53 protein-coding genes and 1 pseudogene (1 of these 54 running past the window's edge) are annotated in these 56727 nt (G+C 63.0%); 17 read left to right on the forward strand and 37 right to left on the reverse strand.

Features of this window, described 5'->3' with window-relative positions; all coding sequences use genetic code 11:
• The 3 genes and pseudogenes from UB31_RS36225 to UB31_RS36235 form a co-directional block, all read left to right on the forward strand.
• Positions 1–1989, forward strand: a pseudogene (locus tag UB31_RS36225) (hypothetical protein); the annotation flags it as partial.
• Positions 1990–2290: 301 nt separating this feature from the next.
• Positions 2291–3031, forward strand: a complete 741-nt coding sequence (locus UB31_RS36230) for a metallophosphoesterase family protein (protein ID WP_045014324.1) — start codon at positions 2291–2293, stop codon at positions 3029–3031.
• A 29-nt stretch (positions 3032–3060) separates the two neighbouring features.
• Positions 3061–3696 (forward strand): hypothetical protein, encoded by a 636-nt coding sequence (locus tag UB31_RS36235; RefSeq protein ID WP_045014325.1) that lies wholly within the window; start codon positions 3061–3063, stop codon positions 3694–3696.
• Between the two features lie 515 nt (positions 3697–4211).
• Here UB31_RS36235 and UB31_RS36240 read toward each other — a convergent pair.
• From UB31_RS36240 to UB31_RS36255, 6 genes are all read right to left on the reverse strand, one after another.
• A complete protein-coding gene (locus UB31_RS36240) occupies positions 4212–4631 on the reverse strand; it encodes a hypothetical protein (protein ID WP_045014326.1) in 420 nt (139 codons plus the stop codon).
• Positions 4632–4682: 51 nt separating this feature from the next.
• A complete protein-coding gene (locus UB31_RS36245) occupies positions 4683–4979 on the reverse strand; it encodes a hypothetical protein (RefSeq protein WP_245306128.1) in 297 nt (98 codons plus the stop codon).
• Complete coding sequence (locus UB31_RS42905) at positions 4972–5097, reverse strand: hypothetical protein (RefSeq protein ID WP_283806105.1); 126 nt, start codon at positions 5095–5097, stop codon at positions 4972–4974. Before UB31_RS42905 ends, UB31_RS36245 begins: the two co-directional genes overlap by 8 nt.
• 108 nt (positions 5098–5205) lie before the next feature.
• A complete protein-coding gene (locus UB31_RS41900) occupies positions 5206–5613 on the reverse strand; it encodes a hypothetical protein (protein ID WP_156175725.1) in 408 nt (135 codons plus the stop codon).
• A 17-nt stretch (positions 5614–5630) separates the two neighbouring features.
• The gene (locus UB31_RS42355) at positions 5631–5786 is read right to left on the reverse strand and encodes a hypothetical protein (RefSeq protein ID WP_197087083.1); all 156 of its coding nucleotides are present in this window, start codon (positions 5784–5786) and stop codon (positions 5631–5633) included.
• A gap of 265 nt (positions 5787–6051) precedes the next feature.
• Positions 6052–6468 carry a hypothetical protein gene (locus UB31_RS36255; RefSeq protein ID WP_050044927.1) on the reverse strand — a complete coding sequence of 139 codons (417 nt, stop codon included), beginning with the start codon at positions 6466–6468 and terminating at the stop codon, positions 6052–6054.
• 384 nt (positions 6469–6852) lie between these two features.
• On the opposite strand from UB31_RS36255, the gene UB31_RS42360 reads away from it, so the two are divergent.
• From UB31_RS42360 to UB31_RS36265, 3 genes are all read left to right on the forward strand, one after another.
• Positions 6853–7026, forward strand: a complete 174-nt coding sequence (locus UB31_RS42360; RefSeq protein WP_197087084.1) for a hypothetical protein — start codon at positions 6853–6855, stop codon at positions 7024–7026.
• Positions 7027–7421: 395 nt separating this feature from the next.
• Positions 7422–9011, forward strand: a complete 1590-nt coding sequence (locus UB31_RS36260) for an EAL domain-containing protein (protein WP_045014327.1) — start codon at positions 7422–7424, stop codon at positions 9009–9011.
• 860 nt (positions 9012–9871) lie between these two features.
• Entirely contained in the window at positions 9872–10144 is a 273-nt protein-coding gene (locus UB31_RS36265; RefSeq protein ID WP_245306129.1) for a VanZ family protein, read from the forward strand.
• A gap of 396 nt (positions 10145–10540) precedes the next feature.
• Here UB31_RS36265 and UB31_RS36270 read toward each other — a convergent pair whose 3' ends face one another.
• The 16 genes from UB31_RS36270 to UB31_RS36345 form a co-directional block, all read right to left on the reverse strand.
• Positions 10541–10747, reverse strand: a complete 207-nt coding sequence (locus UB31_RS36270; protein WP_044999583.1) for a hypothetical protein — start codon at positions 10745–10747, stop codon at positions 10541–10543.
• Positions 10748–10835: 88 nt separating this feature from the next.
• Positions 10836–11282: a CHRD domain-containing protein gene (locus UB31_RS36275; protein WP_082078752.1), complete on the reverse strand. Its 447-nt coding sequence runs from the start codon at positions 11280–11282 to the stop codon at positions 10836–10838.
• A 155-nt stretch (positions 11283–11437) separates the two neighbouring features.
• Positions 11438–11722, reverse strand: a complete 285-nt coding sequence (locus tag UB31_RS36280; RefSeq protein WP_045014330.1) for a hypothetical protein — start codon at positions 11720–11722, stop codon at positions 11438–11440.
• Positions 11723–11839: 117 nt separating this feature from the next.
• On the reverse strand, positions 11840–12283 hold the full coding sequence (locus tag UB31_RS36285; protein ID WP_045014434.1) for a hypothetical protein: 444 nt from the start codon (positions 12281–12283) through the stop codon (positions 11840–11842).
• A gap of 150 nt (positions 12284–12433) precedes the next feature.
• On the reverse strand, positions 12434–14155 hold the full coding sequence (locus tag UB31_RS36290) for a hypothetical protein (RefSeq protein ID WP_045014331.1): 1722 nt from the start codon (positions 14153–14155) through the stop codon (positions 12434–12436).
• Between the two features lie 5 nt (positions 14156–14160).
• Positions 14161–15252, reverse strand: coding sequence for a protein-glutamate methylesterase/protein-glutamine glutaminase (locus UB31_RS36295; RefSeq protein WP_044999590.1), 1092 nt, complete (start codon positions 15250–15252; stop codon positions 14161–14163).
• Between the two features lie 17 nt (positions 15253–15269).
• Positions 15270–16124: a CheR family methyltransferase gene (locus UB31_RS36300; RefSeq protein WP_045014332.1), complete on the reverse strand. Its 855-nt coding sequence runs from the start codon at positions 16122–16124 to the stop codon at positions 15270–15272.
• A 136-nt stretch (positions 16125–16260) separates the two neighbouring features.
• The gene (locus tag UB31_RS36305) at positions 16261–18459 is read right to left on the reverse strand and encodes a HAMP domain-containing methyl-accepting chemotaxis protein (RefSeq protein WP_045014333.1); all 2199 of its coding nucleotides are present in this window, start codon (positions 18457–18459) and stop codon (positions 16261–16263) included.
• Between the two features lie 72 nt (positions 18460–18531).
• Positions 18532–19020 carry a chemotaxis protein CheW gene (locus tag UB31_RS36310; protein ID WP_045014334.1) on the reverse strand — a complete coding sequence of 163 codons (489 nt, stop codon included), beginning with the start codon at positions 19018–19020 and terminating at the stop codon, positions 18532–18534.
• A 59-nt stretch (positions 19021–19079) separates the two neighbouring features.
• A complete protein-coding gene (locus tag UB31_RS36315) occupies positions 19080–20999 on the reverse strand; it encodes a HAMP domain-containing methyl-accepting chemotaxis protein (RefSeq protein WP_045014335.1) in 1920 nt (639 codons plus the stop codon).
• Positions 21000–21066: 67 nt separating this feature from the next.
• Positions 21067–21555, reverse strand: coding sequence for a chemotaxis protein CheW (locus UB31_RS36320; protein ID WP_045014336.1), 489 nt, complete (start codon positions 21553–21555; stop codon positions 21067–21069).
• A gap of 61 nt (positions 21556–21616) precedes the next feature.
• The gene (locus tag UB31_RS36325; RefSeq protein ID WP_045014337.1) at positions 21617–23707 is read right to left on the reverse strand and encodes a HAMP domain-containing methyl-accepting chemotaxis protein; all 2091 of its coding nucleotides are present in this window, start codon (positions 23705–23707) and stop codon (positions 21617–21619) included.
• Positions 23708–23747: 40 nt separating this feature from the next.
• A complete protein-coding gene (locus tag UB31_RS36330) occupies positions 23748–24209 on the reverse strand; it encodes a chemotaxis protein CheW (protein ID WP_197090903.1) in 462 nt (153 codons plus the stop codon).
• Positions 24209–26269: a chemotaxis protein CheA gene (locus UB31_RS36335; protein ID WP_045014339.1), complete on the reverse strand. Its 2061-nt coding sequence runs from the start codon at positions 26267–26269 to the stop codon at positions 24209–24211. Before UB31_RS36335 ends, UB31_RS36330 begins: the two co-directional genes overlap by 1 nt.
• Positions 26266–26631, reverse strand: a complete 366-nt coding sequence (locus tag UB31_RS36340; RefSeq protein WP_044999604.1) for a response regulator — start codon at positions 26629–26631, stop codon at positions 26266–26268. The genes UB31_RS36335 and UB31_RS36340 overlap by 4 nt, the downstream gene beginning before the upstream one ends.
• A complete protein-coding gene (locus tag UB31_RS36345) occupies positions 26631–26954 on the reverse strand; it encodes an STAS domain-containing protein (protein WP_044999606.1) in 324 nt (107 codons plus the stop codon). The genes UB31_RS36340 and UB31_RS36345 overlap by 1 nt, the downstream gene beginning before the upstream one ends.
• A gap of 286 nt (positions 26955–27240) precedes the next feature.
• Between UB31_RS36345 and UB31_RS36350 the strand changes: the two genes are divergently transcribed.
• From UB31_RS36350 to UB31_RS36360, 3 genes are all read left to right on the forward strand, one after another.
• A complete protein-coding gene (locus UB31_RS36350) occupies positions 27241–28392 on the forward strand; it encodes an HD domain-containing phosphohydrolase (RefSeq protein WP_045014340.1) in 1152 nt (383 codons plus the stop codon).
• Between the two features lie 185 nt (positions 28393–28577).
• Positions 28578–29246 carry a hypothetical protein gene (locus UB31_RS36355; protein ID WP_045014341.1) on the forward strand — a complete coding sequence of 223 codons (669 nt, stop codon included), beginning with the start codon at positions 28578–28580 and terminating at the stop codon, positions 29244–29246.
• 10 nt (positions 29247–29256) lie between these two features.
• Entirely contained in the window at positions 29257–31407 is a 2151-nt protein-coding gene (locus tag UB31_RS36360) for an adenylate/guanylate cyclase domain-containing protein (RefSeq protein ID WP_045014342.1), read from the forward strand.
• Between the two features lie 7 nt (positions 31408–31414).
• On the opposite strand, the gene pobA is transcribed toward UB31_RS36360, so the two are convergent.
• On the reverse strand, positions 31415–32587 hold the full coding sequence (gene pobA, locus UB31_RS36365) for a 4-hydroxybenzoate 3-monooxygenase (RefSeq protein WP_045014343.1): 1173 nt from the start codon (positions 32585–32587) through the stop codon (positions 31415–31417).
• A gap of 53 nt (positions 32588–32640) precedes the next feature.
• Here pobA and UB31_RS36370 point away from each other — a divergent pair, with 53 nt between their 5' ends.
• Positions 32641–33543, forward strand: a complete 903-nt coding sequence (locus UB31_RS36370) for a helix-turn-helix domain-containing protein (protein ID WP_045014344.1) — start codon at positions 32641–32643, stop codon at positions 33541–33543.
• Positions 33544–33558: 15 nt separating this feature from the next.
• Here the strand turns inward: UB31_RS36370 and UB31_RS36375 are convergent, their stop codons facing one another.
• Positions 33559–34509, reverse strand: a complete 951-nt coding sequence (locus UB31_RS36375; protein ID WP_502691319.1) for a GlxA family transcriptional regulator — start codon at positions 34507–34509, stop codon at positions 33559–33561.
• Positions 34510–34649: 140 nt separating this feature from the next.
• On the opposite strand from UB31_RS36375, the gene UB31_RS36380 reads away from it, so the two are divergent.
• A complete protein-coding gene (locus UB31_RS36380) occupies positions 34650–35363 on the forward strand; it encodes a DJ-1/PfpI family protein (protein ID WP_045014346.1) in 714 nt (237 codons plus the stop codon).
• Positions 35364–35402: 39 nt separating this feature from the next.
• Positions 35403–35792, forward strand: coding sequence for a hypothetical protein (locus tag UB31_RS36385; RefSeq protein ID WP_045014347.1), 390 nt, complete (start codon positions 35403–35405; stop codon positions 35790–35792).
• A 68-nt stretch (positions 35793–35860) separates the two neighbouring features.
• Here the strand turns inward: UB31_RS36385 and pcaG are convergent, their stop codons facing one another.
• Complete coding sequence (gene pcaG, locus UB31_RS36390) at positions 35861–36487, reverse strand: protocatechuate 3,4-dioxygenase subunit alpha (protein ID WP_045014348.1); 627 nt, start codon at positions 36485–36487, stop codon at positions 35861–35863.
• Between the two features lie 4 nt (positions 36488–36491).
• On the reverse strand, positions 36492–37274 hold the full coding sequence (gene pcaH, locus UB31_RS36395) for a protocatechuate 3,4-dioxygenase subunit beta (protein ID WP_045014349.1): 783 nt from the start codon (positions 37272–37274) through the stop codon (positions 36492–36494).
• Positions 37275–37371: 97 nt separating this feature from the next.
• On the opposite strand from pcaH, the gene UB31_RS36400 reads away from it, so the two are divergent.
• The 4 genes from UB31_RS36400 (at position 37372) to UB31_RS36415 (ending at position 42437) form a co-directional block, all read left to right on the forward strand.
• The gene (locus UB31_RS36400; protein ID WP_045014350.1) at positions 37372–38301 is read left to right on the forward strand and encodes a LysR family transcriptional regulator; all 930 of its coding nucleotides are present in this window, start codon (positions 37372–37374) and stop codon (positions 38299–38301) included.
• 257 nt (positions 38302–38558) lie between these two features.
• Entirely contained in the window at positions 38559–39485 is a 927-nt protein-coding gene (locus UB31_RS36405) for a putative nucleotide-diphospho-sugar transferase (protein ID WP_050044928.1), read from the forward strand.
• 99 nt (positions 39486–39584) lie between these two features.
• On the forward strand, positions 39585–40889 hold the full coding sequence (gene pncB, locus UB31_RS36410) for a nicotinate phosphoribosyltransferase (protein WP_045014351.1): 1305 nt from the start codon (positions 39585–39587) through the stop codon (positions 40887–40889).
• A 234-nt stretch (positions 40890–41123) separates the two neighbouring features.
• Positions 41124–42437 carry a GGDEF domain-containing protein gene (locus UB31_RS36415; protein WP_045014352.1) on the forward strand — a complete coding sequence of 438 codons (1314 nt, stop codon included), beginning with the start codon at positions 41124–41126 and terminating at the stop codon, positions 42435–42437.
• A 32-nt stretch (positions 42438–42469) separates the two neighbouring features.
• Here UB31_RS36415 and tcuB read toward each other — a convergent pair whose 3' ends face one another.
• From tcuB to tcuA, 3 genes are read right to left on the reverse strand one after another with little or no spacing between them, the layout of a single operon-like run.
• Positions 42470–43573 carry a tricarballylate utilization 4Fe-4S protein TcuB gene (tcuB, locus tag UB31_RS36420; RefSeq protein ID WP_045014353.1) on the reverse strand — a complete coding sequence of 368 codons (1104 nt, stop codon included), beginning with the start codon at positions 43571–43573 and terminating at the stop codon, positions 42470–42472.
• Positions 43574–43603: 30 nt separating this feature from the next.
• On the reverse strand, positions 43604–44632 hold the full coding sequence (locus UB31_RS36425; protein WP_045014354.1) for an alpha/beta hydrolase: 1029 nt from the start codon (positions 44630–44632) through the stop codon (positions 43604–43606).
• Positions 44633–44659: 27 nt separating this feature from the next.
• Complete coding sequence (gene tcuA, locus UB31_RS36430) at positions 44660–46051, reverse strand: FAD-dependent tricarballylate dehydrogenase TcuA (RefSeq protein WP_045014355.1); 1392 nt, start codon at positions 46049–46051, stop codon at positions 44660–44662.
• 155 nt (positions 46052–46206) lie between these two features.
• Between tcuA and UB31_RS36435 the strand changes: the two genes are divergently transcribed.
• Positions 46207–46890: a GntR family transcriptional regulator gene (locus UB31_RS36435; protein ID WP_045014356.1), complete on the forward strand. Its 684-nt coding sequence runs from the start codon at positions 46207–46209 to the stop codon at positions 46888–46890.
• 10 nt (positions 46891–46900) lie between these two features.
• Here the strand turns inward: UB31_RS36435 and ybaK are convergent, their stop codons facing one another.
• From ybaK to mobB, 8 genes are all read right to left on the reverse strand, one after another.
• Complete coding sequence (gene ybaK, locus UB31_RS36440) at positions 46901–47374, reverse strand: Cys-tRNA(Pro) deacylase (protein ID WP_045014357.1); 474 nt, start codon at positions 47372–47374, stop codon at positions 46901–46903.
• A 324-nt stretch (positions 47375–47698) separates the two neighbouring features.
• Complete coding sequence (gene fdhF / locus UB31_RS36445) at positions 47699–50467, reverse strand: formate dehydrogenase subunit alpha (RefSeq protein ID WP_045014358.1); 2769 nt, start codon at positions 50465–50467, stop codon at positions 47699–47701.
• Entirely contained in the window at positions 50464–52173 is a 1710-nt protein-coding gene (locus UB31_RS36450; RefSeq protein WP_045014359.1) for an NADH-ubiquinone oxidoreductase-F iron-sulfur binding region domain-containing protein, read from the reverse strand. Before UB31_RS36450 ends, fdhF begins: the two co-directional genes overlap by 4 nt.
• 153 nt (positions 52174–52326) lie before the next feature.
• Complete coding sequence (locus UB31_RS36455) at positions 52327–52611, reverse strand: hypothetical protein (protein ID WP_045014360.1); 285 nt, start codon at positions 52609–52611, stop codon at positions 52327–52329.
• A gap of 92 nt (positions 52612–52703) precedes the next feature.
• Positions 52704–54359, reverse strand: coding sequence for an OFA family MFS transporter (locus UB31_RS36460; protein ID WP_045014361.1), 1656 nt, complete (start codon positions 54357–54359; stop codon positions 52704–52706).
• Between the two features lie 318 nt (positions 54360–54677).
• Positions 54678–54953 carry a sulfurtransferase TusA family protein gene (locus UB31_RS36465; protein ID WP_045014362.1) on the reverse strand — a complete coding sequence of 92 codons (276 nt, stop codon included), beginning with the start codon at positions 54951–54953 and terminating at the stop codon, positions 54678–54680.
• Between the two features lie 44 nt (positions 54954–54997).
• Positions 54998–56254, reverse strand: coding sequence for a molybdopterin molybdotransferase MoeA (locus UB31_RS36470; protein ID WP_045014363.1), 1257 nt, complete (start codon positions 56252–56254; stop codon positions 54998–55000).
• Between the two features lie 9 nt (positions 56255–56263).
• Positions 56264–56727: the 3' portion of a molybdopterin-guanine dinucleotide biosynthesis protein B gene (gene mobB, locus UB31_RS36475; RefSeq protein WP_045014364.1), read on the reverse strand. The gene runs 64 nt beyond the window's last position; 464 of the gene's 528 nt are visible here — the last part of the coding sequence; its start codon lies beyond the right edge, outside the window; the stop codon is at positions 56264–56266.

Below are 56727 nucleotides of genomic sequence, written 5' to 3' on the forward strand. Positions count from 1 at the left end.
TATACCAACGGCGTTCTCACCAACGAGACGGCCGTGCACGCCGACAAGAGCAAAGACATCTATCTCACCAATGTCACCGGCAAGACCTATGTCGCCGAGCACGACGTCTACAATGCCGCGGGCACACTTATCAATGCGGTCCGCACTCACGCTGACGGAACTGTCGACTACACCTACACCCTGGCCGCAGACGGCACAAAGACGTCCCTTCAATACAACGCCAGCGGCAGTCTGCTGGCGTCCAGCGTCGTCGTGAAGGCAGACGGTTCCTCGGACACACTCGCCTATACCAACGGCGTTCTCACCAGCGAGACCGTCGTGCACGCCGACAAGAGCAAGGACGTGTATCTGTCCAACATCGCCGGCAAGACCTATGTCGCCGAGCACGATGTCTACAACGCCGCGAGCGTGCTCATCAGCACAGCACGCACGCACGCCGACGGCACCCTCGACTCGACCTACACGCTGGGTGGGGACGGCACCAAGACGAACGACTATTTCGATACGACCGGCATTCTCAAATCAGAGGTAACCATCGGCACGGACGGCAGCACGGACACGCGAACCTATACGAATGCCTCGGGTCACGCTGTCCTGAGCAGCGACGTCTTGAAGAATGCCCCCGGATCGGCCGACATCTCCGACGCCAAGCTGTATACGGTGGTGAACGGCCAAGCCACACTTTCCACGGAGACCGTGCTTCACGCCGATAACAGCAAGGACGTTTTCCTGACGAACGCCGCGGGAACGCCCTACGTCACCGAGCATGACGTGTATGACGCCACCGGCTTTCTCAAGTCCAAGGACCAGATCGCTCTCGACGGCACCCACACCCAAACCGTCTATTCGAGCGGCGCCAACGAGAGCTTCACCAGCACCGGCGCCGAGACGCTGGTGTTCAACTTCGGCTTTGGTCACGACACGATCTCCTCGTTCGATTTCAGCAGCGATCATGTCGAAATCGACTCGACCGTGTTCACTAGCGTGTCTGACATGTTGCAGAGCCATACCACCGACACCGCCGCCGGCGCCGTCATTGACGACGGGAACGGCAACACGCTGACGTTTTCGGGAGTCAGCAAGGCCGACCTGATATCTCATCAGCAGGACTTCGAGCTTTCCGGGCACCACTTCTTTTCCACGGACAGCGCCTGGAACACCCCGATCAGCCAGATGAACGTCCAGTACTCCGATCCGAGCGCGATCCAGAATCTGCAATTCAGAAGTACGAGTCTCGCCAACACCTGGGTCCAGTCGGCGGACCTCTTCTTTAGCACGCCGACAGACGCGCCCCACATGAAGTGGACATTTGACGTCCTGAACCAAGCGACAGTGGGCGGAGGTTTTTCGTCCCACGGCACGCTCCAGCTTTCGACACCGACTGATTTGACGCCGACGCATGGCAGCGATGGTTGGGCCGTCTTTACCGATCCTGATGGCATCCACTATTGGGAGGCGTGGAAAGCCAGCTACGATTCGGCGAGCCAGACCTGGCACGCAAGCTACCTCGTTGAGGGCGACCTGAACGGCACCGGATGGGGGACCGCACCCGGTGCCGGCGCCGGAATCCGGGCGTCGGGCGCGTCTCTTCTCGGCGGCCTCATTACGACCGACGAGTTGAACAGCCTTTCGATCAACCACGCCATGGCGATCGAGCTAGATCCGACGCAATTGAAGGCAGGCACCAGCCAACTTGATCAGTTTGTCTTCCCGGCCGTATCTGCAGACGGCAACAGCGTCAGTGCCTACACTGGTACGATCGCCGTGGGATCGCACTTCGCCCTACCAAGTAATTTGGATATTGAGCACGCGGGACTCACCCCAGAAGGGTTAGCAGTAGCTAGAGCTTATCAGCAGTATGGAGGGTATGTGGTAGACGCCGCGACACATACGGCCTCGATCGCAATGGTCGAAGAAGCTACCACCCAACAGCTCGCCGATCTGAAGCATGACGCCACGTGGATCCGCGATCACCTGGTAATGGTGTAGTTGTCGCCGGGCGCACATGAGAGAAACGCCGGTTGCGGCGTGGCTCGCCGTCGCCTGCCCCGATGTGGGGGCCACCCGCGTCCAACACGACGAGCAAGCTGGCCTAGTGCCAGCCTGAACCCCGACGCTGGCGGAGGTCCGACCGGATTGTCGGTCGCAGCTCCAGCCTCTCCGATCCCACCATTATTGCGATGAACAGGATCATTTGCACATAATTACCTACTGAATCTGTGTACCATGGGGCTACGCACGAGTTATCCGAATCGTACTACCTGCCGGGATTACAGGTCTCCAAGTCGTTATGATCAAATGGCCCCGTTCGAAGACGCAAAAGCTAAAGCCTAGGTTGCCGGATGGCATCCGCGTTTACGCGATCAGCGACATCCATGGATGCGCAAACCTTCTCCAGCAGATGTTTACGGTCATCGACAAGGATCTTACGACCATCGGGTCGATGCGTCCGATCCATGTCTTTCTCGGCGACTACATCGATCGCGGCCCGGACTCATGCCGCACCGTCGAGCTGTTGATCGAGCGAGGTCGCAAGCATGAGTCGGTGTTTCTCAAGGGCAACCATGAGGAATTTCTGCTGGATGTCCTGAAAGACCCTGCCCAGTTCGATCAATGGAAGCAGTTCGGCGGCCTCCAGACTCTGACATCCTACGGCCTGAAGCCCTCGCTCAATCCCAGCGCGGCCGAACAAGCCGAACTCATCCAGGAACTCTCAGCAAGGATTCCGCTTCATCAGCATAGATTCTTTGAAGGTTTACGTGCTCGGTTCGTTTGCGGGGATTTCTTCTTCGTCCATGCCGGCGTCAGACCAGGCGTTCCACTGGCGCGCCAGCAAGAGCACGACCTGCTTTGGATCCGGGATGAGTTTCTGCGAAGCGAGGCTCATTTCGGCAAATACGTCGTCCATGGACACACGCCGGTTCAGGAGCCCGACATCCGTCCTAACCGGGTCAACATCGACACCGGCGCGTATGCAACGGGCAATTTGACGTTATTGACTATTCAAGGGCATAGTCTTTTGGCGCTTTGAGCACACTGTGCTCGACGATGAGTTCGTCCATGCTCTTCCGGATCAGTCTGATTGCCCTGGCACTGCTTGTAGGATGCTACGGCTTGCTCTCTGGCGCCGCGGAATTGGCTGCCGCGGCACGGCCAGTCTTGCCTGCCGATCCCAAGGCGCCGGCACAGCTTGGTGAAGCTCCAAGCTGGCCCGGTGGCATTCCCTTCTTCAGGTCGGACCTCGAAAACAACCACGCCCTGATCGAAGCACTCCATGCCATTCGGGACGGGAAGGCCTCTGCGGATAGCGATCATGCCCGATCGCGCGCCATATCGGCGCTATCCGTCAAGCCCTACGACGCCGAGTTATGGCTGACGTTGGCTCTTCTCGAAACCCGGCGTGACCCCAATGGTCCAACCGTGGTCGGCGCGCTCAAGATGGCCTACATTACAGGGGCAAATGACGCTCGTCTGATGCCGTTGCGGCTTTATACCGCAACCTCTGCTGATGCCCTTTTCGATCTGGAGCTGGCAGAGCTCGCGCGAGGCGATGTGCGGCTGATCTTGACGCGACGCCCGGAATTGAAGGCGACGCTCGTTCAGGCCTACCGGCGAGCCTCCAAGCAGGGCAAATCCTTCCTGGAGGAAGCCGTACAGGCGGTCGACGCCCCCTTTCTGGGCGCGCTACGTAGCTAGAACCTTGTTTGTTTGTTGCACGATGCCCGGCTGTCCAAGACCCAACTTGCTCGTTGCAGCAAGAACGTTTAAGATTGTCCCAATTGGGGAAATACAGCTATGCGATCTCTTCTTGCACTTCTCGCCGCTGCGTCAAGCCTGACGGCTGTCGCCTCGCCGTCTTTCGCGGCCGACTACGCCGTCCCGCCAATCGCCGCTCGCCACGCGACGAGCATCCCCTATATCGACCGCGGTCCCAATCCCTATTGCGGTCCACGCTGCGGCTGCCCCATCGTGGTCCGTGTGCGACATCGGTCGCTCGAGCAGTCATATTCCTACTCTTTTGATCCCCGAACCCGGGACGAACCTAATTACTCCTACGGTCGGGTTCGCACATATGCCCGGTTTGCGAATCCCGCATTTCCCGAGCGCGTTCTTGAATACTAAGGCGCAAGCATGCTGCCTGCGATTGGACGCGAGTTGCCCCGTTCGTCAGAGTGTCGATTGCTGCAGGGATTTGATGGCTGCAGTGCAGCCTAGTTGGTGCTAACCGGCGGCCTGAACTCCGGAAACCGGCTCAGCATTGCTGCCTTCAGAAACTTGAAGTGAGCGATCGAGGAGCCCAGCTCCTTGAGCCTCCGCTGGCCGTTCAGGATCTCCTTGTCGAACAGATCCTGGTGGTGATTATCCAGGTCCTCGCGCTCGAGATATTCGTCATCGCCATTGCCAAACGTCACGGCGGCTCGCGCCAGCACGTCCTCGACCCGGCCGTTCAGGCCTGATTGCTCGCGCTCGGCCGCGTGCAGGGCATCCTCGATCGCGATCATGATGGCCTCGACGCGGGACCGATCGGTTTCGGCGTCGCGCTCGGGTGAACGGGCACGGAACTCCTGCTCGGCCCGGTTGTGGCCTCTCAGGAAGTTGTGGGTGCGGGCCCGTAAGAACAGCTGGAACATGCGTTCATTTTCCGGTTGGAAGCGCCAGACCAGAAAATGGGTCCGGGATGGTTAATAAAGGCTGAAGCCTGTGGACTGCTCACCACGGTTTTGCGCCATCCATGCCTTCCAGGCGCCTTCGTGCTTGGCGTACAGCTCTTGCCAACGCTGCTCAACGGGCCACAGGACGCTCTCGTCGGGCACGACCTGGCACTCTGCCAGATTGGCGACCGGCTGGCTGTCCAGCCGTTCGAACTCGAAGGTCTCTTCAAGCGTCAGCCCGATCAAAACGCGCCGTCCGCCTGCATCAACGAAATATCGCCGCGGGGCGTTATTCCTGAGATCAGTCATATTCCTGAGATCAGTCATGGCGCGTTGCCTCTCTCGAGATCCACGGACCACTTAGCGCGTCGAGGCGGCGGCCATAGGCCCAGACGAACAGCGGCACACCCACAACCGGTACGACGAAAGCAACGAGCCACATCATCAACTCTAATCCCAACTCAACAGCACATGGCGGCAATCATTGACCTGCAAAATCCGTGCGCAATGTAGCCACCATCAACTCGGCGGACAACGGCGGCACCGATTTAACCTAACCGGACATGGTTACCTCGGTCATCGCGGAGGCATTCCACCATCCGCTCAGTCTACATACGCGCTGCGACCAAGGCACATCGACTCCCTTCCGGTTGTATATCCTCAGAATGCCCTCCGCGTGGCCGGCCGGGATGAAGAGGGCCCATAGGGTGCGTAGAGTTGGCGGATATGCTTGCGCTTGCGCGATCGCCACGCGCGCGCGGCGTAGCCGACACCGAAGCCGGCGAAGAAGATCAAGATTACGATCAGGACTGGCGTCATTGGGAAGTCTTTTCATTTGTGGAACGTTTCCTTCTCCCAGACACACAGCATTCTCATCGTGCAGTTGTGTCGACATGATGATGAATGCTGCTGATTTCGCTGTCACGCGTGAGAAATCTTGGGCAGCAATCTGCTTGAGCATCGATCCTCTGCTCGCAGTCAGCTGAGGAACCACAGGATCAATCTCACCAGCAACAGCGTGATGAAATAGACCCAGCCTGCCATCGCAATCAGCGCAACGCTGAAGAAAGCGGCTTCGAATGCCCGTTCTCTGATCTTGGTGAGAGGCAGTGCTGCCCAGGCTTTTTGAAGCATCTGCGTATTCGCGTTGATTGTTTGCACGATCATAGCCGAACGAATTCGACGATCTCGTGACGCTCGTCATCGTGAGAGAGGCGAAGGAGTTCATCGAAAGACAATTCACCGAGGCAATGTTGCATCCACGCATCATGATTGGATCAATTCTGAACCAGCGTTGATACGACAGTCACGATTTCGCGCGCGACGACTCGATTCGAATCGACTGGCATGAATTTGCGAGGCATCAGCGCGACGGAGAGATAAATGTCGCGCAATCGAGCTAGCGCCGAGCTATCGGCACGAAATCCGCAGTCTGCCCATCGGCGCCAGAGCGGCCGCGAAACAGAAATAGACCCTTATCTGTCGAGACGATGTCCCCAGGCTGCAGCGTATCGTCGCTCAGCACACGCTGGGTGGCTATCTTCTCCGGCGGATCCGGCGCGAGCATGCGCAGCGGGGCATTGAGCTGCCAATCCCGCCGCGCCAGCGCGGCGCGCTTGCGCGCCTCCTCGATCCTGCGCTTCCAATCCTCGCGGGAAAGGAGACTATCGGGCGAAGGGCCAAGATCGCTGGTTTGGTCATCGGTGGTCGGAGGCATCGTTGATGCCTCGTCGCTGGCCCGCCCCTGTCCGCTCCAAGCTTGGAGCACCACGACCAACACAACCATAGCGCCGAAATCGATCTCTAGGCGGGGCATCGCGCTCGTCCGGTCATTGTGAAAGCATAGTAATTCATGGTGGCCACTATGTCTGCTGGCCGCGAGGTCAGAGGGTAGGCACGAGACGCCTCGCTATTCGATTCTCAAGCGACCCAGAGCTTCTCCACGCAACGATCGGCGCGCGGAATAGCCTCGGCGAATGAAATTCCCGTGGTTATACGGAGCGTTACGCGCCGATTTCATCGCGGTAAGGTTGAGCGGTTAGCTTAATCCGCGTTGTTTGTTGCGAAGTCTCACCGATCGCATATCCATCTCCGCACCGGGCTTCCCCAAGGCCCGGCCCCACCCAAGCAAAGCCGTCGAGCGACATGGGTCCGCTTGGCGGCTTTGTCGTTGTGTCGATGCGAGAGGAATTTTTCGGTTATGGCGCGGAAGCCCTGGTCATTCAAGGAAGACCGCCGGCTCATGGAGCTGGCCAAGTCTTCGACGTCGCTGGAAGAAGCGGCGAAGCAGCTCGGGCGCTCGCCTGACGCGATCAAGCGCATGGCATTGCGTCTCGGGCTGTCGCTCAAGACGAAGGTCGGCAAGAAGGGTTAACCGGCCCCATAGCGAACCGCCGCCGGGCGTCTGGAGCGGAACCGCCGACCGTATTCGGCGTTATTCCGGTGAGAACTTGCTGAAAAGGCGGAGATTCCGTCGTGGCCCATTATTTCATTTTCGGAATAGCGATCTGGCTCGGTCTTAACGCTGCGTTCGTCGCACTACGCCTTTGGGTCACCCGCCCAATCGGCCATCGAGCCTATGCAGGCGGCTATCAACTGAGCGAAATCCGGGTGCGGCGGGGTCTGCGCCGCTAACCGCACCTCCGAATAGGAGGCGATTCGGTCCGCCGGTTCACGCACCGCGGATAAGGCCGGAGGCCGGTCTAAACCCTATCTTAGCGCCTCCGAGGTTAGAGTTCGGGTAACCCTCTCTTAACCTCCGCGGGCCGGATGAAAGCAGCACGGCCGAAACTCTCATTGGCGGCGCTCGTGCTTGCGGGCATGGCGGCGTTTGCGCTTGCCGGTCACTTCGCTGCGACGCGATTCATCCACGATCAGCAGGCACGCCAGCTCGACGAGCTGACCGAAGTCGTACTGCGCCGATCCGAATTCGCCGTCGATTTTGCGTCGGCGAGCCTCGACGAGTTGGCCGGCCGCGGGCTTGCCACATGCGACCCGGCCTCGCTCCAGGCGATCCGCCTCCACGTCTATCAGCGCTCCGCCGTAAAGGACATCCGTCTCGTCAATTCGGACGGGTCGGTGATCTGCTCGGCCTATTCGGAAACGCTCGAGTTCGACAAGGGCTGGGTCGATCGCGCGGACATGCTCGCCTCGCACGATTCGAAGCTGATGCTGTTTCGCGTCGAGCAGTTCGGCGGCGACGCGCTCGGCGTACTCAGGGACATCGACGGCAAGAAGGCGCTGGTTGCCATCCTCGGCATCAATTCCAGCCTGTTCGACATCATGCCGGCCGAGTTGCGCGCCCACGGCGAGGTGCTGCTCGCGCTCAAAAACGGCGCACAGCTCGGCGAGTTCATGCTCGACGCCGACAAGGCGCTGGCACATCCGGTCGATTTCGAAAAGAGCTCAGCGCGCTATCCGCTGCGCACCGTCATCCGCATCGACAAGACCGTGCTGTCGACATGGAACAGCGAGGCCTATTGGCCGGCAATGGCGGTCTCGCTCGCGCTCGGCGCGCTGTTCGGTCTCCTCCTGTCGCGGACCCGGCGGATCGAGGGCCCCGTCGCCGATCTCGATCGTGCGCTCGTGCGCGGCGAGTTCAAGCCCTATTTCCAGCCGATCTTCGATCTTCGGACCGGCGAGATCAGGGGCTGCGAGATTCTGGCGCGCTGGCTGCGCGAGGACGGCTCGGTGGTCCCGCCGATGAACTTCATTCCACTGGCGGAATCCAGCGGACGCATCGAAGCCATGACCTGGCAGCTGCTCGGCCGCGCGCTGGCCGACCTTCAGCCTCATCTCAAGGCCGACAAGGATTTCAAGCTCTCGTTCAACGTCGTGCCCAAGCACATCCTGAGCGCCGGCTTCGTCGAAACGCTCCGCAGCACCGTCGCCGCGGCACGGGTTTCCGCGCGGCAGATCGTGGTCGAGGTGACCGAGCGCGACGAGCTCGATGATCTCGCGCGCGCTGCTGCCGTGGTGAGCGAGCTGCGCGACTACGGCTTCCGCGTCGCCATCGATGACGTCGGCGTCGGCCACAGCGGGCTGTCGCGGCTGAAAGGGCTCGGTGCCAACATGATCAAGATCGACAAGTTCTTCGTCGACACCATCACGGTGGACGCCTCGACCACCACGATCGTGGAGATGCTGGTGGCGCTCGCCAGGGATTTTCACATGACGGTCGTCGCCGAAGGCGTCGAGACCGAGGAACAGGTCCGCGCGCTGATCTCGTGCGGCGTCGAAGAGGGCCAGGGCTATCTCGTCGCCGCGCCGCTACCCTTCGCGAAGTTCAGCGAGCTTCTTGAGAAGCGCAACTTGGCCGCTTCGGCGGGCGCCGCACAGGACGTAGAGCTCGTCGCTTAGAAAAATACCTGAGGTCTTCACGCGCGGAACGCGCCAGGCGCTTGAACCGAAGATGGCACGGCAAATGCTTCAATAGGTGCCATGTTGGCACTGCTTCTCTTGTTGACTATTTTTGCGGCTGGATTTGCCGTCGGTTACGGCATTCGCGAACTGCGGTCACGGCGCCGCCGACGCAGACTCAAGCGAGTTGCCTTTTGAACAGGCTCGACACGATATCTCGCGCAATCCTGTTGTGTGAATGATCTAAAGTTCCGGGGCCTGCAGGCAAATTCATGTGATCGCGGGTCATAGGAAGTCCGCAAATCTGCCTTATCAATGTTGAGCAGCCGCGGTATCGCAGAGGCAATCGTCGCGATGGTGGTACTTCAGCATGTTCGAACTCCTACTTTTGGCTGGCATCGTGGCAATTTCGTTCGCTGCAGGCTACTGGACGCGGTCGGCTGTCTCGCATCGACGTCGTACGAGGTACCTTAAGTGGGAGCCCTACGTCCGCTCCTCTCGGCCGTCTCAGCCTCCCCAGTTCCTGATCCGCTCCCGCGGCGGAAATGTCGCACAGATGCCGAGGGCCGCATCAAGCGGCCGTCGCAGCGGCTGATTCTGGACGAAGTACCTGCTCCGACTCCACCAGGGCGGACGATGGGGAAACTTGGCGCGTCCATTCTCATCAAGCGTCAATCCGCGTCTTTGTTGAACCAAGACGCGATTGCTGTTTAACGATAGCGAGAAGTTTCTCGGTAGCCCTTGGTGGTCTCGGGTATTGTGCGGGCATGCTTCGGAACCCGCTCATAGCCGCCACAACCCTCTGCCTCGCCCTGATTGCCTACGCCACGGTGGCGAAGTTGACAGGGAGACCGGTGCTTGTGGGCCACGCCGAAGCCTACTGGATCGTGGTCGTCGAGCGGTTCAGCGCATACGGATTGCTAGGCTTTCTCTTGTCCTTTCTTCTGCCTGGGCGGTTCGGCTTGGCATGCGGCCTTGTGGTTTCCGTCGCAATAGGATTGGAAGTCCTGCAAGCGCTAACACCCGACCGGGATCCAGCTCTGCTGGATGTGCTGGAAAAAGCGGCAGGCGGAACCGTGGGCGTCCTTTTGGCTCAGACCATTCTTGCCTTCTTGCCAAGACCGCCATCCTAGGCCAGATCATCACAGGCGCGCACGAGGTGCCGCTTTTCGAGGATTTGGAACAATGACCGGCAAGCGTCATCTGCTCTTGGCTATCGCCCTACTTGTTGGCACAACCGTCTCAGCAGCGGCTCAAGGCACCTACACCAACGGTGTGCGCAGCGGCTACGCCGGGACCACCTCCAATTCGTCCAGCTCGACCACCACGTCCACAGGATCGTCCGCTGCAACGGCCCCCTCTTCGACCCAATCATCTCGGAATTTGGGGACTGGCCAGGGCCGAACCGAGGGCGCGATGGGCCTCTCACCGCAATTGCAGAAAGAGCTGGGAATTGGTCGTCAACAATAAGCGCCTATTGGCGCTTCAGCCTTGACTGCGCTCTGTGATTTCAACGACCAGACGACCGGTCAGCGCAGTGGAGCTTCGGCGTCACGAGCGGCCGCGCGGGCTGTTCTGAAATCGGTCGCCTGACCGTTCTTGGAGAACGTTATGGCTTCGAATGACTTCTTGACCCCTCCAAGGTCATGCTCGATCGAAGCGTCTCGGAGCATGGCCCGGGCGTCGGTGTGAACAAAGAGAGCTGCGGCAAACGCCAGGGGGAAAAACTGCTTCATGCCGCGCTCCGAGGCCAATTTCGACGGCATCTATTCGGGGAAAGTGCGACTAAATAGCGGCGCCTCAATTGGCTTCCAGCGCCCACCTCTACTTCATCATCTGCCCACGAAGTTCACCGCCGGGATTCATCGCGGTATGAATGTTCGCGTACCACTTTCCGGCGAGCAAATCCGCAGCCTGAGCGTCCGTGAGCGTGGCATTGCCCTGGATCGGGCTTTGGACGGTCTTGAATGGCAGTGCGATGCCGGCGTTCTTGCCGGCTTCAACGGGGCCGTGGAAATGTGCCCCCATCGCGGGACCTGACAGGCCCGCATAGGTGACCGTGTAGGTCAGGGTTTTTGTCTCGGTATCGAAGGTCGCTTCTGCCTTGCCCGATCCGGACGAGCTGTTTGGGGGCACCTCATTGCTGCCCTTGAGGTCGGCCTGCAGCTTTACGACCTCTGCGTTTGCCGGTGCGGCGGTCGCGATGACCAGGCCGCCAAGCAGCGCCGTCCCCCACAATGTTACGCAAACCAGACAGTTGGCTTTCCTCATCGCATCCTCCTGCAGGCTCTCAGGCCCGTGCGGGTTGGAACCCCGGGGCGAGCCCGAAATTCCAGATGCAGATTTATGCCTGATTCGGGACAATCATCGCGGTAATCTCGGCTCCCGCGACACAGACCCTTGAGGGTGACGGTCTTCGCGGCGGCTTAGGCCACCCCACGCCTGCCATGGACCTCATTTGGCGTCAGGAGCTCCGCCATCTGTCGATGGGTGGCCTGAAGCGCCTCGATGGCGCTATCGAGGTCGAAATCCGACTCGCGGACCGACGCGAAAAATTTGGCCGTCAGCGCGAGGTCCAGTTTGACACGCGTTGCGCCGTCGCGACTTTTTTTACGGTCAAGCGACAGATGAATGGCTCGCAACCTGGCGTCACCGCTGCTGCAATCACAGAGCGTGCCGAGTTCGTCATATGTCATCCAGATCTGAGGCATTTTCTTTCCACCACACTTGTTCGGCCGCAGACTAAGTTTTGATGTCTAAAAGCTTTGTTTGTGCGATGCTGCCGCGGCCCGCCTTCGCTGCAACAGCGTCAATGCAAAGCTAAGAAGCTAGGCGGACGGCTTGGGAGGTGCGAACGAATGGTGCGGCCGCGACCGGCTGTCCAATCCTTTGGGCAATTTGTCGGCATTGAGCTTCACCACCGCGCATTTGGCGTCGGCTGCCGGCGCATCTTCCTGGCTGTAGATCAGCGTCGCCTCGAACTTGATATCAGGCACTTCCCTCGCCGTCCCCGAGCAGGTCGCCACCGCGCCGCTGCACACACCCGTAAGATTGACCTCGACCTCGTCTGGACCGAACACGCTCGGATTGCCCTCGGCATGCCGTTTCACGGTCAGGACGGCCGTGAAGCGCTGCTGATCGACCTGGTAGGAGCCGCCATAAGTGAAGAAGCCATCGCGGCCCGAGATCCGCCCCTCGGTTAAATCTACGAGGCCGGTGCCCTGACCACGCGGGGTCCTGAACCAGGCAGCGTATTTCCCGTCTCTCAGCATGAAAAACATCCGTCGTGAAATTCAAACGTATTTGCGTCCAACTCTGGGGCGCCACAATGACCGATATGGCGCGCGTTCCGCCACGGTTAACGCCTCGCAAAGCCAATTCGTCAAATTGCCTTCGTCGCACGCGCGACGCCGGCGGCGACGTCAGAACAGTTCTATGCCGTCGTCCGCAGGCTCGACCGCCTCGACCCGGCGCGCGGCGGCAGTCGACACCAGCCCGAGGGCTTGCAGGAATTCCCGGTGGACGTCGCGCTCACGCTCCATCGTGTAGCGCGCAAAGAGAGCGTCGAGCATGGCCTCGTCCTGCGACTGCGGCCGATGCGCGCCCGCGCTTGCAGTCTCAAGGCGCGCGGCAACCGTAGGCAGCGTTGCAGAGCTCTCGCCGAGCGAGCTCATCAGGCCTTGCGCCGAATTCATCAGGCCTTCGAACTCCGCGCCTTCATCGACAAGCCGGCTCATCAGCCTGCCAAGCCGTTCGTTACCGGCCTCGACCTCGCGCAGCGCCTGGAGGATCTGTGGCTCGAGATTGGCGAGCTGGGTGGGATCACCCTGGACGCGGAGTTCCTTCAACTTGTTGGCCGAACGCTCGATGCCGTCAAGCACGGGCCTCAAGCGCCCGGCGCCAGCCGAGACCTGATCGGCGGTCGCCTTGAGCTCGTTGGCGATGACGACGAAGGCGCTGCCGCGACTGCCGAGATGGCTGGCCTTGAGGCCGGCATTCATGCCGATCAGCGTAATGTCGACCGTGGCCTCGGCAAGACCCGCGATGGCCTGACGAAATTTCGCCAGCGTATCCTCGACGATCGCCAGTGCCTCGTCGACCGCGCGGCCCGCGCTCTCGCAGGTGGCGATCAGGGTCGAGGCCTGCGCCAGCGTATGCTTGATGCGGGCAAGGAACGATGACGAACCGCCCTCATCGCCGCCGAACAGCGAGCGGCCGTGACCCACGACACTGCTTGCATCATTTAGGATGGCCGACAGCACCCGGATGATCTGACCGATGTCGCCACCGAACTCGCGCTGGGCGTCCCGGAGCTGGGCTGCCTGCAACCGGCAGATCGCGCGCGCGCCATCATCGCTTGCGACCGGTTCGGGCACGAGACTCGGCCCCGATCCGGATGACAGGCGCAGGCCATGACAGACATGTTCGAGGCGTTGACGGGTGCTGTCGCCGGCCTGCAAGGAAATAATCGCGCTGCCGACCGCCTCGGCGATCTTCTTCGTGCTGCCGCTCGCGAGATCGGCGAGATGGCTGCTCTTGCCGCGCTGATCGCGCAGGCCGGAATAGGCAGCGCCGAGCTCGGCGCTCTCCGAAACAAGTTGACTCCCGTAGCGGCTCTCGAACTCCTTTTGCCGGCCGGATGCGGTGGCGACCGCCTCGGACAGGCGCTGCTGGTCCCGCGCGCAGCCTTCGATCGAACCCTGCACGGCCTTACCGAGATCGTAAGCCTCCTGCGTGAAGGCGAGAAAGCCCTCGCGATCACCGTCGAGCGAAGCTGCCTCGATTCGCGCGCTGCGCGCGATGATGGTGATCATCTGGATATGCTTGAACAGCGGCTTGAGCAGCGAGGACGCTTCTGCCGTGCTCTTGCCGATCGTCGTGAGCAAGGCGCTCTCGGCTGGCAGCGCCCGCGCCAGCTCGCTCAACCGCGCCGCGATCTCCTGCAACGCGGTCGCGGCTCCCTCGATCTCCGCGCCGGAGAGTTCCTCGGAGAGATGAGCGAGACCCTGATTCAGCTCCTTAAAGATGATGTGGCCACGACCGAGCTGATTGCCGACGCGCGCAAAGACGTCCTCGATACGCGACGAGACGTCCTCGATCGCGACGATCGCATCAGTGAACGTGTTGGCTGGAATCGCGGACATTGCGATCAGCCCGCCACCGCGGCAGGCCCGGCCTGATACCAGAACATGATCTCGCGCGGGATGTGCTGCAGCGAAACCACCTTCTCGACGCCGCCATGGGCGATGGCTTCCTTGGGCATGCCGAACACGACGCAGCTTTCTTCGTCCTGCGCCCGCGTCGAGGCGCCGAGCTTGCGCATCTCCAGCATCCCGCGTGCACCGTCATCGCCCATCCCGGTCATGATGACGCCGAGCGCGTTGGCGCCGGCATGCTGGGCGGCCGAGCGGAACAGCACATCGACCGACGGACGATGCCGCGACACCGGCGGGCCGTCCTTGATCGCGATCTGATAGCGCAGACCGATGCGCTGGAGCAGCATGTGACGGGCGCCCGGCGCGATATAGGCCCAGCCCGGCAGCACCGGCTCGCCGTCCTCGGCCTCCTTGACCCGGATCTGGCAGACGCTGTCGAGACGTCTGGCGAAGGCGGCGGTAAAGCCTGCGGGCATGTGCTGGACGATCAGGATGGGAGGACAATGCGCCGGCAGCATATCGAGGACGTCGTTGAGCGCTTCCGTTCCCCCCGTCGATGCACCGATGCACACGATGCGTTCCGTCGTCGGCCGGACCTTGCCCTGCACCGGCGGCGGGATGATGGCGTCGGCGGTCAGCTTCTTCTCGATCACCCGCCGCTCCGTGCGCGGACGCACACGCGCGCGCGCTGCCGACTTCACGGATTCGCGCAGCCGTGTCGAACATTCGAGCAGCGCCTGTCGTGTGTCGATCTTCGGCTTGGGCACGATATCGACGGCGCCCGCCTCGAATGCCTCGAACATCACGTTCGAGCCTTCCTCGGTCAACGAGGAGCAGATGATCACGGGGATCGGGCGCTGCGCCATGATCTTGCGCAGGAAGGTCATGCCGTCCATGCGCGGCATCTCGAGGTCGAGGATCATGACGTCGGGGAGTTCGTCCTGGAGACGCCGCGCCGCCACGAACGGATCGGACGCGGTCCCCATCACTTCGATGTCGGGATCGTCATTGAGGATGGTCTGGAGGATTTGGCGCACCGACGCCGAATCGTCCACGATCAGCACGCGAACTTTCTCCTTCGGCATTTTGGGTGGCGCTCCAATCAGACTTGGAAAATGGTTGGTTGAACTTGCTTCAAACCCGGAACGGCACTGTGAATCATCGATTCCGAATGTCCGACCAGCAGATAGCCGCCCGGTCGCAAATGGTTGCACAATTGCTCGATCACCTTGCGCTGCGTCTCGCGCTCGAAATAGATCAGCACGTTGCGGCAGAAGATGATGTCGACGTCGCGGTCGACGGGATAGGACGCGTCCATGAGGTTCATCCGCATGAAATGCGTCATCCGCCGCAATTCCGGCGTCACCCGCACCTCGCCGCGCGACCTGTCCCGCGACGACAGGAAATATCTCTTCACGAAGTGCTCCGGCACCGGCGCCAGCACATCGCGAGTGTAGATCGCGGTCCTGGCGAGGCGCAGCACCGCGGTCGAGATGTCGGTCCCAAGGATCCGGAACTGAAACCGCGATCCGCTGTGCGTCATGTCGTCCAGCACCATGGCTGTCGTATAGGCCTCCATGCCGGTGGAGCTCGCCGAGCTCCAGACTTTCAGGTTCGCGTTCCTGCGTCCGTGCAGCTTGAGCAGCGCCGGGACCGCGACGTCCCGCATGAAGATGAAGTGTTGCGGCTCGCGGAAGAAATCGGTCTTGTTGGTCGTCACCACGTCGATGAGATGGGTCAGCTCGGTGTCGAAATGATCGGCCTCGAACAGATTGTCGACATACTCGTTGAGGTCGGAAAAATTCAGCGCACGCACGCGCTTGTGCAACCGTCCTTCCAGCATCAGCCGCTTGCCCTGCGGCAGCTTGATGCCGACCTGGCCCTCGATCAGCTCGGCGATGGTCCGGAAGTGACGGTCCGACAAATGCACGGCTGTATCCTGCACGGCAGGCATCATGACTGCCTGCCCCGGCCGGCAACGGCCACCTGCATCGCATATCGGGCCAGACGGGCCATCCTGATTCCTACTCTGCTACACAACGACCGAAGACACATCGGCCCGCCCACAAAGGGCGAACCGACGCCTCAAAATCCTAGCGCTGGAAATCGGCATCCCGATCGTCCTCGCCGTCGTTCATCTCGAATGCGAAACCGCCACCACCGGCAGCCTTCATGGCGCGCGCTGGCCTCGCCTGGGGCCTTTTGACTGGACGTTCGGCCGCTGCCATATGCGCGGCTTTGGTGCGCAACTGATTGACTGCCCGATCGATCGGCGCGGCCGCGTGGCCCTTCGCGCCGGATTCGATGCGGAAATAGGCGATCGTCGACTGCAACTGCTCGGCCTGAGAGGCGAGCTCTTCCGAGGTCGAGGACACCTGCTCAGACGCGCTGGCGTTCTGCTGGCCGACCTTGTCGAGCTGCTGGATCGCCTGGTTGATCTGGGCCGAGCCGACGTCCTGCTCGCGGCAGGCCGCGGTGATCTCCTCAACCAGTTCGGCGGTCTTCTTGATGTCCGGGACGAGTTTCCCAAGCATGGAACCCGCTTCCTGCGCCACCTTCACGGTTTCGACCGAGAGCGTGCCGATCTCGGCGGCGGCAGCCTGGCTGCGCTCGGCAAGCTTGCGCACTTCGGATGCGACCACCGCAAAGCCCTTGCCGTGCTCGCCGGCGCGCGCAGCCTCGACCGCGGCGTTGAGGGCAAGCAGGTCGGTCTGCCGCGCGATTTCCTGCACGATGGTGATCTTCTCGGCGATGGTCTGCATCGCGTTGACGGCGCGCCCGACCGCGGCACCGCTGGCTTCAGCGTCCTTGGCGGACTGCGCGGCAATCTTCTCGGTCTGGTTGGCATTGTCGGCGTTCTGCTTCACGTTCGATGCCATTTCTTCCATCGAAGAGGAGGCTTCTTCCGCGGACGAGGCCTGCTCGGTCGCGCCCTGCGAGAGCTGCTCGGCGCTCGCTGAAAGCTCCTGGCTGCCGGCGGAAACGTTCTGCGCCGCGGTCAGGGCTTCAGATACGATCTGCCGAAGCTTTTCAACCATGCGCTCGAGCGCGAGGCCCAGAGTATCCTTGTCCGACAGCGGCTTGGCCTCGACCATGAGATTACCGTGCGCGATCTCATTCGCGAGAGCGGCGGTGGCATTCAGATTCACCGTCATACCGTTGAGCGCCCTGACCAGATCGCCGACCTCGTCATTGCTGGAAACATCTATCTTCTGGCTGAGGTCGCCGATGCCGACCGCGTTGGCAAGGCCGACGGCACGGGAAAGACCGCGGCTGATATTCACCGCGATCCAGATCGCGGAGCCAACAGCCGCCAGGAGCGATACAATAATGATGCTGATCAATATGAGCTTTGCGCGAGCCGCGTCGCTCGCGGACTCCTCCGCCAGATCGGACATCGTCTTCTTCAAGTAACCGATATAGGCGGCGGACGTATTGATCGCCTCGACCGTATTGGCTCTGCCCTCGGTCGCGGCGATAACGCCAGCACGGATATTGCCGCCTTCCTTGACGATATCCGCGACCTGGCTCGTGATCTTCACAAGCCGTTCAGTCTGTGTCGCGAGGGCCGTCGGAGTAAACCCGGCCGCCGCCAGGGGAGCATTGGACTGCTGCATGGCGTTCCGAAGCGCCGTCAGGCGCTCGTCCATGACCTTCATCCCAGCACTCAGATCGTCCATGCTGGACACTGAGAATGACAGCACGACTTGCCGTTGGGCTCGGACGCCTTCGAGCCTGATGGTCTGGAGCGCCATCAGCGCGTTAGCGCGCTCGATCGAAATCGGCATGTGGCTCACTTCGGCAGACAGGGCATCGATCGCGTCGTTCCAATCCTTCAACACCGGTTGACCATCGGAAGACCAGAGCTGGGCGCCTCGGTTGTTCGAATTCATCAGCGCGAATTTGATGATCGAATCCTCTGCGAGGTTCATCTTTTCATAGGCCGACGCAAACTTCTCGATCATTCGCTTGCCGGTCTCGCCCACGGCGCCGGCATACATGTCCTCTCGAAGGCGCGTCGCCTCCTGCCGATGCTGCTTGATCTCGTCGACCACCTTCTGCATCTCCGCGTCGGTTGACGCTATGATGATGTCCCGGTCGGCCCTTGCCTGCTCCAGGATGAAGTTCTGCAACTCGCCGGCCTTCTCGAGGCGCGCGGAACGATTGACCAGAAGGTCCGACGTATCGGCGAGCTGGGTAAGCTTCGTGTAGGCCAGCCCTCCTGTGATCGCCGACAGGATGATCACGACGCCAAAGGCGCCAGCCAGTTTCGCTTTAACGGTGAGTCTCATCGTGCATTCCTTGGTGTCGCTATTGCTTTTTGCAGTTCACGCAATACTGGGGCAAACTAAGAGGAGCCGCGCCTACGCCGCGACCGGGGATGCGGCATCGGCTTCGCGCTGCGTCGGCATATCCGTTCCGGCCATCAGGCGGGCCAGATCAAAGATGACCACGAACTTTTCGCCCTTCCGTCCGATTCCAGCGATGTATTCCGACTGCCAACGGCCACCGACCGAGGGAACAGGCTCCATGGTGCTCTCGTCGATATCTGTCACCTCGAACACGCAATCGGCGACAAAGCCGACACCGACCAAACGGTCATTCATCGGCACATCGAGGATGATGATGCGGGTTGCTTCGGTCGCAGTCACGCTTGGCAAGCCGAGTTTGATTCTGAGATCAACGATCGGATAACCGCTTCCGCGCACGTCGATCATGCCGAGCAGAAAGTCCGGCGCATGGGGCAGGCGCGAGATCGTCCGCATGTCGAGGATCTCGCGAACATTGCGGATGCTGATGCCGAATGTCTCGTTGGCGAGACCGAGCGTCAAGTATTGCGAGAATTCGGCCATGGTGCATCCACTCGGTCAGGTATTCCAAGAGCGCGGGTCCGGCACGCCGGACCAGCCGGTTAGCGTTGAAACTCCGCGTCGCGCTCGTCCTCGGTGCCGTCCATGTCGAAGGCAAACCCGCCACCGATCGCCACCTTCTGCGCCCGCGCCGGCCTCGCCGTGGGCTTTTTCGCAAAGCGATCGGCCGTCGCCATGCTGACCGCCTTGGCGCGAAGCTGACTGACGGCTCGGTCGACCGGCACTGCCGAGTTGGCTCGCGCGTTCTGATCGATGCGGAAGAACGCGATCGTCGACTGCAACTGCTCGGCCTGCGAGGCGAGCTCTTCCGACGTCGAGGACACCTGCTCGGACGCGCTGGCGTTCTGCTGACCTACCTTGTCGAGCTGCTGGATCGCCTGGTTGATCTGCGAGGAGCCGACGTCCTGTTCGCGGCAGGCCGCCGTGATCTCCTGGACAAGCTCGGCGGTCTTCCTGATATCGGGCACGAGCCTGGCCAGCATGCCGCCGGCTTCCTGCGCAACCTTCACGCTTTCCGTCGACAGCGTGCCGATCTCGGCGGCAGCCGCCTGGCTGCGCTCAGCGAGCTTACGCACTTCGGAGGCGACCACCGCAAACCCCTTGCCGTGCTCGCCGGCGCGTGCGGCCTCGACCGCAGCGTTGAGCGCGAGCAGATCGGTCTGGCGCGCGATCTCCTGCACGATGGTGATCTTCGCGGCAATCGTCTGCATGGCTTCGACTGCGCGGCCGACCGCGGCACCGCTGGCTTCGGCATCCTTGGCCGATTGCGCGGCGATCTTTTCCGTCTGGTTGGCGTTGTCCGCATTCTGCTTCACGTTGGACGCCATTTCCTCCATCGAGGAGGACGCCTCTTCCGCCGAGGATGCCTGCTCGGTCGCACCCTGCGACAACTGCTCGGCGCTGGAGGAAAGCTCCTGGCTGCCGGCCGAAACGTTCTGCGCCGCGGTCAGCGCCTCCGACACGATCTGCCGGAGCTTCTCGACCATGGTCTCGAGAGCGATGCCGAGCTTGTCCTTGTCGGAGATACGCTTGGCTTCGACCGTGAGATTACCCCGCGCAATCTCGTTGGCGACCTCGGCGGTGGTGTTGAGGCTCGCGATCATGCGCTCCAGCGCGATACCCAGGGTGTCCTTGTCGGACAGGCGCTTGGCCTGAACCGCGAGATTGCCCTGGGCAACCTCGTCGGCAACCGCGGCAGTCTCGTTCAGATTGGCCGTCATCGTGTTCAGCGATTTGATGAGATCCCCGATCTCGTCATTGCTGGAAACATCGATCTTGCGTCCGAGATCACCGATCGCGACGGCGTCGGCAAGGCCGACAGCCTGAGTCAGGGCACGGCTGATGCTGAGCGCGATCCAGGTCGCGGCCCCCACGGCGATCAACAGCGATACAAGAGCCAGGACGAGAAGTGTGGTTTCCGCACGCGAGCCGTCCTGCCTGGCCTGTTCGGCCTGCTCGGCCATCGCCTTCTTCACGTAGGCGACATAGGCGTTCGCTGCCTCCATGGCGACGGCAACGGCTTTGCGGCCCTCACCCATCGAGTGCTCGGCGGCCTTGCCCCTGTCCGTCCTGGCCAATTGCAAGGTCTGGTCCTGCGCGGCGGTCATCGCCGTATACGCGACGGCGAAGTTATCGAGGTATTTCCTGCCGGTCTCGGTGGCGATGGCGTAGATCTCGTCCTTCGTCTTCAGAAGCTGCTCGCGGAGCTTGCCGATCTCCGAAATGAAGCGCTCCGGGTCCTGCTCGGAAACCAGGATCGTGTTCTTCTCGGCCCGGACCTGTAGCAGGATGCCCTTCTCGATCTCTCCGGCCTTTTCGACCCGCTCCGAGCGGCTCAGCAGACCTTCGGCGGTGTTGACCATGTCGACTAGCTTCATGTAGCTGACCGCACTGGCGATCATGGACAACATGATGACGACGCCGAACGCGCTCGCAAGCTTTGCTTTGACGGTGAATCTCATAGTCAGCCTCGATTTTCTCGTTCTCGAATGGGTTGCCTGGGCTTGAGCACGCATGACTGTGATGAATTCAGGCGGCGCGGGGCGCATCCATCAGCGCGTCCCGCGCTTCCGGGATCTCGTCCCTCGCCATGAGCTTGGCGAGATCGAAGATGACGATGAACTTCTCGCCCTTGCGGCCGATGCCGGTGGCATAGTCAGATTGCCACTTGCCTCCCACGTCCGGAATCGGCTCGATGGCCTCGTCGTCGATGTCGGTCACCTCGAACACGCAATCGGCGACAAAGCCGACACCGATCAAACGGTCATTCATCGGCACATCGAGGATGATGATGCGGGTTGCTTCGGTCGCAGTCACGCTTGGCAAGCCGAGTTTGATTCTGAGATCAACGATCGGATAACCGCTTCCGCGCACGTCGATCATGCCGAGCAGAAAGTCCGGCGCATGGGGCAGGCGCGAGATCGTCCGCATGTCGAGGATCTCGCGAACATTGCGGATGCTGATGCCGAATGTCTCGTTGGCGAGACCGAGCGTCAAGTATTGCGAGAATTCGGCCATGGTGCATTCACTCGGTCAGATTTCCCAAGAGCGCTGGTCCGGCTTTCACCGGACCGGCTGATCAGCGTTGAAACTCCGCGTCGCGATCGTCCGCGGCGCCGTCCATGTCGAAGGCAAATCCACCCCCACCCGCAACCTTCAGCGCGCGCGCAGGTTGGCGGACCGGCGCGGGCTTCTTCGCACCACGGTCCGTCGCCGCCATATGCTCTGCCTTGGCGCGGAGTTGCTTGACGGCGCGGTCGATCGGCATGGCTGCCGCCTGCTCTCTGCGAGCCGCGTGCTCAATCCGGAAGAATGAGATCGTCGACTGCAACTGCTCGGCCTGCGAGGCAAGCTCTTCGGAGGTCGAAGAGACCTGCTCGGACGCACTGGCGTTCTGCTGGCCGACCTTGTCGAGCTGCTGGATCGCCTGGTTGATCTGGGCGGAACCGACATCCTGCTCACGGCAGGCCGCTGTGATCTCCTCGACGAGCTCGGCGGTCCTCTTGATGTCAGGCACGAGCTTTGCGAGCATGTCGCCGGCCTCCTGAGCGGCTTTCACCGTCTCCGTGGACAGCGTGCCGATCTCGGCGGCGGCGGCCTGGCTGCGTTCGGCGAGCTTGCGCACCTCGGAGGCGACCACCGCAAATCCCTTGCCGTGCTCGCCGGCGCGCGCGGCTTCGACCGCGGCGTTCAGAGCCAGCAGGTCGGTCTGGCGCGCGATCTCCTGCACGATGGTGATCTTTTCCGCAATCGTCCGCATCGCACCGACCGCACGGCCGACAGCCACGCCGCTGGCTTCGGCGTCCTTGGCCGACTGCCCGGCGATCTTCTCGGTCTGGCCGGCGTTGTCGGCGTTCTGCTTCACGTTTGAAGCCATTTCCTCCATCGACGAAGAAGCTTCTTCGGCCGAAGAGGCCTGCTCGGTCGCGCCTTGCGACAATTGCTCGGCACTGGCGGAGAGTTCCTGGCTGCCGGCAGAGACGTTCTGGGCAGCGGTGAGTGCTTCGGTCACCACCTGACGGAGCTTCTCGACCATGGCATTCAGCGAGCGGACGAGGTCGCCGATTTCATCATTGCTGGTGACTGCGATCGTTTGGCTGAGATCGCCACCGGCCACGGCGCCGGCAAGGTTGACCGCGCGCAAGACGGCACGGCTGATGCTGAGGGCCATCCAGATTGCCGAGCCGGCGCCGATCAGGAGCGAGAGCGCGAGCACGCCGATCAACAGCACCTTCGCACGATAGGCGTCCTGCGCCGACTCGGCTGACTGCTCCGCCATCTGCTTCTTCACGAGCGTGATATAATCGCTGGATGTCGCGATGGCGTCGGCGGCATTCACCTTGCCTTCGGCAGCCGCGAGCGCGCTCGCCCGAATGTTTCCGCCTTCCTTCACGATATCGGACACACGGGAAACGATGCCCGAAAGGCGCTCGGTCTGGGCTACGGCGCCCGTCGGCGGCAGGCCGGCCGCGGCAATCGCCGCAGCGCCCTGTCTGGCAGAAGCCTTGAGCGCCTCCTCCTGTTCGCCGATCGCCTTCATCGTCGCGTTCAGTTCCTCCATGCTCGAGGCTGAAAAAGACAATGCGACCTGGCGCTGGAGACGGACGCCTTCAAGCCTGATGGCATGGGCGGCCAGAATGGCATTGCTCTTCTCGGACGAGGTCGGCATGCGGTTCAGTTCGGCGAGAGCCACGTCGAGCGAGTCGTTCCACTGCTTCGAGATCGGCGCTCCTTCCGCCGTCCAAAGCTGCGCTCCCCGATAATTCGAATTCTTCAACGCGAGGCCGATGATCGCATCCTCGTCGGCATTCATTTTTTCATAGGCGGCGGAAAATTTGTCCAGCAGGCGTTTTCCAACGTCTGAAGCGCTGGCTTTGACGTCGTTGAGAAGGCGATTTGCGTCGGCGCGATACTTCTTGATGTCCTCGGCCAGCTTCAGCATTTCGGCATCGGTGGACGCGAGAATGATGTCGCGCTCGGCTCTCGTCTGGTAAAGGACGTTATTTTGCAGCTCGCCCGACTTGTCGATCCGCGCCGCGCGCTGCACAAGATCGGCAGACGTTTCAACCTGGTCGGCAAGCTTCAGGTAGGCCAGTCCGCCCGTGAACGCCGAAAGTATGATGATCGCCCCAAACGCAGACGCGAGCTTCGCCTTGATGGTGAACCGCATATCGAGCCCCTAGTCCTTTTGGCCCCCCAGGGACCTCATTTCAATTCAGGATGCGTTCCATGTTGGGAACGATGACGAACTCTTCACGCCACTTGGTGATGAAGCGGATGAACTCCGGCTTCCAATGCATGCCGACGCGCGGCGTCTGCTGCACGTCGGTTTGCGAAATCTCAGTGACCTCATAGACCTTGTCGGCGGTGACGCCGACAAGCACCGGCTCGCCGTCGATCTCGATCTCGATGACGACGATGCGCGTATCAGCAGAATCTTCGGTCTGCGGCATGCCGAAGCGGATGCGGAGATCAGCGAGCGGAATGACGTTGCCGCGCACGTTGATCACGCTGGGAACGAAGGACCGCGCACCGGCCACCTTCGTCACCGGAACGGGGTCGATGATCTCGCGCACGAGGCCTGCGTCGAGCGCGAACTTCTCCTCGCCAAGGCCGATCATCACGACCTGCATCGCGTCGGCCCGATGCTCGCCGGCCAAACCATCGTTCATCACGCCGCCTCGCTGATGTGTTTTTCGACCTTCGACTGCGCCAGCACGACGAGCTGCGCGACGTCGAGGATCAGCGCGGCCGTGCCGTCACCCAGAATGGTCGCGCCGGAGAAGATCGTGACGTCCGAATGCAGCTTGGAGAGCGACTTGATCACGGTCTGGTGGTTGCCGATGATCTGGTCGGCGACCAGCCCGACGCGGCTTTCGCCGGTCGAGATGATGATCGTCTTCTGGTGCCGGTCGGGCGATCCCGACGAGGACATGATCTCGCGCAGCCTGAGGAAAGGCACGAGGTTGCCGCGTATATTGAGGAAGTTGCGGCCACGGGAGCGCTCGTCCTCGGCCGTCAGCTCGACGCATTCCTCGACCGCCGACAGCGGAATGATGTAGCGGCCTTCACCGACGCGGATGAGAAGGCCTTCGATGATCGCAAGCGTCAGCGGCAGGCGCAGGGTCACGGTCGTGCCCTGGCCCGGCCTGGTCGTCAGGTCGATCGAGCCGCGCATGTTCTCGATGGTGCGCTTGACCACGTCCATGCCGACGCCGCGGCCGGACAGCGCCGAGATCGTCTGCGCGGTCGAGAAGCCCGGGTGGAACAGGAACTGGTGGATCTCGTGATCGGACAGCGTGGCGCCGACCGCGATCAGCCCCTGCTCCTCCGCCTTGGCTCGGATACGCGCGGTGTTGAGACCGCCGCCATTGTCCTTCACGGTGACCAGCACCTGCGCACCGGAATGGACGGCGGCGAGCTCGATCCGACCCTGCTCGGTCTTGCCGTTGGCGGCGCGCGTTGCGGTGTCCTCGATGCCGTGGTCGATGGCGTTGCGGATCAGGTGCACCAGCGGATCGGCCAGGCACTCGATCATGGTCTTGTCGAGCTCGGTGTCCTCGCCCGTGGTGACGAAATCGACGGGCTTCGACAGATCCCGCGACAGGTCATGGATCAGGCGGCGGAAGCGGCCGAACAGCGAGCCGATCGGCACCATGCGCGCGCCTATCGTGGTGTCGCGCAAGGAGGAGGCGAGGCGCTCGATTTCCTCGGCGATCATCTTGATCGAGAGATCGGAGCCGGAGGCAGCGAGCTGGGTCAGCCGGGCCTGTGCGATGACGAGCTCGCCGACCCGGTCCATCAGTTCGTCGAGACGCTCGGCCTGGACGCGAACGGTGGCAATGTCGCGCTTGCTCTCGGGCTTCGACTCAGGCTTGGATTCAGATTTGGTCTCCGCCTTTGCGACGGGCTGCACGGCGACGGGCGCAGCAACAGCCTCAACCACCGGCGCAGGCGTCTCCACTACCCCGGCCGATTCCTCATCGAGGGGAAGGAACAGCGGCGCCGGCGGCGCTTCGACATGCTCCAGCGGTGCGAGCGTGAGCTTCAGCTCGTCCTGGACGAACATGAAGACGTCGTCGATCGCATCCTTGTCGCAGGCCGCGTGCAGCTTGACGTCCCACTTCAGATAGCAGTCTTCCGGGTCCATCTCATCGAGGAACGGGATGCCGTCGGTGATCGGCACGACGAAGCAGGGGCCGAGCTTGCAGAGATCTTCCAAGAGATCGAGCGGGTTCGAGCCGTTGCGCAGGATGTGGGATTCGAATTCCAGATAGAGATGCCAGCCAGCCTGCTTGCTCTCGGCGGGGGCCAGCGGCGGCGCTTCCGCGATCTCGGCGACCGGCGCGGCGGGCTGGTCGGACAACACGAAGCGTTTGAGGTCGTCGAGAATGCCGTCGCCGATGACGTCGTCGGTCGACTGCGGATCCTCGATCAGCGCGCGGATATAGTCCTTGGCGGCGAGCGCGACCGAGATCAGCTCCTGGGTCGGCTTGATCTCGCCCTTGCGGACGCGGTCAAAGGCGGTCTCGAATTCGTGGGTGAAGGAGGCGACCTTGTCGAAGCCGAACATGGCGCCCGAGCCCTTGATGGTGTGCAGGGCGCGGAAGGCGGAGTCGACCAGTTCGCGGTCGTCGGGACGCAGGCCGAGGTCGAGCAAGGCCCCTTCCAGGACTTCGAACAGCTCGCTGGCTTCCTGACGAAAGACCTCGGTCGGGTCCATGACGTTCATGCGCGCACCAGCTTTGCGACGACGGCCAGCAATTGCTCCGGCTTGAACGGCTTTGTGATCCAGCCGGTGGCGCCGGCGCTTTTGGCTTCCTGCTTTACCGTGTCGTTGGATTCAGTCGTCAGGAACACGATGGGCATGCCGACCGCGCTCGGCAGCTTGCGCAGCGCCCGGATCAGCTCCAGCCCGTTCATGACGGGCATGTTGAGGTCGGTGATCACAAGATCGAGCTTGCCGGCCTGCGCCTTGGCAAGCCCCTGCGCGCCGTCACCGGCCTCGATCACGCTGTGACCGGCCGGCTCGAGCACGACCTTGATCATCTGCCGGATACTTGGGGAGTCGTCGACGGTCAGAATCGTGGCCATTAGGTGCCATCTTTCTTTTGCGGAAAATGCTGATCGATCATCGCGTCGCTCGAGAAGCCAGCGCGGCGAAGGGTATTGCGCAGAGATTGGGAGAATGAGGTGAGCACCACCGGGCGGCCCTGGGCCTCGCCTGTCTTCGCGGTCGACAGCAGCAGCTGGATCGAGGTCACGTCGGCCTTGTCGACGTTGGAGCAGTCGATCTCCAGTCGGTCCTGCCGGCCGAAAGCCTCGCGAATGAGGTCATAGACGCTGCGGATCGCAGCGATGCTGCAATCTGCAGGCAGCCGTAGGGACCACTTCGGCTCAGTCACATCAGACGACATCCGTCCCCCAAATTCCCCGGGATTCGCTGCACGCATGGCGAGAATCCCGCGCGACAACTATTCGCGAAGGAGAGTGTGCAAACCCCTAACGGCTGCCACCGTACAACTACGGGTCACAAACCGAAAAACTTCCCGTTTGCATGCATACGTGCATAGCGCGCTCGAATCGCATGCGCTGCGCGCAACCTTGCGGCTGCTCGCCGCGGCATGGATGTTTGCTCCGCGTTAAATTGCACCCGCTATTCGTTGAGGTCATGCCTCGCTATCCGAACGAGCCCGGCCGCCGATGCTGACCCAAGCGCTTCTGGTTGATGACAGCCGCTCTGTCCTCAATTTCCTGAAACGGCATATCGAAGCGGAAGGCCTGGTCGAGGCCACGACCTTCCTTGACCCCGTCGAGGCGCTGGCCTGCGCGCGCGACCGCGTGTTCGATCTCGTGCTGGTCGACTACGAGATGCCGCATATGGACGGCATCAGCTTCATCCGCACCTTCCGCACCCTGCCGGGCTGCGCCGACATCCCGATTGCGATGATCACCTCGCGACAGACCGATGACATCAAGATGGAAGCGCTGCAGGCTGGTGCAACCGATTTCCTGCCCAAGCAGCCGCAAAGCGTCGAGATGACGGTGCGCCTGCGGAATTTGATTCAGCTTGGTGCAGCCGTGCGCAAGCTCAACGATCGCGCCGCGCATCTGGCCAGCGAAGTCGCGGCCGCAACACGCAAGCTTGGCGAGCGCGAGGAGGAGATCATCCTGCGGCTCGCGCTCGCGGTCGAATATCGCGACAACGACACCGGCGAGCACACGCTGCGGGTCGCCCGGTACAGCCGGGTCATCGCCGAACAATTGGGCCTGCCGCCCCGGCTCTGCCGCGACATCTATCTTGCCGCGCCCTTGCATGACGTCGGCAAGGTCGGCATTCCCGACCATATTCTCCTCAAGCCCGGCCGGCTGACCAACGAGGAGATGACCGTGATCCGCACCCACGCGACGATCGGCGAGAAGATTTTGGCCGACTCCAACTGCGAGCTGATCCAGCTCGGTGCGCAGATTGCCGCAGGCCATCATGAGCGCTGGGACGGCGCTGGCTATCCGAACGGGCTCAAGGCGGACGAGATCCCGGTCGCCGCCCGCGTGGTCGCGGTTGCCGACGTCTTCGACGCGCTGACGACGCGGCGACCATATAAAGAGCCGATGCCGCTCGAGGTCGCCCTCGACTATCTGGTCGAAAACCAGGGACGGCAGTTCGACCCGGCCTGCGTCGAGGCCTTTCTGTCGCGCTGGGAGGAGGTCGTGGAAATTGCCGCCGGGCAGCCTGCGACGCCGTCGCAGAGATCCGAGGCCGTCCTCTCACCCTTTATACAAGGCGCGATACAAGGCGAGACCGGAAGCCGTCCGAACCAGGACCACACGCCCGAGGCCGCCGCGGCGGTGTGACATCGCGCATCGTGTAACGGTTTGCCAAAGCTCCGTTTTCTGCCATCACGGGTTTGAACCTCTTCCTGCTAGAGTGGACCAATAACAAGAGTGATTCTGATCACACTTGCCTGTGCCATCCGCTGCTAAGCTTCTGGCCAGGGCGGGGATCAATTGCATATCGTTCGAATTGGATGGGAAAGCCCATGAGAAGCCTGATCGGCACCATTGTCGGCGTGTTTTGTTTCGCCGCCCCCGCCATCGCGGAAACGCCGGCCGCGATCGTCGAGGACGTGCAAGGCAAAGTCGACGGCGTCGAGTTCATGGACTATGTGGCGCCCGGCAAGATCATCAAGCTCGGACCCAAGGCAGGCATCACGCTCAGCTATCTCAAATCCTGCCTGCGCGAGACCATCAGTGAAGGCGTCGTCCTGGTCGGCGCCGAGCAGAGCACGGTCCAACTCGGCAATGTGCAGCGGGTCAAGGTGCCCTGCGACGCCAGCGCGGCGCAGCTCTCCGAACGCGAGGCGAACCAGAGTGCAGCGACCACGTTCCGCACCATGCGATCCGACGGCAAGGCAGCGCCGACCAAGTTGCCGACGATCTACGGCACAGCGCCGCTGATCCAGGCCAAGAGCGGCAGCACGCTGGTGATCGAACGCACCGACGGCAAGGAGCCCACGATCAGCGTTCCGCTCAAAAACGAGATCATGGTCGGCGGCAAGTTCTATGACTTGACCAAAACCGGGAAGTCACTGACCCCGGGCGGAACCTATCTCGCAACGCTCGGCACCAAACACTACGCCTTCCAGGTCGACGCGAGCGCAACCTCGTCGCCGACGCCGATCGTCGGCCGTCTGCTGCGGTTCGAATAGCCGACCCGCGATGCGGCGGATCGGCAGGCGGGACATTGTTGCAGCGATCCTGATTGCGCTCCTTGCGGGCGCGCTCTTCACGTCCCCCCCGCTCCAGACGCTCCAGGGACTCTCCCTCGACATCCTCACGGCCATGCGCTGGAAGCTGATCGGCGACCGCCGCGATGCCGCGTCCTCTCCGGTCGTCGTGGTAGCCATTGATGGGGAGACCTACGACACCCCGCCGTTCAAGGGGTCGCCGACGCAGACCTGGACGCGCGAGATCGGCCGGGTGCTCGGCAGCATCACGGAGGGCGGCGCCAAGGTCATTGGCTTCGACGTGATCTTTCCAAGCTCGATCGAGCAATCGGAGATTCCGTTTGGCGACGCGTCGCTCGGCGCCCGCATGAAGGGCTTCGACCGGGATTATCTGATTGCCCTGCGGCAGATGTCCGACAGCGGCAAGCTGGTGCTCGGCGAAGTCCAGAGCAAGGACCATCCGGACAGACCCTACCGCGCGCAACAACTGGCGGTGAAGAACAACATCCGCGCCCTCAACGTGTATACGGACATCGACGACGTAATCCGGCGGATGCCGCTGAGCTTCTCGATCGAGGGCAAACCGGTCCCTGCGATGGCTGCCGAGCTGGCCGCACGCGCGCTTGGCGCACAGCCCGAAACAGCGTCGTCCGGCGCAACGGAGCTGTCCGGCTATGCTATCCCGAGCGCGGTGCCGAACACGCTCACGCTCAACTTCCGCGGCGTAGGGCGCGACGTTCCGACATATTCATTTGCCGACCTGCGCGCCTGCGTCGACAAAGGCGACCGCGATTTCTTCCGCCGCGCATTCGACGGCAAGGTCGTTCTGCTCGGCACCATCCTCAATTTCGAGGACCGCAAGCTTACCTCGGTGCGGCTGTCCGGCGGATATGACGGGACGCCGGGCGCACGATGTGCCCTTCCCGCCCCGGCACAAGCGGCGCTGCAAGCGCGCAGCGACATCGCCGGCGTCCTCGTGCATGCCACGGCGGTCCGAAATCTGATGGAACGCGATGCCGTGATCGAGCTCGGCTTTCCCCTGCGAACCATTCTGACGATCGTGTTCGCGGCGCTCGCCGCACTGGCGGCGTGCCTGCTGGCGCCCACGGGAGCCGCCGTCGCCTGGCTCGCGCTTGTCGTCGTCTATGCAGGTCTCGCCCTTGCCCTGTTCGAACGTGCAGTCGCGTTGCCCCTGACCGAACCTGCGCTGGCAGGCCTTGCCGCACTCGCGATGATGATCGGCTTCCGCTTCATCATCGCTGATCGCGAGGAACGTTTTCTGCGCAAGAGCTTTGCGTTCTATCTCGCGCCCGAGGTGATCAACAGCATGGTCACCTCCGGCAAGATGCCCGTCCTCGGCGGCGAGATGCGCAACATCACCATGTTCTTCTCGGACCTCAGCGGTTTCTCGTCGATTGCCGAGAGGATGACACCGAGCGAGCTGGTCGCCTTGATGAACGAATATCTGTCCGCGATGACCGACATCATCGAAAGCCATGGTGGCTATGTCGACAAATATATCGGCGATTCCATCGTCGCCATGTTCGGCGCCCCGGCCGATGATCCCGATCATGCACGGAACGCAGTCGCTGCCGCGCTTCAATGCCGCGACAAGCTGGAGGAGCTCAACCAAAGCCATCCCGCGTTCCGGGATCGCGGCCTAGCCCATCGCATCGGGCTGAACAGCGGCGAGGCCGTGGTCGGCAATATCGGCTCGCGCCGGCGCTTCAACTACACCGTGATGAGCGACACCGTGAACCTCGCTTCGCGGCTCGAAGGCGCCAACAAATATTTCGGCACGACGATCATGGCCTCGGAAATGACCATGAGCCAAAGCCGCGGCGCTTATATATGGCGCGAGCTGGACACGGTCAGGGTGCAGGGACGCGACAAGCCGATCCGGGTGTACGAGCCGCTGGCCGACGTGAACCAGGAGACGCAAGAGCAAGGCCTGCGCGCGGCGACCTACGCCAGGGGACTTGCATGCTGGCGCGCGCGCGACTTCGCGCAAGCCGCCGATGTATTCGAAAGCGCGGCCGTCGACGATCCGCCGTGCAGATACTTTGCAAAGCGTGCCCGGGCATTGGCGGCGAATCCGCCACCAGCGGACTGGACGCCAGTGAATACGCTGGAAGGGAAGTAGCAGCCGCCTAAAACGGCAGCCCCACATAATTCTCCGCAAGCAGGCGCTGCGCGGCCTCTGACGAAAACAGATAGTCCAGCTCCGTCTGCTGAAGCCGGTCCTCATAGTCGGAACGGTCCGGGAAGCGGTGCAGCAGCATCGTCATCCACCACGAAAAGCGCTGTGCCTTCCAGATCCGCGCCAGTGCCTTGGCCGAATAGCCTTTGAGCCCGGAATCGTCGCCATGCTGATAATGCGCGAGCATCGCGTGGTAGATATAATAGATGTCGGAGGCGGCGCTGTTCAGCCCGCGCGCGCCCGTGGGCGGCACGATGTGTGCGGCGTCGCCAGCGAGGAACAGGCGGCCATAGCTCATCGGCTCGGCGACGAAGCTGCGCAAGGGCGCGATGCTTTTCTCGATCGAGGGCCCCGTGATCAGCCGCGTGGCGACTTCGTCCGGTAGACGGCGCTTCAGCTCGGCCCAGAACGCATCGTCGGACCAGCCCTCGACCTTGTCGGTGAGCGGCACCTGGACGTAGTAGCGGCTCAACACCTGTGAGCGCAGCGAACAGAGCGCAAAGCCGCGCTCGTGCTTCACATAGATCAGCTCCGGCGACACCGGCTTGGTCCGCGACAGCACCCCTAACCAGCCGAACGGATAGACCTTCTCATATTCGCGCAGGACGTCGTTCGGGATCGACTTGCGGCTGACGCCGTGAAAGCCGTCGGCACCGACGATGTAGTCGCAATCGACGCGGATCACCTGCCCGTTCGATCGATAGGTCACGTAAGGCCGCTCCGACGTCAGATCGTGCGGCGTCACGTCCTCGGCATTGTGCACGACCCTGCCACTGAGCCGGTCGCGCGCCTCGTAGAGGTCGCGCGTCAGCTCGGTCTGGCCGTAGACCAGTACCGAATTTCCGCCGGAATGCTTGTACAGGTCGATGTGCGAGAGCACGCCGTCATGGGCGATCTCGAATCCCCCGTGGATCTCGCCTTCGCGGTCCATTCGCTCGCCGCACTGCGCCTCGCGCATCAATTTGGCAAAGCCGTGCTCGAGTACCCCGGCACGGATGCGGGCCAGCACGTGGTCGCGGCTGTATTTCTCCAGCACGACGGTGTCGATGCCCTTCAGGTGCAGGAGCTGGGACAGCAGCAGCCCTGACGGCCCGCCGCCGATGATGCAGACCTGAACTTTCATTTTTGCGTCCTCCCGTCCACGCTTTTTTTTTGCAGATTCCGTAGTCCGGACCGATGGAGGGTTTCGCCATTGTCTTGTACAATTCGAACATGAGAACAGCAGCCCCCGCCCCGGCCATCCGGGTCTACAATCTGTTCGGCGAGTCCGGCGATTTGCCCGACGTGGTCCACTGCGAGACGATTGCGTCCCGCTCGGTGCTGCACGACTGGACGCTGGCCGTGCACCGGCACGCCCGGCTGCACCAGGTGCTGCTGATCGAACGCGGCGGCGGCGAGGCGACGCTCGATGGCCGCGTGGTACCGCTGAAGCCGATGCAGATCGTCAACGTGCCGATCGGCCACGTCCATGGCTTCCGCTTCGTGCCCGACACCCAGGGCTGGGTGCTGACCATCGCCGCGGAAATTCTGGACGAAGCGCTGCTGGCCGCCGAGGGCCTGCGCAGCGCGCTGTCGCAATCGGCCGTGGTGCGCGGCACGCCGCAGATCCGCGCCACCATGAAGCAGATCTTTGCCGAGCACGCCGCACGCCATTTCGGCCGCGCACATGTGCTGCGGGCATTGTCGGCGGCCATGATCGGACTAGTGGCGCGTGCGCTCACAAGCGAGAGCGGCAGCAATGGCATTGCAGAATCCGGCCTGTTCCGTCGCTTCGAGGCCTTGCTGGAGCAGCATCATCTGGAACGCTGGAGCGTGGTCGACTACGCCAAGGCGCTATCGATCACGCCCACCCATCTCAACCGCGTGACGCGCGCAGCGACCGGCGATACCGCCTCGCATCTGATCCTCAATCGATTGATCCGCGAGGCGCGGCGCAACCTCGTCTACACCAACCTGCCGATCTCGACGATCGCCTATGCGCTCGGCTTCGAGGACCCCGCTTATTTCAGCCGGGTCTACGCTGCTGCGACAGGCCTGTCACCGCGCGACTTCCGCGCGCAGCTCCATGGCGACGAATAGCAAGCCTGGTCCAATTCAGGAGCCGAACCTCCGGCGATAGTCCTGCGGCGCGGTGGCCAGCACGCGCAAAAAGCTGCGGCGCATCGTCTCCTCCGACCCGAAGCCGCAGCGCTGGGATATCCGCTTCACCGGCTGACGCGTCTCCGACAGCATCCGCCGGGCAGTTTCTACCCTCAATCGCTCGATGGCGCGCAGCGGTGTCAGGCCGGTGGCTCTGGCATAATGCCGGCTGAAGCTGCGTTCGCTCATGCCGGCCTGACGCGCCAGTCTTGGCAGCGACAGATCGCTGGCGAGATGCGTGTTGATCCAGTCGTGCAGTGCGCCGAATTCGTCTTCGGCCGATTGCAGCGACAGCGCCTCGCTGAACTGCGCCTGCCCGCCCGGCCGCTTGAGGAAGACGACGAGATAGCGCGCCACGGCGAGGGCCGTGGTGCGGCCCAAATCCTCCTCCACCAGCGCCAGCGCGAGGTCGATGCCGGCCGTCACCCCTGCCGACGTCCAGATTGTACCATCGCGTATGAAGATCGGATCGGACTCGACGCGTATGGCGGGGAAGCGTCGCGCGAGCTCGGCGCAGTATGACCAATGCGTCACCGCGCGCCGCCCGTCGAGCGCGCCGGATGCACTGAGCAAAAATGCACCGGTGCAGACCGACGCTACGCGCCGCGCCTTCTTCACGCGCTGCCGCAGCCAATCCAGCAGCGCCGGATCGGAGGCGGCAAGGTCGACACCCGGGCCACCCGCGACCACCAGCGTATCCAGCACACTTGTGCCGCGCGGAAGCGGCTCTGTTGCAATCTCCAGTCCCGACGACGCCGCTACCCGCACACGATCTTTCGCCACCACCCGAAGGGTATAGGGCGGCGTTCCGCCGGCCTCCACGACCTGCTCGTTGGTGGTCGCGAACACCTGGAGCGGCCCGGTGACGTCGAGCAACTGCACCGCCGGGTAGGCCAGCACTTCAATCACGCGAGCGGCGTTACCCCGACCAGAAAGGCGTGCATCGCGAGACATGGAACTTGGCGGGAAACGAGGGGACTTTGGCATCTCAGCCACAGCGTGCCCCGTTAGGTTGCGGCTGTCCAGCTTCGAATTGAGAGCAACCCATGATCCCGCATGAGACGCACCTGCAAATCGGATCCCTGCTGTTCGACGGCCTCGATCAGATCGACCTGACCGGTCCCTTCGAGGTGCTGTCGCGCATTCCGAGTGCGACCTATCGCGTCTACGCCAAAACGACCGCCCCCGTTCGCGACGTCAGGGGCTTGCACCTGACGCCGGATGCGACGTTTACCGACGCACCCCGGCTCGATGTGCTTCATGTGCCGGGCGGCTTCGGCCAGGAAGGCGTGATGGAGGACGACGAGGTTCTCGCCTGGATCCAGCGGCAGGCTGCGGGTGCGCGCAGCGTATTTTCAGTTTGCACCGGCGCTCTGCTGCTCGGCGCGGCGGGACTGCTCAGGGGACGGCGGGCGACGACCCATTGGGCTTCATTTCACCTGCTGCCATTGTTCGGTGCCATTCCCGTCAACGAACGGGTTGTGATCGACGGCAACTGGATCTTTGCCGCCGGCGTCACCGCCGGCATCGACGGGGCCCTGCGGCTCGCGGCCGAACTCCGCGGCGACGACGTCGCGCGCGCGATCCAGCTCTACATGCAGTATGCGCCGGAGCCGCCGTTCGACAGCGGCACGCCGGAGCGTGCGCCGGTCGCCATCCTCGACCAGGCGAAACTTGCTGTGGCCGACATCACGGCGCAACGAGAGGCGACCGCCCGACGGGTTGCCGCAAGGCTCGGGATCGCCCCATCCAATGGCTAATTCACAAAACCTCACATTCAATCAATCAAAGGAGAGACCATGATTACGAAGACCTTCACAAAGACCGCCCCGCCGGAATGGCTTCTCGCGATGTGGAAGGAGATCGACGACAAGACGTTCGGCAAGGGGTTCGACTGTTTCGCAGAAGATGCGATCTGCAATCTCGGTGTCGCCGACTGGCACGGCCGCGAAGCAATCCGCAACAATTTGCGGCAGTTCATCGACCGCGGCTTCACCGCGCTCCACGACGTCGTCGAGTTCTGGGACAGCCCTGAGCTCAAGATCTTCCACGGCAAGGTCGCTATGCGCTTCGACGATCCCAACATCGCAGCCGTGCGACCGACCATGGCCCATTTCTTCTATATGGACGAAAGGGATCCCACCAAGGTCAAGCACTGGATCGGCGCCGTGGGGCCGACCGGCTTCTAGCTTGCAGATCATGACAACAGAAGCGGCCCCATCTTCGGACGGGACCGCTTCATTTTGGGCGGGATCAATCAGACGTCGAAGAACACCGTCTCGTCGGGCCCCTGCAAATTGACCATGAAGGAATACACGATCTTGCCGGCCCGCTCGCTGCGGGCAGCGATCAGTGTCTTGCGACGGACCGGCGGCTCCACGAGATTGAGCACGGGATCGGCGGCATTCGCGGCCTCTTCATCCGAGAAATAGAGCCGCGTGTTGAGGCCGATATTGATGCCGCGCGCGACGATCCAGATGTTGACGTACGGCGCGCATTTCCGGCCCGCTCTGTCGATGATCGCGCCCGGCTTGATGGTCTCGAACGTCACCAGTCCGCTCTCGAAATCGGAGCCGGCGCGGCCCCAACCGCGGAAATCTTCGTCCAGTGCGCTGGCCGAACGATCGGCCGGATGGTTGTAGTGGCCGGCCGCGTTGGCCTGCCAGATCTCCAGCAGCACGTCGCGCAGCACCGTGCCGCTGCCGTCGATCACCTTGCCTTCCAGCGTGATGTGTTCTCCAAGCGTGTTCGGCGTCACCAGCACGTTGGAAAAATTCTTGTCAAAGATGTCGAAGCCGGCCATGGCCGGGATCAGGCCGATATGGACGTAGGGCCCGGCAGTCTGCGAGGCGGTTTCCTTGAGATAGTTGAACGGCTGCGGCATTGGCTCAGTTCCCCTCGGTGCGATTTTCGAAATAGGTGGAGCGCTGGCCGCGCAACACGATGTCGAAGCGGTAGGCGAGAGAGTCGAACGGCGTCGAGGCATTGAGGTCGAGCGGCGCCACGAGGCGGTCGAGGGCATCCTTGTCCGGGATCGTCGTCAGGATCGGGCAGACCGGGATCAGCGGATCGCCCTCGAAATACATCTGCGTGATCAGCCGCTGCGCAAAGCCAGAGCCGAACACCGAGAAGTGGATGTGGGCGGGACGCCAGCTGTTGACGAAGTTGCGCCAGGGATAGGGCCCGGGCTTTACGGTGCGGAAATAATAGTAGCCGGTATCGTCCGTCAGCGCGCGGCCGCAGCCGCCGAAATTCGGATCGATCGGCGCGAGATACGTATCCTTCCTGTGCCGGTAGCGGCCGCCGGCGTTGGCCTGCCAGAACTCGACCAGCGTGTTCGGCACGCCGCGCCCGGTTTCGTCCAGCACACGGCCGTGGACGATGATGCGCTCGCCGACGGGGTCGCCGTCCTTGGCGTAGTTGCGGATCAAATCGTTGTCGAGCGGCCCGAGATCGTTGTGGCCAAACACCGGCCCAGTGATCTCCGAGACCGAGTTCTCGATCGACAGCAGCGCCTGGCGCGGCGATCGCAGCACCGAGGATTTATAGCCGGGCGCATGCGCCGGCGGGTGGATGGAATGGTCGCGCTGGAAGAAGCCGCCGTCGCGCGGCGTGAACGGCTCGGGGCGGTTGAGGCGGGGATCCCTTAAGGCTGGCGCCTGGGCATTCATCGGAATTGTCTCTCCCTGTGGCGTCCCGGGGTCCGGGCGCGCGGCTTATCGGGAGAGCATGGGCCGGTCTATTCCCCGGATAAATAGATCGATTATAATGAATCCCATGAACAAAATCGATCATTTGGCGCTCGACGGCCGCGCGCTCGAATTGTTCCTGACCGTGCTGGAGGAAGGCTCGGTGACGGCGGCCGCGACACGTCTCGGCCTGACGCAATCGGCCGTCAGCCACGCCCTGAACAAGCTGCGGCGGATCGCCGGCGATCCGCTGTTCGCAAAATCCGGCCGCGGCATTGTCGCGACCGCCCATGCCCAGGCACTGGCCGCGAAAGCGCGTGCGCTGATCGACGAGATGCGGAGCTTTGCCGGCGGGGTCACGTTCGAGCCCGCGCTTGCGCAACTTTCGCTGACAGTTGCCGCGAACGACTTGCAGCGCGACCTGCTGCTGCCGCGTTTCTTCGATCATGTTGCAGCTCAAGTGAAGAGCCTGAACCTGCGCGTGATCCCATCGCAATCGCCCTCGCCTGCGATGCTGCGCGAGAACCGCTGCGACCTCCTGATCACGCCGCTGCCGCCGTCCGGCGTCGACATCATGCAGAAGCGCCTGCTGCGGGATCATTACGTCTGCTATTACGACGCCAAGGCGCGCACTGCTCCGGCCGGCCGCAGCGCCTATCTCGCGGCGTGCCACATTACCGTAGTCTATACCGACAACGAGCGGCTCGACTTCGATCGCCAGCTTGCGGCCAACGGCTTCCACCGGGACATCGCCATCTCCGTGCCGAGCTTCTCCGGCGTGCCGCCCTTCCTGCGTGGCTCGCAGATGCTGGCGAGCATGCCGAGCCTGCTCGCCTCCGGCGTCATGCGCGGATTTGCACATGCGCAGATTCCGCTGGCCTCGCGCACCAGGACGCTCGCGGAGCTGCCGATGTTCATGGTCTGGCACCAGCGTTATCAGAAGGACCTGGCGCATCGCTGGATCAGAAGTCAGCTCGAGGCCGTGGCGGCGACCGCCGCGGGGGGATGACCAAGATTCCGAACTGGTTGCGTCCGATCGGCCACACCCGAAGCCCGGAAATGATGATCAAACGCGATGGCTGACCGAGCTCAACCGAATGGTTGATGCGAGGCCCGCGATTTCGCGCCAAGGTTCCGCTCATCAGGCTGTTCGACGCGATGTAGAGGCACGAAGTCGCGAGATCACACGATCCTCGAACCGCATCTGCGAGCGGGCTCTGATCACAAGATCGATGGAACGCCAGGACGGGCGTTCGGAGAATTTTCATGCGGCCAAGCGTGTGCCTTCTGACCGCCTACGACTCCGTTCAACAGCCGCTCGCCGCCCTCACCGTTCCCCGCATGCAAGCATTCGCCGAGGCGCATGGCTATCAAATGCGCATCATTCATGGAGACAATTGGAAACGTCCGCGCGGATGGCTGAAGATCGAAGTGATCCGGGCCGCGCTTGAAGACAATTTCGACTTCGTGCTCTGGATGGACGTCGACGCCATCGTGCTTCGCAACGATGTCGACGTCAGGACGGCGGCGGTCGACGACGCTCATCTGCATATGGCCTGGCACGGTCCGGATACATCCGAGATCCTGGCCGCGGATTTCGTTCCGCACTTCAATTCGGGCGTCATGCTGATCCGTGTGCACGACTGGTCACGCGAATTTTTCAGGCGGGTCTGGGAGATCGACGAATTCCCGCATCCCTGGTTCGACCAAGCCACCATGCTCCACCTTCTCGGTTACGATGCATGTGTGGGGCTTGGACCGGACCGTCCCGACGAGCCGAACCGATCCGGTGTCGCGCGTCTCGACACCGCCTGGAATTCGATTCCCGGCCTCGCCACCGTGCCCGACCCGATCGTTCACCACTATGCCGGGATCAGCAATCCATCGACACGGCTCAAGATCGTCGAGGCGGATATCACGACCGCGCCGTTACGCGAACGGCAGGACGCTCATTTGCGCCAGGCGTTCGCCCGCCAGTTCAGCCTGTGGCGGGAAGACGCCGCGATGCGCGACTGGGTCACGGCGGAGCGAGATTCGGCCCTGGCCGAGCTCCAGTCCGTTGCGGCCGAGCGGCACGGATTTCTGGCGGAGAGGGACGACGCGCGGGCGCAACTGGCGGCGGTCCGAAGCTCTACCTCCTGGCGGCTGACCGCACCGTTGCGCAGGGCGAAGGAATGGCTTCCCCGCCGCTGAGGCGGCCGCCGACTCGGCGCCGCCGCCGAGGGCCTGGCGTTACCCAGCCCCTCGCCAAACCCACTGGTTGCGCGCGGGCGGCCACGCTAGAATTGCCCCATGACAGTGACCGATATTGCGAGCCGGACGTACAATCACAGCTGGCGGCTGGACCCCATCATCCGCAGCCTGCTTGATACCGACTTCTATAAACTATTGATGTTGCAAATGATTCGGGAATCGTACCCGACTCAGCAGGTGACCTTCTCGGTCATCAACCGCTCGCGCCATGTCCGGCTTGCCGAGATCATCGACGAGGGCGAGCTGCGCGCCCAGCTCGACCATGCCCGCACCATCCGCTTCACCAAGAAGGAGCTGATCTGGCTTGCCGGCAACACGTTCTACGGCAAGACCCACATGTTCTCGGCGGACTTCATCCGCTGGCTCGCCGAATTCCGACTGCCCGAATACGAATTGCGCAAGGTCGAAGGCCAATACGAGCTGCATTTCCACGGGCCGTGGACCCACACCACGATGTGGGAGATTCCGGCACTCGCCATCCTCAACGAATTGCGCTCGCGTTCGGCGATGAAGGGCCGCGGCCGCTTCGAGCTCGATGTGCTGTTTGCCCGTGCCAAGGCCAAGCTGTGGACCAAGGTGGAGCGGCTGCGCAAGCTCGAGAATTTGCGGCTGTCCGACTTCGGCACGCGCCGCCGCCACGGCTTCCTCTGGCAGCGCTGGTGCGTGGAGGCGGTGAAGGAAGGCTTGGGTCCGTCCTTCATCGGCACCTCCAACGTGCTGCTCGCGATGGACAACGATCTCGAAGCGATCGGCACCAACGCGCATGAGCTGCCGATGGTCGCGGCCGCGCTCGCCAAGGACGACGAGGAATTGCGCTGGGCGCCCTATCGCATCCTCGACCAGTGGCGCCAGACCTATGGCGGCAATTTGCTGATCGCGCTGCCGGACGCGTTCGGCACAAAAGTTTTCCTGCGCGATGCACCGGAATGGGTCGCCGACTGGACCGGCTTCCGCCCCGACAGCGCGCCGCCGATCCAGGCCGGCGAAGAAATCATCAAATGGTGGGAATCGAAGGGTCGCAACCCCCGGGACAAGCTGCTCGTCTTCTCCGACGCGATGGATGTCGGCTCGATCGAGGAGACCTATCACCATTTTGGCGGCCGGGTACGGCTGTCCTTCGGCTGGGGCACCAACCTCACCAACGATTTCGTCGGCTGCCCGCCGGATGCCTCGATCAATCTCGATCCGATCTCGATCGTGTGCAAGGTGTCGTCGGTCGACGGACATCCGGCCGTCAAGCTCTCTGACAATCCGGAGAAGGCAACCGGTCTGCCCTCGGAGATCGAGCGTTACCTGCGTGTGTTCGGCGACGCCGGCCGCGTACGCACGCCGGTGCTGGTCTAGCGCCAACCCGAAATTCTCTCGATCGAGTAAACCGCACGCGACGAATTCGAGGCATCAATGCGCCAGTTCCGGTTTGGCGGCATTTGCAACGATCTGCGAGCATACGCTTCACAGCGCCTTCACCCTGCGACGCAGTCTCCCGGCATTTTCAAGTCGAGTTAAGCACCCTTCGCACGCAATCCGCGTTATGAGCGGACGCTCCGCTGGGGTCGTTGAGCGATTTGGGGAACGCAGGTGTTTCGCAGAACAGCGCCGTCGACGAAGGGACGCAACTTCCTTCATGTCATCAAGCTCGTCTCGCCGTTCATCGCAGTCGTCGTGCTGCAGGCGGCGATCGCCGGATTCAGCCTCGAGGTGATGTCCTCGGTCCGCGCCTATGTTGCGGGCGAAGCGATGTGGTCGCGGTCGCAGAAGAACGCCGTCTACTTCCTCAACCTCTATCTGCGTTCAGGCGAGGCGGGCCAGTTCGCGCAATACCAGACCTCGCTCGCTGTCCCCATCGGCGACGAGTTCGCGCGTTGGGCGCTCGAACGCGAACCGGTCGACGCCGAAGCCGCCCGGATCGGCTTCCTGCAAGGCGCCAACCATCCCGACGATGTGCCCGGCTTGATCTGGTTGTTCCGTTATTTCAGCCGGGTCAGCTTCCTCCAGGAGGCGATCCGGGAGTGGGCCGCTACCGATCCCATGTTGCTGGAGCTGAACGTCTTCGGCGAGGTCATCCGTTCCGAGCTGAAGAATGGTCCCATTGCGGACAGCGACCGCCTGAACTTTCTGTCGTCGCGGCTGTCCGACCTGAACAGCCAGTTCACGGGACACGCCAATCGGTTCTCGACGGTGCTGGGCGAAGGTTCCCGCGCCATCAAGCTGATGCTGACCGGCGTGAACATTGCGACCGCGGCGACGCTGATCCTGCTCCTGATCTGGCACACGCGCCGACTGGTGCTGCAACGCCAGGCGTTCGAGGATGCATTGCATGCCGAGAAGGAGCGTCTCGCCTTTCAGGCCTCGCATGACTGGCTGACCGGTCTCGCCAACCGGCGCGCCTTCGAAGCGCGCCTGCAAAGCGAGCTTGATGGCGCCGGCAAAGGTCCGCTCAGCCTGATCCTGCTCGACCTCGACCAATTCAAGAGTGTCAACGACAGCTGCGGCCATCTCGCGGGCGACCGCCTGCTCTGTCAGATCTCGCGCCTTTTGCAGCAGAATCGGCGGCCGCACGACCTGGTCGCCCGGCTTGGCGGCGATGAATTTGGCCTAATCCTGCCGCAATGCGCGCCCTACGACGCCCTCGATATTGCCGAACGGCTGCGCCGCTCGCTCGAGCTGTTCAACTTCGCCTGGGACGATTGCTGCTTTGCTATCACCGCCAGCATCGGCGTTACCTGCATCGCCGACGGCAACGCCACGCTCGAGGAAGCGATGCGGCGCGCGGATGCCGCCTGCTATCGCGCCAAAGAGAAAGGGCGCAACCGGGTTCAGGTCGACAACGGGAGACCGGACGTCGTCGTCGTCCCGTCGCGACAACGCGAGATCATCGCGGCGCGCGGCTGATCACCGTCAGCGTCGACGCAGCCCTCGTCCGGTCACGATGCGTCGGACCGCCGCTCCTGCGCATAACGCACCAGCGCCGCGAAGCGATAGATGCCGTGCACGAACTTGCCGTAGGGCATAGTGATGAACAGCGCGAACACTGCGCCGAGATGCAATGCCAGCAGCGGCCCCATGGCGGCAGTCTCACGCAGGACCAGAAGCGCGAGGCCGGTAAAGCCGGTCAGGAACAGCATGGCGATGAAGCCCACATCCATGCCGTAGCGCTGCTCGTCGAGCAGCTCAGGAGCGCGTCGTGATTTCGCGATGAACAGTCCGACGGGTCCCACGATGAGGCCAATGCCACCGAGCGTGCCGAGCACGACGGGCAGATCCCACCAGGGATACGGCGCCTCGCGTCCCCAGAGATAATGATAAAGCGTGGCCACCGACGTTGCGGCAAAACACAGCAGGAAGCCGTAGAAGGTTAGGTGATGATAGAGCTTGCGCCGGTCGGTAGGCCGCTCGTCCTCATTGTTGCAGCCGACCCCGCCGCCATGGAGATAGCGCAGCTCGCCGGCATCGCGGATCGCCTGGAAGATCGAACCTCCATCTGCGCGGCCGCCGATCGGTGTGCCGATGTCGCGCCAGAAGGCGCGCACGCTCATCACCAGCGCGAGGATCGCATAGAGGAAGGCTGCTCCGAACAGCGCGGCCATCGCGTTATGCGGCATCAGTTTGTAGAACGCGCCGGGGCCAGTGTGCACGCCGAACAGTACGCTATGGTCGTTCACGGCGGAGAAGCCGAAGATGAAGGCGGCCATGCTGAGCGCGGCGACGATGCTGATGACGAGGCCGTTGCGCGCGAAGGCGCCGGATAGCGCCTGCGGCCACGCATAAGCCGCATAGGATTCGGCCCGCGCTATCGCAAGCGTCTGCGGAACGTTGACGTTGAATTCATGCGGCGGCGAGAACTGACAATCGACGTAGCAGGCGCCACAGGAATGGCAGAGATTGGCGAGATAATTGAGGTCGCCGTCGGAAAAGGCGCGCCGCATCTCCATGGCGGGAAACACCGCGCAGAGACCCTCGCAGTAGCGGCAGGAATTGCAGACCGTCATCAGACGGTCGGCCTCGTCCAGGATTCGCGTTCCGTGCATTCGTTGCTTCCTGCCTTCGTGCCGAGCCGTTTACTTCGTCAACCCCTTGCCCACGAGCCATTTCTGGATCAGGGCGGCGACTTCGGCATTGTTCTTGTCCATCATGATCATGTGCGAATTGCCCTTGATGCCGGCTTGCGGCAGGTCAACGACATCGACGCTGCCGCCCACAGCCTTGATGGCGTCCGCAAAGGCAATGCCCCTGGCGCGGATTGTTGGCCAGCGCGAATCCCTGTCGATATAGTCGCCATAGACGATCAGCGTCGGAATGTTCTTCAAGGCATCGGCCTTGGCGGGATCACCAAGCCCGGCCGGCTCGATCGCAATCAGCGCCTTGACCTTGTCGGGCCGCGCTTGCGCCACCTTGAAACCGAAGCTACCGGCCTGGCTGTGGAACAGGATGATGGAGGGGCCGACGCGGTCGATCTCGGCGATATAGGCGGCGATAATGGCATCGTCGGTCGTGGTCCAGCGCGGCACGTTCTGCTTGACGAAATTCTCGTAGCCCTCATTCGGAAACTGGCTGCCCGGCATCAGCTTGCGCTTGGCCGGATCAGGATCGTAGGAGCCCGCGCCATCGCCGATGCGAAAGCGCTCGAACGGGTTGGCCGTGGTGAGGAATACCGGCTCGCCCTTGAAGATATCGGGGTATTGCGCCCAGCCGGCGCGGCCGCGCTCGACCGCATCCGAATTGTAGACGGCCCAGCCCTGACGCAGGAAATAGTTCAGCCAGCCCTCGCGTCCGTCCGGCGTGGTCTCGTAGGTGACGCCGGTCAGCCCGCCACCGTGCCACAGCAGAAGCGGATAGGCGCCTTTCTCGCTGGCAGGCAGAAAATACTGCACATACATCTGCTCGACCTGATAGGTGCCGTTGGGATCAACCTTCACGGGCACGCCGCCGGGCGTTAAGGTGACCTCTTTCACCGGCTTGCCGGAAATCTCCACCAGCCGCCCGCCGACATGGAACGACCCCATATCGCGCAAGGCGATCGGCTCGGCAGCGCCGGCGTGACCGACGATCAGCAGCGCGGTGATCGAAGCAATGGCAATGCGTAACATGGTTCTTCCCTGTGTCTTTTCTTGATCCTAGTTTTTCGCGTGGCGTGCCGCTTCCTGTCCTGCGATCCGCCCGAACACGCTGCCGATGGTCATGCCCATGCCGGCGGCATAGCCTTTGCCGAGCACGTTGCCCGCCATGATCTCGCCGGCCGCGAACATGTTGGCGGACGGCTTGCCGTCAGCCATCAGCATGCGCGCCTCCTTGGTTACGCGCGTGCCGAGATAGGTGAAGGTGATGCCGGGCCGCACCGGATAGGCCAGATAGGGTGGCGTCTCGATCCGCCGCGCCCAATGGGTCTTCTGAGGCGTGATGCCCTCAGTGCGGCAGTCGTCGAGAATGGTGTGGTCGAAGGTGCCGGGCTGCACTGCTGCGTTGAATTCGGTGATGGTCTTTTCCAGCGCGGCCGGATCGAGCGTCAGCTTGCCGGCAAGCTCGGCAATCGTCTGCCCGGCGATCGGCGGGAACAGCGTCGGCATGAACGAGGTGACGACGGTCGAGTCGAAGATGATGTAGGCGATCTGGTCGGGCTGCGCGGCGACCAGACGACCCCAGATCGCGTAGCGCTTGGGCCAGAGGTCCTCGCCCTCGTCGTAGAAGCGCTGCGAATGCTTGTTGACGACGATGCCGAACACGACCGAGTCATGACGCGTGATGATGCCGCCGTCGAATTTCGGCGCACGGGCGTCGATCGCAACCGCGTGACACTGGGTGGGATCGCCGACCTCCTGCACGCCCTTGGCGAGCAGCATCTTCAGAATCGAGCCGCGGTTATAGGGCGTGCCGCGGATCAGGAAATTGTCGGCGGCCTCGCCCCAATATTGCTTCAGCCATTCGATGTTGGCCTCGAACCCGCCGGCGGCCGCAACCAGCGATGTGGCTCGAATCTCGGTCTCGCCCTTGATCGGCCGCTTGAGGCGGGCGGCGAGGAACATGCCGTCCTCGATCACGAGATCGGTGACCTCGGCGTCATATTCGACGTCGACGCCGAGCCGCGCGGCGGTCAGATACAGCGCGTTCAGCATCGCGCGGCCGCCGCCGAGAAAGAAGGAATTGGTGCGGCCGAGGCTCAGCGTGCCGCCGAGCGATGGCTGCCAGCGCACGCCTTGCTCCACGATCCAGTTCAGGATGTCCTTGGACTCGCGGATCATGTGCCGGGCGAGCACCTCGTCGGTCTGCCCGCCGGTCACGCGCAGCAGATCCTCCCAAAACTCCTCCTCGGTGTAAGGTCCGGTCAGGATTTCGGTGGCGGCGTCATGGGCGCAGCGCATGTTGCGGGTGTGACGGGTGTTGCCGCCGCGATAGAACTTTGGCGCACCTTCGAGCACCAGCACGGACGCGCCGCCGCGCCGCGCCGCGATCGCCGCGCACAGCGCCGCGTTGCCGCCGCCGACCACCAGCACATCGTATTTGCTGCTCATGCCGTCTGCCCGATGCGACGAAGTTAGAGACATTCTGCCCGCCGGCGCCCCTGGTCAATCCAAGGTCATTGCGTACTTTTGTATACAAAGATATACAGGTTTGGCGCAAGCCGCATCTCTGCATGGGCAGGATGCGTTTTGCGTTCCGAGGACACATGGCCAGACGCCCGGTTAGGACAGGCGGATCGATCGACCGCGGCGCCGGGGTTGCGCTCGGCGAAGCCGTGTTCCGCTCGCTTTGCGAGGCGCTCCAGGCCGGCAGCTACCGTGCCGGTGATCGCCTGCGGGAGGAGGAAGTCGCCCAGAGGCTGAAGGTCAGCCGCACGCCGGTTCGAGAGGCCTTCGGCCGGCTCGCGGCGCGCGGTTTCGTCGAGCCCGCCGGCGGCCGCGGTCTGATCGTCCGCAACCTCGATATCTCCGAGGTGCTCGAGCTCTATGCGATGCGCGAGATCATGGAAGGCGCATCGGCTCGCCTTGCCGCCGAGCATGCCTCAACGCCCGAGGTCGACGCGCTCCGGGACATCGAGCAGGCCTTTGTCGAGGCTTCCGAGACTGATGCCGTCAAGATGGCGAGGCTCAACCGCGCCTTCCATGAAGCCATCTGCCGCGCCGCGCGCAATCGCTATCTCGACAACGCGTCGGGCGAATTGCAGGACTGGATCGCCCTGCTCGGCCCCACCACGTTTACGGTGTCGGGCCGCCCCTCGACCAGCCACAGCGAGCACCAGGCCATCATCGACGCCATCGCCGCGCGCGATGGCGACAAGGCCGAGCAGCTTGCGCGCGCACATATCCGCGAGGCGCTGCGCTGCCGGCTAAAACTGTTGCAGAAGCAGTAGGGCGAGAGGCTCACGCGACCACATCTGCGACGATCGCCTTCAACACATCCCGCGCATCAGCCGGCCTGAGGCGCACCTGCAAGCCGCGCTGACCGCCATTGATATAGACCTGATCGTGCGCGAGCGCGCTCTGCTCGATCACGGCGCGCACGGGTTTGCGCTGTCCGAACGGGCTGATGCCCCCGACCTTGAAGCCGGTAAGACGCTCGGCCTCTAGCGGCTTCATCATCTGCGCCGCCTTGCCGCTCACAGCGGCGGCGAGCTTCTTCATCGAGACTTCCTGGTCGGACGGAACGATCACGCAGACCGGCTTGCCATCGACCAGCGTCATCAGCGTCTTCAATACGCGCGCCGGGTCTTCGCCAAGCGCGGAGGCTGCCTGAAGGCCGATGCTCTCGGCGTCGGGAACGTAGTCGTAGGTGTGGACGGTGAAGGCAGCACCGGCCGCTGTCAGCGCGCGGGTGGCGGGGGTGACTCTGGACATGTGGCTACGTCTATCATCGTCATTGCGAGGAGCGAAGCGACGAAGCAATCCAGAGTCTTTCCATGGAGACAATCTGGATTGCTTCGCTTCGCTCGCAATGACGGTGCGGGTACGCCTGCGCACCACACACTCAACCGTCGTCCCGGCGAAGGCCGGGACCCATAATCCCAGGAAGCGGCTTGGCGAAGACTCGCGGTGAAGAGCCTTCCTGCGGTACTTGCACCTTCGTCTACCGATAAATCACGCGGTATGGGTCCCGGCCTTCGCCGGGACGACAGCGAGGAGTTGGCAGTACGGTGCCGCCAAAAGACCGTCGAGCGAGCCCTACTCCGCCGCGTCGCGCATCTCCGCGCGCTCGGCCCTGGCCGCGCAGAACTTGAATTCCGGGATCTTGCCGAACGGATCGAGCGCGGGGTTGGTCAGCAGGTTCGCCGCCGCCTCCGCGTAGCAGAACGGCATGAACACCATGTTCTCCGGCACGTCACGGTCGGAACGGACCTTGACCTCGACGGCCCCGCGGCGGGTTTCGAGGCGAATGAAGTCGCCGGGCGCGAGCTTCTTCCTGTGCATGTCCTTCGGCGACATGAAGGCGACAGCCTCCGGCTCGATCTGGTCGAGCACCTGGGCACGGCGCGTCATCGAGCCGGTGTGCCAGTGCTCGAGCACGCGGCCAGTCGACAGCACCATCGGATATTCGTCGTCGGGCAGTTCATCCGGCGGGATGACGTGGGCCGGCACGATCTTGCCCCGCCCGCTCGCGGTCGGGAATCCCGTGGTGAAGATGATCTCGTTGCCGGGCACGTCGGGACCGTCGACCGGATAGGTCACCGCGCCCTCGCGCAGCAGCCGCTCCCATGTGATGTTCTTGAGCGATGGCATCAACTGCGCCATCTCGGTGAAGACCTCACCGGGGCCGGCATAATTCCACGGCAGGCCCATGCGCTTGCCGATCTCCTGGATGATCCAGAGATCTTGCCGCGCATCGCCCGGCGGCTTGATCACCTGGCGCGCGAGCTGCACGCGGCGATCGGTGTTGGTGAACGAGCCTTCCTTCTCGGCGAACGCCGAGGCCGGCAGGATGACGTCGGCGTGGAACGCGGTCTCGGTGACGAAGAGATCCTGCACCACGAGATGATCGAGCATGGCGAGCGCCTGGCGCGCGTGTTGGAGATCGGGATCGGACATCGCGGGGTTCTCGCCCTCGATATACATGCCCTTGATCTCGCCGGCATGGATCGCGTTCATGATCTCGACCACAGTCAGGCCGCGGACGGGATCGAGCTCCTGCCCCCACAGCTTCTCGAAAGCCCCGCGCAAATCGTCGCGGCCGACTGGCTGATAGTCCGGCAGGAACATCGGGATCAGGCCGGCGTCGGAGGCGCCCTGCACGTTGTTCTGGCCGCGTAGCGGATGCAGGCCGGTGCCGGGACGGCCGACCTGGCCGGTGATCAGCGCCAGCGCAATCAGGCAACGCGCATTGTCGGTGCCGTGGACATGCTGGCTGATGCCCATGCCCCAGAAGATGATCGACGACTTTGCCCGCGCATAGGTTCGCGCCACCTCGCGCAGGGTTTGCGCCGGGACGCCACAGATCGGCTCCATCTTCTCCGGCGTGAACTCCTTGATCTTCTCCTTGAGGTCGTCAAAGCCCTCGGTGTAGCCGGCGATGTACTGGTCGTCGGTCAGGCCTTCGGTGATGATCGTGTTGATCATCGCGTTCAGCATGGCGACGTCGGAGCCGGGCTTGAACTGCAAATGCTTGGTCGCATGACGCGACAGCGACTGCCGGCGCGGATCCATCACGAACAGCTTCGCGCCGTTCTGCTTGACCGCGTTCTTGATGAAGGTCGCGGCGACCGGGTGGTTCACGGTCGGATTGGCGCCGATCACGATGATGACCTCGGCGTCCATCGCCGCCGCAAACGGCGCCGACACCGCGCCCGAGCTCACGCCTTCGAACAGCGCCGCCACCGACGAAGCGTGGCACAGACGCGTGCAGTGATCGACATTGTTGGAGCCGAAGCCGGTGCGCACCAGCTTCTGGAACAGATAGGCCTCTTCGTTCGAGCCCTTGGCCGAGCCGAAACCGGCCAGCGCCTTCACGCCGTTGGTGTCGCGGATCTTGACCAGACCGTTGGCGGCGATGTCGAGCGCTTCCTCCCAACTCGCTTCGCGGAAATGGGTGAAGGGATTGGCGGGATCGACCTGGTCGTTGGAATCCTTCTTCGCATTCGGCAACCGCACCAGCGGCTTGGTCAGGCGATGCGGATGGTGGATGTAATCGAAGCCGAAGCGGCCCTTGACGCAGAGACGGTTGTGATTGGCGGGGCCGTCACGGCCTTCGGCGTAGATCACCTTGTCGTCCTTGACCTCATAGGTCACCTGACAACCGACGCCGCAGAACGGGCAGAGAGAATCCACTTTCTTGTCTGCGTAGGTGACGCGCGTCTGCTTGTCGTCGAGCATCACGGCCGGCATCAAGGCGCCGGTCGGACAGGCCTGCACGCATTCGCCGCAGGCGACACAGGTCGACTCACCCATGGGATCGTCAAAGTCGAATACGATCTTTGAGCCATGGTTACGATACGCCATGCCGATGACGTCGTTGACCTGAACCTCGCGGCAGGCGCGCACGCACAGGCCGCACTGGATGCAGGCGTCGAGATTGACGCGCATCGCCGGATGGCTGGCGTCGGTCTCCCAGCGCTCGGCGGCGGGAAAGCGACTCTCGGTGACGCCGGTGGTCTCGGCCCAGTGCCAGAATTTGGACTCCGGATCGTGCGAGGTCGCGCGCGCCGGCTGGTCGGCGACGAGCAACTCCATCACCATTTTTTGCGCCGACACCGCCCGCGCGGATTCGGTCTTCACCTTCATGCCGACCGACGGCGTGCGCTTGCAGGACGCCGCCAGCACGCGCTCGCCCTCGATCTCGACCATGCAGGCGCGGCAATTGCCGTCGGGGCGATAGTCAGGCGCCGGCGAGTAACAGAGGTGCGGAATCTCGCGGCCCTGGCGATGCGCCACCTGCCAGATCGTCTCACCAGCATTGGCCTCGACCTGCTTGCCGTCGAGCTCGAACGTAATTTTGGTCATTCGGCCGCTTCCTTGAACTCGTCAGGGAAATATTTGATCACGGAGGACAGCGGATTCGATGCCGCCTGTCCGAGCCCGCAGATCGAGGCATCGCGCATCGCCTGGCTCAATTCTTCCAGCAGTGCGCGGTTCCAGACCGGCTTCTGCATTAACAGCGCCGCCTTCTGGGTTCCGACGCGGCACGGCGTGCACTGGCCGCAGCTCTCGTCCTCGAAGAACTTCATCAGGTTCAGCGCCGCCGCGCGCACGCTGTCCTTTTGCGACAGGATCACGATCGCGGCCGAGCCAATGAAGCAGCCGTATTTCTCCAGCGTGCCGAAGTCGAGCGGGATGTCGTCCATCGCCGCCGGCAAGATGCCGCCGGACGCGCCACCCGGAAGATAAGCATAGAACTGATGGCCGTCGGCCATGCCGCCGCAATATTCGTCGATCAGCTCGCGCACGGTGATGCCCGCGGGCGCGAGCTTCATGCCGGGGTTTTTCACGCGGCCGGAGACCGAGAAGCTGCGCAGGCCGTGACGCTCGTGGCGGCCATGGCCCTTCCACCAGTCGGCGCCCTTCTCGACGATGTCGCGCACCCACCACAACGTCTCGATGTTGTTGATCAGCGTCGGCAGGCCGAACAGGCCGACCTGGAACGGATAGGGCGGCTTGTGCCTGGGCAGGCCGCGCTTGCCCTCGATGCTTTCGAGCAGCGAGGATTCCTCGCCGCAGATGTAAGCCCCGGCGCCGCGCCGCATGTGCAGTGTCGGACCGCCCGCGGGCAGCTTTGCAAGCTCGCGTTCGAGGATTTCGCGCGCCGCCGGATATTCGTCGCGCAGATAGATGTAGACGTCGGGGGCCTGCACCACATGCGCGCCGATCAGCATGCCCTCGATGAAGCGATGCGGATCGCTTTCGAGATAGACGCGATCCTTGAACGTGCCGGGCTCGCCCTCGTCGCCGTTGATCGCCATCAGCCGCGGACCCGACTCGCCGAGCACCGCACGCCATTTGCGCCCGGTCGGGAAGCCGGCGCCGCCGAGGCCACGCAGCGAGGCGTCGTCGAGCGCCTTCAGCAGATCGTCCATCGGCAGCTCGCCCGAGCGCAGGCGATTGAGCAGCTTGTAGCCGCCGCCGGCGACATAGGCGTCGTAGTCGATATATTTCGGCAGATGGGCATGGGTGTCGCCGGCTTTCGCGGCCGCCAGCACATTGCCGACGGTCGCGTGGTCGACGAAATTGTGTCCGACTTCCGCGGCAGGCGCGGTGTCGCAGCGGCCGACGCAGGGCGCGCGCACCACGCGGATGCTCGGGCCGGACGCACTTTGCAAATCCTCGAGCAACTTCTCACCGCCGAGCATCGCGCAAGTGAGAGAGTCGCAGACCCGGATCGTCAGCGGCGCAATGTCCGGCTCGCCTTCCTTCACGATGTCGAAATGCGCGTAGAAGGTCGCGGTCTCGAACACCTCGGCGAAAGCGAGCTTCATCTCGTCGGCGAGCGCGGCAAGATGCGCGGCCGAGATCTGGTGATATGTGTCCTGGATCAGGTGCATATATTCGATCAGCAAGTCGCGCCGCCGCGGCCTGTCGCCGAGCAACTGCTCGATCTCATGCGCGGCGGCAGGGTCGACCTGCCGTCCCTTGGGCGTGGACTTGGCGCGCTTGCGCCCCTCGCCCGGATGCTCGAATTCGCGAACCTTGTGAACGTCGTCGTTGCTGCTCATGGAAACGTCGCGTTCTCCTCAAAAGCGGCCGAAGCAACTCTAGTCTCTGGTATACCACGCGCCAAGCGAATTTAGAACGTCTCTATAATGATTTAGGGGGCAGGCAGCCGCCCTGCCATGCCCCCTTAGGCAAACTGGTCGCGGAACCCGGCTTCAGGTCTTGCTCATGCACTCTTCGATGTAGAACCAGCGGTCGTCGCCGATCAGGCCCTTGGACTTCACGTCGGCACGACAGGCTTTCAGCTTCGGCTTGTTGGCCGACCACTTCGCCTTCATGTCCTTCAGCTTCTGCATGGTGAGCTTGATCTTGCCCGGCGGCTTGGCGTCGGTCGTCGCGGCAGGTGTGGTGGCGGCAGGCGCCGCCACGGTTTGCGCGGACGCGGCGTGAAGGCTTGCGGCCAGCAGCATGGCGGCAAGGCAGATACGAGTGCGAAGCATAAGAATCCCCCTAGATCCCATTCTCAATGTTTTGGCAGACGTGCGCCGCGGGATGCCGGCTTGCAGCCTCCCGCGGCGATGTGGGTTTGCGATCAGAAGATCTTCACGGCGCTGAGCAGCGTCATGTACACGCCATAGGCCAGTGGAATAGCGACGAAGGCCCAGAACAGTGCGGCCTTGCCGTCGAGCCCGCCCGTGCCGATTCCGAACGAGCCGGTCTGCTGCGCGGCGCTTGCGCCGGCAGTCGAGGCCTGCAGCTTCGTCACCTCGGCTTCGCTCATGTACCACTTCGAATCGACCGGCTTGATCAAATAGTTGCAGATCAGGCCCGCGACCAGCATCGCGCACAGAATGTACATTGTGGTGTTGTAGAGCTGGTCGCGCGGCACACCGGCCGCGAGCTGGAACTCGCGGATGTAGTTGACCACGACGGGGCCGATGATGCCCGCGGTGGACCACGCCGTCAGCAGCCGGCCGTGGATGGCGCCGACGAACTGGGTCCCGAACATGTCGGCGAGATAGGCCGGCACGGTCGCGAAGCCGCCGCCATACATCGACAGGATGATGCCGAAGCCGAGCACGAACAGCAGCTTCGAGCCCATCGCCGCAAAGGTCGGTGCCAGCGCGTAAAGCACGATGCCGAGGATGAAGAACGTATAGTAGGTGTTCTTGCGGCCGATATAGTCCGACAGCGACGCCCAGAAGAAACGGCCGCCGATGTTGAACAGCGACAGCAGGCCTGCAAAGCCGGCGGCGATCGCCGCGATCTGCCCCTTCTGCGCGGCATTCAACGCGTTGAAGCCGACGTCCGGAAGCCCGATCAGCTTGCCGGCGAAGATTTCCTGAAGCATCGGCGAAGCCATGCCGATCACGCCGATGCCGGCCGACACGTTCAAGCACAGCACCCACCAGATCAGCCAGAATTGCGGCGTCTTGTGCGCGTTGTCGAGATGGACGTGATGCTCGGAGATCATCGTCTTCTTCTCGCTCGGCGCCGTCCAACCCTCCGGCTTCCAGCCGGTCGGCGGCAGGCGATAGCGGAAGGCGCCGATTATCATGAAGACAAAATAGATGATGCCCATGGTGAGGAAGGTTTCCCAGACCCCGACCGAGGTCGGGGTCTTGAACTGGTCCATCAGCCAGTTCGCCAGCGGCGCTCCGATCATGGCGCCGCCGCCAAAGCCCATGATGGCCATGCCGGTCGCCATGCCGCGCCGGTCCGGAAACCATTTCACCAGCGTCGACACCGGGGAGATGTAACCGAGGCCAAGACCGATGCCGCCGATCACGCCGGAGCCGAGCCACATGACCCAGAGCTGATGGACATAGATGCCGATGGCGCCGAGCAGGAGGCCGCCGCACCAGCAGCAGGCCGCGACGAAGCCCGCCTTGCGCGGCCCGGCGCGCTCGAGCCAGCCGCCCCACAGCGCGGCGGAGACGCCGAGCACGACGAAGAACAGGGTGTACATCCAGCCCAAGCTCGCGACCTTCCAGTCGCAGCTCGTGGAGAAAAGCTCCTGCCACAGCGAGATGTCCGGGCAGGCTTTTGGCGCGGTCAATCCGATCGCGCGCGACAGCGGCAGCCAGAACACCGAGAAGCCGTAGGCCATGCCGATGCAGAGATGGATGCACAGCGCCGCCGGCGGCACCAGCCATCGGTTGAACCCGGCGGTCGCGATGGTCCGCTCGCGGTCAAGCAAACCCGCGCCAGCGCCCGAAATCCTTCCAGCGCTCTCAATTGTCGTCATGCATTCCTCCCCTGCCAGCCGCCCTTCTGAGCGAACCTGCCGCTACCATCCTGTCCTCAGCCCGGTGCGGTGCAGCTTTTGTCCCTGCTGCTCCGCACAATCACCCGACGCGCGCCAGGATCGTCACGTGCGTCTGAAAAGTTAACCCCTCGAGCGGGGTCCTATGCCCGATACGATGTGGAGGCTTCGTGTGTGGCCCATTGATCCGCGTATCGCAGACAAGACTCAACCTCCGCGCCCGCACGGAGAAAGTCAATTTGGACAGAAGCCATGATCGATGTCGATAGACAAAAGGTCGGTATCCGCGCGGTAACGCGCCTAAGAACGCAGCGCAGCATTGGCAGTGTCTATCGAACCATTTGTTTTTTCTATCAAGAACACGATGCGCGCATCGTTGCGCTCGGTGATCTCCACCTTGTCGCCGGTCTCGCGGATCAGGTTCGGAATGTCAATCACCGACAGTGGATCGGTACAGTGCACTTCGAGCTGATCGCCCGGCTGCAATGGTTTCAACGCCTTGCGCGTCTTCAAGGCGGGCAGCGGGCATTTCAGCCCTTTGAGATCAAGCATCGTTCTGGTCGTTGTTCTTGTCATGGGCGCAACATGGCGGGAGGGGTCGATAACGTCAACGCGTCGCCTCAGATCAGATCGGCATAGGACAGGAAACCTACGTACTGCCCCGGCTGGACACGCGTGATGTCCTCGCCCAGTTCAATCAAGCCGTCAGTCTCCACCAAAGATGACAACAGCCCGGCGCCCTCGCGCGGAAACTTGACCGCCTCCAGCGTGCCGTCCTCTCCGCGCCGCAACGAAGCGCGAACATATTCGCGCCGGGCGATCTTCTTCTTGTAGGTGAACGCCGCGCGGACGGGGATCGGCAACAGCGGCTCGGGCCGACTGCCGGCGAGCGCCAGCACGGTCGGCCGCACCACATGGACGAAGGTAACAAAACTCGCGACGGGATTGCCCGGCAATCCGATCAGCGGCGTGCCCTCGATGATGCCCATCGCCACGGGCCGGCCGGGCTTGATCGCCATCCGCCACAGCACCAGCGAGCCAATGCTCTCCACCGCCGCCTTGACGTGATCCTCCTCGCCGGTCGAGACACCGCCAGTGGTGAGGATCAGGTCATGTGAGCCCGCGACCTGCTTCAATCCGTCCGCAAGCGAGTTGCGCTCGTCGCGCAAGATACCGAGATCGCTGACCTCGCAGCCGAGCCGGCGCAGCATCGCCATCAGCATGAAGCGGTTCGAATCGAACAGCTGGGAGGCCGCGCGCGGCTCGCCGGGCGAAGCCAGCTCGTCGCCGGTCGAGAACACCGCGACGCGGATGCGTCTCATGACATCGAGCCGGCTGAGGCCGAACGCCGCAGCAAGCGCAACGTGCTGCGGCCGCAGCCGCTGGCCGGCGCGCAGCGCGATGTGCCCTCCGGGAATGTCCTCGCCCGCAGGGCGGACATTGGCGCCCGGCTTCAGCCCCGGCGGCAACACGATATTGCCGGCCTCATCGATGCGGACATCTTCCTGCATGAAGACGGTTTCGGCACCCGGCGGCATTGGCGCGCCCGTAAAGATGCGCGCAGTGTGGCCGGGCTTGATCCCGGCGTGTACGAGGCCGCCGGCCTGGATGCGGCCATCAAGCGGGAACGCTCGTTCCGTTTCTTGCGGGAGGTCCGCGTTGCGCACGGCGTAGCCATCGACGGCGGAATTGGTGAAGGGCGGCAGCGGCAGGGGCGCGGCAATATCGCGCGCCAGCACGCGCCCGTCGGCATCGACCAGCGCCACCATCTCGATATCGGCAATCGCGCTGACGCGGGTCGTGATGAGGCCTACGGCCTCGTCGACCGACATCATCGGTCCACCGAAGGCAAAACAATCGTCCGAGAGTTGCGCCATGGTGCCTCGTCAGCGCATCGCAGCGCTTTTCGCGACCGCTTCCTCGATCGGCATCGCCGAACGCAGCAGCAATGCTGCGGCGGCCGCAATATCGTCGAGATGGACGGTCGGCAGCCGGGTTTCAACCGCGACGTCGGTCGCAATTCCCACAATTCCGGGATCGTCGGGAAACAGCAGCGGCTTGGCATTGGCCGCGCGATGCACCTCGATCTTGCGATGCGGCTCGCGCTTGAAACCCTCGACGACGACGAGGTCGACCGCGGACAGCTTGCTCAGGAGTTCCGGCAGCCGCGGCTCTGGCGCGCCGCGCAATTCGTGCATCAACGCCCAGCGGTTAGCCGAAGCCACCAGCACCTCGGCCGCACCGGCCTCGCGATGGCGCCAGGAATCCTTGCCGGGCACGTCGACGTCGAACTGGTGATGCGCATGCTTGATCACCGAGACGCGCAGGCCCTGCGCGTTGAAATGCGGGA

The organism is Bradyrhizobium sp. LTSP849 (genome assembly GCF_000938255.1).
In the GTDB taxonomy this organism is placed as follows: Bacteria; Pseudomonadota; Alphaproteobacteria; order Rhizobiales; family Xanthobacteraceae; genus Bradyrhizobium.

Bases quoted from the DNA above. Each gene is read 5' to 3' on its own strand.
- UB31_RS36325 (WP_045014337.1), bottom strand. From the start codon at position 23,707: ATGCGGTTCACCATCAAGGCGAAGCTCGCGTCTGCGTTTGGGGCGATC.
- UB31_RS36280 (WP_045014330.1), bottom strand. From the start codon at position 11,722: ATGCCTCAGATCTGGATGACATATGACGAACTCGGCACGCTCTGTGAT.
- UB31_RS36355 (WP_045014341.1), top strand. From the start codon at position 28,578: ATGAGAAGCCTGATCGGCACCATTGTCGGCGTGTTTTGTTTCGCCGCC.
- UB31_RS36465 (WP_045014362.1), bottom strand. From the start codon at position 54,953: ATGACAAGAACAACGACCAGAACGATGCTTGATCTCAAAGGGCTGAAA.
- UB31_RS36305 (WP_045014333.1), bottom strand. From the start codon at position 18,459: ATGAGACTCACCGTTAAAGCGAAACTGGCTGGCGCCTTTGGCGTCGTG.
- UB31_RS36245 (WP_245306128.1), bottom strand. From the start codon at position 4,979: ATGACTGATCTCAGGAATATGACTGATCTCAGGAATAACGCCCCGCGG.
- pobA (WP_045014343.1), bottom strand. From the start codon at position 32,587: ATGAAAGTTCAGGTCTGCATCATCGGCGGCGGGCCGTCAGGGCTGCTG.
- UB31_RS36290 (WP_045014331.1), bottom strand. From the start codon at position 14,155: ATGTCCGCGATTCCAGCCAACACGTTCACTGATGCGATCGTCGCGATC.
- UB31_RS36405 (WP_050044928.1), top strand. From the start codon at position 38,559: ATGCGGCCAAGCGTGTGCCTTCTGACCGCCTACGACTCCGTTCAACAG.
- UB31_RS36370 (WP_045014344.1), top strand. From the start codon at position 32,641: ATGGAGGGTTTCGCCATTGTCTTGTACAATTCGAACATGAGAACAGCA.
- UB31_RS36335 (WP_045014339.1), bottom strand. From the start codon at position 26,269: ATGAACGTCATGGACCCGACCGAGGTCTTTCGTCAGGAAGCCAGCGAG.
- UB31_RS36360 (WP_045014342.1), top strand. From the start codon at position 29,257: ATGCGGCGGATCGGCAGGCGGGACATTGTTGCAGCGATCCTGATTGCG.
- UB31_RS36275 (WP_082078752.1), bottom strand. From the start codon at position 11,282: ATGAGGAAAGCCAACTGTCTGGTTTGCGTAACATTGTGGGGGACGGCG.
- UB31_RS36295 (WP_044999590.1), bottom strand. From the start codon at position 15,252: ATGCCGAAGGAGAAAGTTCGCGTGCTGATCGTGGACGATTCGGCGTCG.
- UB31_RS36470 (WP_045014363.1), bottom strand. From the start codon at position 56,254: ATGGCGCAACTCTCGGACGATTGTTTTGCCTTCGGTGGACCGATGATG.
- UB31_RS42360 (WP_197087084.1), top strand. From the start codon at position 6,853: ATGGCGCGGAAGCCCTGGTCATTCAAGGAAGACCGCCGGCTCATGGAG.
- pncB (WP_045014351.1), top strand. From the start codon at position 39,585: ATGACAGTGACCGATATTGCGAGCCGGACGTACAATCACAGCTGGCGG.
- tcuB (WP_045014353.1), bottom strand. From the start codon at position 43,573: ATGCACGGAACGCGAATCCTGGACGAGGCCGACCGTCTGATGACGGTC.
- ybaK (WP_045014357.1), bottom strand. From the start codon at position 47,374: ATGTCCAGAGTCACCCCCGCCACCCGCGCGCTGACAGCGGCCGGTGCT.
- UB31_RS36235 (WP_045014325.1), top strand. From the start codon at position 3,061: ATGCTCTTCCGGATCAGTCTGATTGCCCTGGCACTGCTTGTAGGATGC.
- UB31_RS36460 (WP_045014361.1), bottom strand. From the start codon at position 54,359: ATGACGACAATTGAGAGCGCTGGAAGGATTTCGGGCGCTGGCGCGGGT.
- UB31_RS36380 (WP_045014346.1), top strand. From the start codon at position 34,650: ATGATCCCGCATGAGACGCACCTGCAAATCGGATCCCTGCTGTTCGAC.
- pcaG (WP_045014348.1), bottom strand. From the start codon at position 36,487: ATGCCGCAGCCGTTCAACTATCTCAAGGAAACCGCCTCGCAGACTGCC.
- UB31_RS36425 (WP_045014354.1), bottom strand. From the start codon at position 44,632: ATGTTACGCATTGCCATTGCTTCGATCACCGCGCTGCTGATCGTCGGT.
- UB31_RS36260 (WP_045014327.1), top strand. From the start codon at position 7,422: ATGAAAGCAGCACGGCCGAAACTCTCATTGGCGGCGCTCGTGCTTGCG.
- UB31_RS36240 (WP_045014326.1), bottom strand. From the start codon at position 4,631: ATGTTCCAGCTGTTCTTACGGGCCCGCACCCACAACTTCCTGAGAGGC.
- UB31_RS36450 (WP_045014359.1), bottom strand. From the start codon at position 52,173: ATGAGCAGCAACGACGACGTTCACAAGGTTCGCGAATTCGAGCATCCG.
- UB31_RS36270 (WP_044999583.1), bottom strand. From the start codon at position 10,747: ATGAAGCAGTTTTTCCCCCTGGCGTTTGCCGCAGCTCTCTTTGTTCAC.
- UB31_RS36320 (WP_045014336.1), bottom strand. From the start codon at position 21,555: ATGGCCGAATTCTCGCAATACTTGACGCTCGGTCTCGCCAACGAGACA.
- UB31_RS36400 (WP_045014350.1), top strand. From the start codon at position 37,372: ATGAATCCCATGAACAAAATCGATCATTTGGCGCTCGACGGCCGCGCG.
- UB31_RS36385 (WP_045014347.1), top strand. From the start codon at position 35,403: ATGATTACGAAGACCTTCACAAAGACCGCCCCGCCGGAATGGCTTCTC.
- UB31_RS36285 (WP_045014434.1), bottom strand. From the start codon at position 12,283: ATGCTGAGAGACGGGAAATACGCTGCCTGGTTCAGGACCCCGCGTGGT.
- UB31_RS36330 (WP_197090903.1), bottom strand. From the start codon at position 24,209: ATGAACGATGGTTTGGCCGGCGAGCATCGGGCCGACGCGATGCAGGTC.
- UB31_RS36300 (WP_045014332.1), bottom strand. From the start codon at position 16,124: ATGATGCCTGCCGTGCAGGATACAGCCGTGCATTTGTCGGACCGTCAC.
- fdhF (WP_045014358.1), bottom strand. From the start codon at position 50,467: ATGACCAAAATTACGTTCGAGCTCGACGGCAAGCAGGTCGAGGCCAAT.
- UB31_RS42355 (WP_197087083.1), bottom strand. From the start codon at position 5,786: ATGCTTCAAAAAGCCTGGGCAGCACTGCCTCTCACCAAGATCAGAGAA.
- UB31_RS36230 (WP_045014324.1), top strand. From the start codon at position 2,291: ATGATCAAATGGCCCCGTTCGAAGACGCAAAAGCTAAAGCCTAGGTTG.
- UB31_RS41900 (WP_156175725.1), bottom strand. From the start codon at position 5,613: ATGCTCAAGCAGATTGCTGCCCAAGATTTCTCACGCGTGACAGCGAAA.
- UB31_RS42905 (WP_283806105.1), bottom strand. From the start codon at position 5,097: ATGATGTGGCTCGTTGCTTTCGTCGTACCGGTTGTGGGTGTGCCGCTG.
- pcaH (WP_045014349.1), bottom strand. From the start codon at position 37,274: ATGAATGCCCAGGCGCCAGCCTTAAGGGATCCCCGCCTCAACCGCCCC.
- UB31_RS36350 (WP_045014340.1), top strand. From the start codon at position 27,241: ATGCTGACCCAAGCGCTTCTGGTTGATGACAGCCGCTCTGTCCTCAAT.
- UB31_RS36255 (WP_050044927.1), bottom strand. From the start codon at position 6,468: ATGCCCCGCCTAGAGATCGATTTCGGCGCTATGGTTGTGTTGGTCGTG.
- UB31_RS36345 (WP_044999606.1), bottom strand. From the start codon at position 26,954: ATGTCGTCTGATGTGACTGAGCCGAAGTGGTCCCTACGGCTGCCTGCA.
- UB31_RS36310 (WP_045014334.1), bottom strand. From the start codon at position 19,020: ATGGCCGAATTCTCGCAATACTTGACGCTCGGTCTCGCCAACGAGACA.
- tcuA (WP_045014355.1), bottom strand. From the start codon at position 46,051: ATGAGCAGCAAATACGATGTGCTGGTGGTCGGCGGCGGCAACGCGGCG.
- UB31_RS36315 (WP_045014335.1), bottom strand. From the start codon at position 20,999: ATGAGATTCACCGTCAAAGCAAAGCTTGCGAGCGCGTTCGGCGTCGTC.
- UB31_RS36435 (WP_045014356.1), top strand. From the start codon at position 46,207: ATGGCCAGACGCCCGGTTAGGACAGGCGGATCGATCGACCGCGGCGCC.
- UB31_RS36455 (WP_045014360.1), bottom strand. From the start codon at position 52,611: ATGCTTCGCACTCGTATCTGCCTTGCCGCCATGCTGCTGGCCGCAAGC.
- UB31_RS36340 (WP_044999604.1), bottom strand. From the start codon at position 26,631: ATGGCCACGATTCTGACCGTCGACGACTCCCCAAGTATCCGGCAGATG.